Genomic DNA, 55,242 nt, shown 5'->3' with positions numbered 1-55,242 from the left:
GATCACAGCATCGAAGCGGATGCGGACGGAAGCACCGTCACGATTTTAGATATCGTCGGGTCGCAGGAGGAAGGATACGAACGCGTCAACCAGCAGATGATGATCAAAAGCGTGCTTCATGTGCTGTCCGACCGCGAAAAACAGATTATCGATCTAACATTTGTGCAAAATAAAAGCCAAAAAGAAACAGGGGACATTCTCGGAATATCTCAAATGCACGTCTCGCGCCTGCAGCGGAAAGCGGTGAAAAAACTGAGAGAGGCCTTGATTGGAGATCCCTCCATGGAGCTAATGTAATGATTCAGGTTGAAGAAAATGAACATGTTCAAACTCTTGTATACCAATTAAATAAAGAAGGCAAGTCCATATGCGGCGACAGCTTTTTTATGAAGGCGAATGAAGAAGAATTAGTTTGCGCGGTAGCGGACGGTCTCGGCAGCGGATCTCTTGCCAACGAATCCTCGTCAGCCATTAAAGATATCGTGGAAACGTATGCGGATGAGGATGTGGAAAGCATCATTGAGCGCTGCAATCAAGCGATGAAAAACAAAAGAGGGGCGACTGCCTCCATCTTAAAAATCAATTTCATCAAAAGGGAATTGACATACTGCTCGATCGGCAACGTCCGTTTCTTCCTGCACTCCCCATCAGGCGAAGTCTTTCATCCGCTGCCGATTTCGGGTTACCTCTCAGGCAAACCGCAAAGATACAAAACGTATACGTCATCATACGAAAAAGGGGCGAGGTTCATCATCTACACGGATGGGCTTGAGGTTCCGCATATCCGCACCTGCTTAAAGCAGGGACACTCAATAGAAGATATATCAAAATCACTTCATCCGTACACAACATCAAGACGTGATGATTTGACCTATATTCTAGGGCAGCTTTTATCGTAAGGCTGCTTTTTTTATGTTCCGCCGTTTTTTGATACACTAGAGAAAGAATGAAGAGATGGAGGCTTTTGTGATATGGAAACGTTAGCCCTTTTGAAAAAACAAATCGCTGAAGAAACAGCGTTATCCCAAAAACATGTCGAAAGTGTCATCCGCCTGCTGGAAGACGGCAATACCGTCCCGTTTATTGCGCGGTACCGAAAAGAGCAGACCGGCTCAATGGACGAGGTGCAGATTCAGGCAATCTCCGAGCGGTGGCAATACATACAAAACCTGACGCAGCGGAAAGAAGAAGTCATCAGATTGATCTCTGAGCAGGACAAGCTGACGGTAGGGCTGAAGCAAAAAATCGAACAAGCGGTCAAGCTTCAGGAAGTCGAGGATTTATACCGTCCCTTCAAACAAAAACGGAAAACAAAAGCCACCGTCGCCAAAAGCAAAGGCCTTGAACCGCTTGCGGACTATATTCTTTCTCTCCCGAAAGAAAACCGCCTTCACGACATCGCTGATCAATATATCAGTGCAGAAAAAGAAGTCGCTTCAAGAGAGGAAGCCATCGAAGGCGCGAAGCACATCATAGCCGAACAAATCTCGGATGATCCTCATTTCAGAAAGTGGATCCGCCAGGAAACGTATAAAAAAGGAATTCTCACTTCCGCGGCAGGCAAGTCAGCCGCAGATGACGAGAAAAACGTCTATGAAATGTACTACGAGTACGAAGAGCCGATCCAAAAGGTCGTTCCTCACAGAGTGCTTGCGATGAACCGCGGTGAAAAAGAAGGCATTTTAAAGATTGCGATCGAACCGCCCGCCGATCAGATAAAAGCTTATTTAGAAAAGCAAATTATCAAACACCGTGAAACGCCTGTGAAAGAAACGCTGAAAGAAGCCATTGAGGACAGTTACAAACGTCTGATCCAGCCGGCTATTGAGCGCGATATCCGCAAAGAACTGTCAGAAAAAGCAGACGCGCAGGCGATTCATATTTTCGCTGAAAATCTGCGTAAGCTCCTGCTGCAGCCGCCGATGAAGGGGAAAGTTGTGCTCGGCGTCGATCCGGCCTTCCGTACGGGGTGCAAACTGGCAGTTGTTGATGAGACGGGAAAAGTGCTGAAAATCGACGTCATTTACCCGCACGCTCCCGTAAAAAAGACAGCGGAAGCCCGGAAAAAAATCAAAGAATTGCTGGACCGGTACGAAGTCGAGGTTGTGGCGATCGGAAACGGCACGGCATCAAGAGAGACAGAGCAATTCGTCGTTGATGTGCTGAAAGAAACAGAACGTGACATTTATTATGTCATCGTCAACGAGGCCGGAGCAAGCGTGTATTCCGCGTCAGAAATCGCCCGTGAAGAATTTCCGGATTTTCAGGTCGAAGAGCGCAGCGCCGTCTCCATCGCGCGGAGGTTGCAGGACCCGCTGGCCGAGCTTGTAAAAATTGATCCTAAATCCGTCGGCGTCGGGCAATACCAGCATGATGTCAGCCAAAAGCATTTAAATGAATCACTCCGTTTTGTCGTAGAGACCGTCGTCAACCAAGTCGGGGTGAATGTCAATACAGCATCAGCCGCGCTGCTTCAATATGTAGCCGGGTTATCCAAAACCGTTGCCGGTAATATCGTTAAAAAAAGGGAAGAGCTCGGAAAATTTACAAACCGCAAAGAGCTGAAAGAAATCCCGCGTCTCGGCGCAAAAACATATGAACAGTGCATCGGCTTTTTGAGAGTGCCCGGAGGACGGGAGCCGCTCGACCGCACCGGGATACACCCGGAAAGCTATAAAGAGACAAAGGCGCTGCTCAAAAAACTGCAGCTCACTGCGGATCAGATCGGAAGCGCGGACGCAAAAGAGAAAATCAGCGCATTGCCGCTGTCTGAAACGGCTGAAGAGCTCGGTATAGGGGAAATTACGCTTGCGGATATTTGCGGGCAGCTGACAAGGCCGGAGCGAGATCCTCGTGACGAAGTGCCGAAGCCTTTGCTGAAAAAAGACGTTCTGCAGCTTGAGGATTTAAAGGAAGGAATGGAATTGCAGGGCACCGTCCGCAACGTTGTAGACTTCGGCGCTTTCGTCGATATCGGCGTCAAACAGGACGGGCTTGTGCACATTTCAAAACTGAGCAATCAATTCGTCAAACATCCTCTCGACGTCGTATCGGTCGGAGACATCGTCACCGTATGGGTTGAAGGGGTGGACGTGCAAAAAGGCAGAGTGTCGCTGTCTATGGTAAAATAAAAGCACTGCTTACGAGCAGTGTTTTTTTCTGTAGAAATACCAGCACTGATTCAGCAGTTTGATTTGGTAATTGTCCTTTTCTAAAAACGCTTTTTGCATTTGTTTCATCAGCCAATTCGGCATGGCTCATTCCTCCTCAGCTTTTAGTTAGAGGTCGGTTTTAACACATTGTATGCGAACGGTGAATTGTCCCGTTCAATGTTTTTAAAGCGGGGTGCACATATGGATAACGAACAACTTCAAAAGCTGACGGAAGACATCTCTGCACAAGATTTCGGAAAGCCGTTCCGTCACCGGGCCTTTTTCAATGACCGGCTGAAAACGACAGGCGGCCGCTACATGCTGTCTTCCCATAACATCGAATTAAACCGAAAATATCTGATCGAACACGGACGGAGCGAGCTGGAAGGCATCATCAAACACGAGCTGTGCCATTACCATCTTCACCTTGAAGGAAAAGGGTACAAGCACAGAGACAAAGACTTCAGAGATCTTCTTCAGAAAGTCGGAGCGCCGAGATTCTGCACGCCGCTGCAAACAAAAAAGACACAAAAGAAAACATATATGTATAGATGCGCGGCCTGCGGCCAACAGTATATAAAGAAGCGGGCAATGAACCCGGAAAGATATGCCTGCGGAAAGTGCAGAGGAAAAATCAAAAGAATTTTTTAAAAAGGCTTGACTCATTTTAATGTTCTATGTTAAATTATAAAAGTCGTTGAGAGACAACGACACTTTCTCAAAAAAATAAATGTTGCTTCTTGACACAATATGTCGCATCATTTATAATGAAGAAAGTCTGATTATTCCACAGTAGCTCAGTGGTAGAGCTATCGGCTGTTAACCGATCGGTCGCAGGTTCGAATCCTGCCTGTGGAGCCATATGGAGAAGTACTCAAGTGGCTGAAGAGGCGCCCCTGCTAAGGGTGTAGGTCGCGTAAGCGGCGCGAGGGTTCAAATCCCTCCTTCTCCGCCAGATAAGTTCTCAACCAGACGGCCCGTTGGTCAAGCGGTTAAGACACCGCCCTTTCACGGCGGTAACACGGGTTCGAATCCCGTACGGGTCACCATTTACCTTCGTTGGGCTATAGCCAAGCGGTAAGGCAACGGACTTTGACTCCGTCATGCGTTGGTTCGAATCCAGCTAGCCCAGCCATTTTATTTAAAATTTTGAATCACTTTTAGAGCGAGCCATTAGCTCAGTTGGTAGAGCATCTGACTTTTAATCAGAGGGTCGAAGGTTCGAGTCCTTCATGGCTCACCACTTGTCACGCGGGTGTGGCGGAATTGGCAGACGCGCTAGACTTAGGATCTAGTGTCTTACGACGTGGGGGTTCGAGTCCCTTCACCCGCACTTTCTTTTCAAAGTGCTGATCATCATCACTAGCTTATATGCTTAGTGGAAAGACAGCTTCATAGCACGCGGTCGTGGCGGAATGGCAGACGCGCTAGGTTGAGGGCCTAGTGGGTGAATAACCCGTGGAGGTTCAAGTCCTCTCGGCCGCATCTCAATGATACCAAGGGTTTAACCACCTTTGGTATTATTTTTTTATGCTGAAAATACGGCCTTGAAAAAGGACTTGCTCACCAAAACTCACCGGTTACTTAAAGTAAGTCGTCCAAACGGTCAGCAGTTTCCTTCTGTTTATTAGGGAAAAGGTGTCCGTAAGTATTCATAGAAAAGAAACAGAACTATGTCCTAATCGTTCTTTTATTACTAAATAATCTTCCCCTTGATGGATAAGCAAAGCTACATGTGAATGCCTCAAGTCATGGAAACGGATAGCCTCCACTTTTCCTCTTTGACAAATCTGTTTTATTTTTCTGCTGAAAATATCTTTGGTAGGCGGTCTATCTTTGTATTGAAACATATAACTTTCTTCTGATTGATGAATTCCTAATTCGTAAAAGATTTCCTTCTGATGTCGTCTCCATTCATCAAGTAACGTTATAAGTTTTGAATTAATACTTATACGGCGAATAGAATTTTTAGTTTTAGGAGCTGTAATTATATATTCTTGATTTATATATGTTAAAGCTTTGTATACGTTGATTTCTCTTCTAAACTTATCTAAATCTTTCCATTGAAGCGCTAAAATTTCTCCTAAGCGCATTCCAGTTAGATAATCGGTAGTGTAGAACACTTTAAAAATAAATTCATCTTTTTCTATGAGACTAATAAATTCTTTGAACTGATCAGGGGTCCAAAATTTCATCTGTTTTTTTACAACACTTAAACTTTTTACCTTTGCACATGGATTTTTGATTAAAACATCTTCTACGATACCTATATCAAAAATTTTGCTGAGAATGATCATTGTGTTGTTAATTGTTTTGTTTTCAAGTCCTTTATCAATTAGTGATTTTTGAAAGTCTTTAATTTCATTATGAGTAACTTTTTTGACGATACAATTTTCAAAATGCGGTATGATGTGTTTTTCTATTGTATATTTTTCAATATTATAATAATTAGGCTTATGGTGAAGTTTGCATTGATCCAAGTAAATGTTCACTAGTGCAGAAAAACTGACTTCCTTCTCGCTTGTTAGTAAACCATCACTGTGCGCTTTTTTTATTGCGTGATACATTTCTTCAGCCAGTTTTTTCGTTTTTAAGGTCATTGTTTTTCTTTTGCGTTTACCTGTTACTGGATCAAAACCAAGAGACTGACGAGGATGTTGAATTTTCACACAAGGATGTTGTGAATCTAAACAGAGAAATATACAATAAACAAGAGGTGCACTCAGTTAGAGCGCACCTTTTTGTATATCATGAATGTCCACAAATTTACATAAATATGTTTGCTTCTTTCTTTTTTCGCCAAAGGTTCTTTTTCCTGAGTATGCAGCTTTTTATTCCGCTTTTAAATTAAATTCTTCTCTGACGGATGTTTAATGTTTTGGCTCACCATTTTTTAACCATAATTCATTCAAACTTGGTACTTGAAGCTGATGAACATTTAGGGAAAACCGATCTGTCAGATATGATTGCAGAAGCTGAACTGGCAGACAAACATAAAAAAATGTTAGATGTGTATATGGCTGATGTTGCTGACATGGTCGTTTAAAAACAAGCTGCTAAACCTTTATAAACACAGGTGATGCGATTAAACGTATGTGTCAACGGTACCGGAACGAAGTGAGGATAAAGAGTTGACATATTCAGCGCTACCCAAACCCTCTTGGCATTGAACAAACAACCGTTTGTTCCTGCCTACCGGCGAAGGAGTCCCCCGATGATTCGGGGGAATAGGGGGCTAGATTAACAGCAATCCAACCAAACGCGCCAGTTTGAGGAATAGTACCTTATAATAAAAACTGCTGAGTGCTACCTAGACTGAATACTCCACCCATGTGTTTTAAGCTTTTTTATATAATCTTCAACACTAATTTTTTCAACTTCAATTGCTAACGGTGTCAGTGAAACAAGGCACTCATTTGAAGTATAATTTATTGTAACTTTTACCACCTCGTATCCATTATGGAAGCCTGAATCAAATCCAGGATCGTCAATTATATCTCCTACTTGAGGGCGAAAGTCAGATTCAAATGTTTTCACTAATGTTTGAGTATTTTCCTCTGTAGGTTCTTGATTAATTGATGAGACAAATAATATTAAATTTATATTCAAAACATTTACCCCCTTTCTATGCTGATTAAATAATCTTTAGTTTAATTCTATTGTTATTGATGATTGAGTGCAAGGCTTCCGTTGGTGGGTTTGGGTGAAACCCAAGAACTTAATTCAATATAAGGATGGTGAATATGTTACTTGCGATATTTTTTGTAATCGTGAGTTTACTTGGCGGCGGTCTCTTATTCCTTTTGATATATCCTAAGCTTCAAATTTTGGCTGACCGTTATAGTTGGACAGAAAATACGATTTTTATTATGGCTGTATCTGTGACAGTGGTAGCTTCAATGTTCGGTCTAATTTCTGAGAGTGTTAATTCAGATGTCATTGCAAAGGTAATGTATTTTACCTTTGTTTTTTTATGGGGTTTTTCAATATGCGTAGGTGTTTTTCTAAGAGAACGTTAATGGAGGAATAAATATGAATAGCTTTAATCTCCTAATCCGGATTTGCTGGAAAGAGAATTAGAATCAATTGGCCATTTAGATTTGTTTGATGAAATTGTTGAACAAATGAAAGAAGTCGCTCCTCATGAAGAATCATTTATTGTTCAGCTGACTGCTGAGGTGAATGGTTTTTACCAGAAGGTATATGCAGTGTTTTCGATCGTTGAGGAAGATGAATTAGAAGAGCAGCACGAAAAAGATGTTCATTTTGAAGCTATTGGTTATTCTAAACCAGTTGCGCAGTAAAGTGAAGGGATGTGTTCTTTCGTGATCGTTCATCATCTAAAGATACTTCCGGAAGAGTTTGAAGCTATTTCTAAAGGGGCTACAGAGGTTACAGTCAGCGAAAATATTTATAAGGCCAAAGATGTTTTGTGCCTTCATGAATGGAAGGGCGAGTGTACGAAGCGAGTTATAGAAGTGCTTGTTTTGAATAGGCGTCAATCATTGACTCCTGGTCTTATAGTGCTAAGCGTCGAAAAAATTAAGGAAGGAGAAAATAATAGCGTCTTATTCAAATAATTCATGCATGAGGGAGGAATAAAGGTGAATAATGTCAATCTTCTCAATCGGGCGGCTTTGGAAAATGCATTGGAGGCACTTGGATGTGTGCATGATGCTGAAAGTATAGTAGAGAAAATGCAGGACTACGTCATTTATTACACAAGAGAAGCTGAACGATTTTTAGTTGAAATCTTAACCGTTGTAGAGAATTACACAAGGAAGCTGTTTGTAATGTTCAACATCTTAGAAGATGAAGATGGTGAAACAGAAGAAAAAAACGTGGAATTTGAAAGTGCTCACTTGGATAAGGGGTGAGCAGTGTGTCTGCTGTTGACGATCAATTCAGGAGCTTGGGGTTTAACGTAGGAATACCGTTGCTGGTTTTTGTAAGGAGTCTAAGCAGAGATTGTATGTTGGTTGTGGAAGGTGAAAGGGTCAAGGGGTTTTCTGAGTACAGATACACCTTTTATAAAACGAGGTATCTGCCGGATGGACGAATGACAAGTGTAAAAGTGTATATGGAGAAACAAAGCATAAAAAGGGTGTTACATCGTGTAGCATCCTTTTTACTTTATCAAAAAAAGGAGAAATATATATGTTAAAATAACTTTAAATTCCTTTTTTAGTTGGAGGCTGCAATGTCAAATCTTGTTTTAAATACTTTCACTTCCTTTAGTTTTATTTGTTATCCAAAAGATCTGAAAGAGGCTGCGGCTGCTGACTTAAATGCTGCCAAGTTTCACATATATATGATCATCCGTATACCTAAGATATCAATAGATTCAAACTCCTTAAAAGTATTTAGAAGTCATATAGAATTAGTTTTAAAATTTAAAACAGATTTTGGTACTTTTAATGAAACAATAAAATGTCAATTTTGTGATCGTGATCATACTATGTTCAATTATGAGATTGATAAACTAGGGAAGACTTTAAAAATCAAAGATGGTACAGCAGAGTTTACCTTTAGGGCATTATTTCTACAAGGGGAATTTTCAAAACCTATTCCCGCTGAAGTGCTTTATATCGGAAGAGCATATGGGAAGAATGGAAATAGAACAGCGTTTGATAGATTAAAGTCACATGAATCTCTTCAAAGAATTCTTGCAGATCATACTTATGAAGAAGTTATTGGGGATATTGCTATAGCTTTATTTGAAATCAATGCAAAGTTGATTGGTGAATTCATAGATATGACAAATCCTTCGGAAGATCTCTTTAACTTAGAATCTGTACTCTTATTAAAGAATCCCATAGCCATGAATCAAGTGATTAATATTACTGAAGCTGCCTTGATAAATTTTTTTAAACCTAAATATAATGATATATTAAAGAATAACTTTCCAGACAAAACTCACACAAGTTATAATGAATCTTTTAAGTTAAGGTATACATCAGTTACTGTAGAAGTTGATCAGGAGACTTTAAATATTAAACTTTTCACTAAACATAATAAATATAACCCTTACGATTTAATAACGTATGTTCTTACTCCATAAGTTATTCTCTATATTATTTGCACATAAAAAGGATGTTACAGCTGTAGCATTCTTTTTTATTTTCCTTGAAAAGATAAGGCAAATAGAAAGCGAGGTTTTAAGATGAGGGAAGTCTTGAAAAGTATTAATGGTAAGCCTGTAAAGTTCCTTGTTGGGGATGTAAATGAGCCGAATTATGAAAAAATCGCTCGTTCTATATTAAGGCTATCCCGAAAAATAAAACAGCCTGAAAGTGAGAAAGGCACAGCTTAAAGGGGTGAAAAGATGCTTCAAAAGGAAAATGGAAACGAGAAAAAAGAAGAATCATTTTTTAAGGCTGCTTTCCAAAAAATAAAACAAGTCCGTCGGCCTGAGAAAACAAATACAAAAGTACCGCGAGATCGTACCCGATTGGTCGCAGGGACGTTGTGGACGTGTGTAGGAGCGTTACTTCTCTTTTGTCTCCTGTCTGTTTTGTTGTCTGTTAACACTCGATCTACTGTAAATGACTTAAGGAATCAATCCAGTAAGCCTGCTGATAGTGAAAAACAGAATATGTCTACAACGGCGGCTGAAAATTTCTTGTCAGGCTTCATCAATGAATATATCAACGTGAAAAACAATCATTCTCACTACTTGTTATCCCTTTTGATTACTCTATTGGAACCTATCTAAGAAAACCATACCAATATGTTCTGGTATGGTTTTTTTTGATGTAATTATTCAATTCCGAAGATACCTTTATTTTAAGAACTTGTAAAGGTTAATCCTCCCAATCCTCATCTTCATCTAAGTCTTCTTTACCTTTTTCAAGTCGCTGAAGAAAAAATTCAAGAAAATTACTTGCAGCAGTATAACCATATCCTTCACTGTTATCCCAAAGAATAACTGGACACTCTCCATCTACCATTCTGTTTGTATCAAGACAATAAGAGAATTCATCAATATACTCTATAACAACAAGACCTGGTATAAGATCGTAAAATGTTCTGTATTCTTTTGTTTGCTCAACAACTTCAGCGCCTTCAGAGTCATAACCAAGGATCATTGTTCCGTATGCACCACCAGAACCATACTCTTTCAAAAACCATTTATAACTTTCTGGGAGAGAAACTTCAAGTTCTTCTTCTATCTCATGAATCTGTTTCTCGCTGACTCCTCCAGTGATAATAGAGAATTCTTTGTTTTCTTCTAAAAACTTTTGTATTGTTGAGTAATCCATAAAATTCACCTCTTACTGTTGTTTTTCAAATTGTTGTGCTCTCCATTTCCAATATCTCTTTCTAAAACTGTCGTATTGAGCAGAAAGTTCGGGATTGTTTCTAAAACTTTGCCCGTTTTCCTTTAAGCCATGGAGAATATTGTGATATTTTTTGTGCAGGCTTTCAGGAACTTCAACCATTGTACCAGGTTCTTCTTGGATTAAATGATGTAGGTTTATTTGTGTTCCATCCTTTGCAAAAGGTGCATTGCCAAGTTTCATTAATTGAAGATTTGTTTGGCCTTTACGATTTTTTTGATTGAGGTCTATATCTTTTAACATATACACTTTTCGGCTTACGTCTTTTATATTTCCTTTAGCTTTCACTTTTCCTTCTATTTCAGCAGCAGTATATTTTTCTTTATTTAACCAAGGAACATCAATGTATTTCCCCGTAAAAGGTTTTCGAGTTACATCAGCTACCTTCTTGGAAAACTGATGAAATGATTTTTTATAACTCTCCCCATCAATTGTGTTGAAAGGAAAAGTCCCTGAACCACCAGCCATTGCATACTGTTGTTCAAAAACATTTGGTATTTTAACATATTCAATACCTTTTTTTATTCCTGCTTTTGAAACTTCGAGCGTCTTAATTGCAGCAACTTTTGAACCGGCTTTTGCAACTTTGGATACTTTATCAATACCCTTCGGACCAACTATTGCAAGAACAACAGTGCTGCCGACATAGGACACCCATTTTGCCCTGCTGTAGCTATCTCCATTAATCATATCACGTTGGAAAGTGTCTTCTATGTCTTTTGCTATGATCTTATAAGTATCGATTGGATGTAAGACTGCGTTCACCGTTCCAGAAAGCGTTTCAATAGGGTGCATTGCAAGTTGATAGAGACCCATCACGGTATCTTTACCGGCTTCATATATTCCAACTGCAATTCCTTTTCCAATTTCAGCTTTTTGTTGGAGTTCTTCGAGCTGACGGAAATAAACTTGCTGGTCAGGCTCCAAATTCTCGTATCCAATTTTTTTAGCAATTTTTAAATACTCGTCAGGATCTGTTACATTTACAAGCTGTTTTTTCAAATCTTTAATTTCGCGTTTTTTAGCTTCCTCTTTTTTGATCTTTAAATAAGCTTCAGACCGCTTTTCGATATCGTCTTTTTTCTTATGTATGTCACTCTCGCGATAAGCCTTGGCATTATAATGTATGGGTGAAGCGTTTTTGCCCTTACCTGTTGATTCCTGTAACTTTTGAAAGTCTGCTTTAATAAATTGTTCGTTAGGTTCAGTCATTGCATATTCAGTTTTTAAGTTCTCGTCTGTATCGCCTATTTTCTCAATAATTTTTTTTCGTTTGTTTTCGGCGGACGAGAGCTCATCCTTAAAAGCCTCTGTTGAAAATAAATCAAGTGGAAGAATGTCATCAATATCACTCAGTATATCTTTCATTGCTTTCTTCTGCTCGGACATAATTGCTTGTGATTTTCTATATGCGTTTGCCAGTTCGTGTTCTAAGAAAGATTCTTCGATATATGCATCAGATAAGCTGGCATCTTCCAGAATACCGGAGATACTAGTAAGGAAAGCGATTTTCATATCAATGAAATCAATCCATTGATCAGCTACACCGGTGTGATCGTGAAAAAATGCTTTAATATTGTTTGCTCCCTTCCCAGAGAACTCACTATCATCAAGATCAGCAACAGCCTTAAATGCTTTTTTCAAATTAATCATTTGATTTTTCAACTCTTTATAATCGTTTGCTCGGTTTTCAGCTTCAGATAACAAAGACCTTGCTTCAAATACTTTCATTGGACAATCCTTTCAGTAAGTTTATATCTAAATATTACCATGGATAGGATGTGAAGTTCGAAAAAATTGTTGAAGAAGAGGTAATGAATTGAACGTAATGAGATTTCGAGAAGTGGGGAATTAAGGGGGTTTTTTACTCACCAATTATTAACCATAATTCATACAAACTTATAGAAATGATGTGAAGTAGAGTTGGAAGGTGTAATGAAAGTAAGCTTTCATAATCAATGATACGGATTTGCAATGTTGAGGGACTCGATTTAGATGAAGATACCAAATGTATTGGTATCTTTATTTTTTTTCTTTAGAGTTATTAATCTCCTTTTAGAGTTCATGAAATGGTATCAATCTCAGGAAGATTTATTCCTATAAAGTGAAAAAAGATTCTGTTTTAATGTTGACAATTCTTTTTTTAAAACATACAATTCATCTATTCAATAAAACACTTGAATAGATCGAGGGGTTACTATGAACGAAAGAAATTTAAAGGATTTATTATACCAAGAGTTCGCCAGAATAGGGAAAAGCCTTTCAAGTCCAAAAAGATTGGAAATTCTTGATGTTTTGACGCAAGGTCCAAAAACTGTTGAAGCATTAGCAAAAAGTACAAATATGTCTATCGCAAATGTTTCTCAACATTTAAAAACTCTTTTTAATTCAAGAATGGTGAATTATAAGAAGGAAGGCAATTATGTCATTTATGAATTGGCTGACGAGATAATTGCTGACTTTTTAACATCATTCCATGCTCTATCAGAGAAACAACTTGTTGAGGTTCAGCAGATCAAACAAGAATTTCTAAATGACAAACTCGGTATGGAAGGGGTAACCCTTTCTGAATTAAAAGAACGCATGGAAAAAGGCGAGGTTTTATTGTTAGATGTAAGGCCGGCTGAAGAGTATGAAAAAGCTCATATACCGGGTGCTATTTCTATTCCAATTCAAGAATTGGAAAATAAACTTTCTTCTTTACCGCCTAATTGTGAAGTGGTTGCATATTGCAGAGGACCTTACTGTTTAATGTCGGCAGAAGCAGTAGAAATTCTGAGGGCTAATGGTATTCATGCATTTCGCTTAGAGGAAGGCGTTAGAGACTGGAAACAAATAACGGACTTGGGGGATTGAAAATGAAATTAGGAATCATTTTAGAAACAAAAGAACCCGAAAAGGCATGGAATGCATTTAGATTTGCCAATGCTGCAATAGTAAAAGGACATGATGTTAAAATTTTTTTAATGGGTGAAGCCGTTGAATGTGAAAACATCCAACATCCAAAATTCAAAGTTTTTGAAGAGATGAAAAAATTCGAGGAGCTTAAGGGAGAGCTACTCGCTTGTGGAACATGTTTGAAATCAAGAGCATTAGATAGTACGACATCATGTCCAATTTCTACAATGAATGATTGCGTTAATCTTGTAGAATGGGCTGACAAAGTAGTTACGTTTTAATTATTTAGATAGATCCTAAAAAGAAGGGTGTTAATAACATGATGAGTAGCTCAGAAGATTCAACGAGGAGTTACATAGACTCTCCAGAAAAACTAAAGAAATTATACAAAAAAGTTTTGATTGTTGTGAGTATATCACAAATTTTTGGCGGTGCTGGACTAGCCGCAGGGATTACCGTAGGTGCCCTTATTGCTCAGCAAATGCTCGGAACTGATGCTTATGCAGGGGTACCGACAGCTTTATTTACTTTAGGATCAGCGGGAGCAGCCTTATTTGTAGGCAGACTTTCTCAGCGTTTTGGACGCCGTACAGGACTGGCGACTGGTTTTATGTTAGGCGGACTCGGTGCAATTGGCGTTGTTATTGCAGCCATGGTGAATAGTGTGATTCTTTTATTTGCTTCTCTGCTGATTTATGGTGCGGGTACAGCAACAAACTTACAAGCCCGTTATGCGGGAACTGATTTAGCAAATGAGAAACAGCGAGCAACTGCTGTTAGTATGACGATGGTTATGACAACATTTGGGGCAGTTGCAGGTCCGAATCTAGTAAATGTAATGGGTGAATTTGCTGCTCTTATTGGTGTTCCTTCGCTTGCAGGCCCATTCATTTTAGCTGCAGCAGCATATATCTTAGCGGGCATTGTACTTTTTATTATGCTGCGCCCAGATCCATTAGATATTGCAAAACGGATCGCAGCTTATAAACAACAAAATGAGCATGAAAATGATTCAAATCCAGTAGATCAAAAAAATAATAAAAGAGGCCTTGCGGTCGGTGCCACAGTTATGGTACTAACACAAATCGTTATGGTAGCTATTATGACGATGACACCAGTTCATATGAAACATCATGGGCATGGTTTAGGTGAAGTAGGGATCGTAATTGGTTTCCATATAGGCTCCATGTATCTTCCTTCACTTGTAACAGGTGTCCTTGTTGATAAAATTGGTCGTATAGCTATGAGTATCGCCTCTGGTATAACATTATTATTAGCTGGTTTATTAGCAGCCCTAGCTCCAAGTGATTCAATGGTTCTTTTGGTGATTGCCCTATCTCTGCTTGGATTGGGGTGGAACTTTGGATTAATCAGTGGTACTGCTCAAATTGTAGATTCTACAGAGCCTTCAACTCGTGCGAAAGTTCAAGGAACACTTGATGTTTTTATTGCATTAGCAGGAGCTTCTGGCGGGGCTCTTTCGGGTATGGTAATGGCTAACACAAGTTATGCGATGTTATCTTTGAGTGGAGGGCTTTTATCTTTAGTTCTTATACCGGTTGTGATTTGGTCTACAAGAAATAAAGAGATAATTAAAGGATAGTCGAAAGACTATTCTTTTTTTATGGCTACTTTAACTGATGTGGCACCAATGACATGGATTAACTATCTGGCAATGAAAAGCAATACTTTATTTTACATGGAAGAGATTAAGATACTTAATTAATGAGATCAGCAAGTTAGGATGAACGATTTTTGTTTTTTGCTCACCATTTTTTAACCATAATTGATATAAATGTATAGAATAGATGGCAAATGAATATAAGAAGTGTAATGAAAACAAGCTTTCATAGCTAATGTTATGGATTTACTATGTTGAGGGCCCAGCGGGTGAATAACCCGTGGAGGTTCAAGTCCTCTCGGCCGCATCTCAATGATACCAAGGGTTTAACCACCTTTGGTATTTTTTGTGCTTATTTTTAAAAGATCTACTATCCACAAACTGCCCGCTTACCTGGAGTAAGTCATCTGCAGTAGACGTCGCACAAATATTTTCATTATTTATAGATAGTTACTAATGCTTCAAACTCCAATTTGCAAAAGCAGAGAAAGTATTGCTAAGCATGGAGGAAAACAAAGATGCCTTGTTATATGATCAGCTATTAGAAATTAGACACGAGATAATAGGGTAGGGGCATAAGGGTACTGAAAAGGCTTAATCTTTTTTAAAAGGTTAAGCCTTTTTTTGGGCTATAAATGTAATCGGTGTCCAATTAGTTGCCCTGAATTCATGAAAAAGGATAAAATAGGTGTAAATAAGTTGTTATTTTAAAATTAGAATCAATTCTTTATCACAAAAGCAATAATAACTAATCTGCGAAGAAAGGATAACGGTCAAATGAAAACATTAGTTATCGTTATACACCCTAATTTGGAAACGTCTGTTGTCAACAAAACCTGGATGAATCGTTTAAAGCAAGAGAATGACATTACGGTTCATGACCTGTACGGTGAATACCCTAATTTTATCATTGATGTAGAAAAAGAGCAGCAGCTCCTGTTAGATCATGAGCGTATCGTTTTTCAGTTCCCAATGTATTGGTACAGCAGTCCCGCGTTACTCAAACAATGGGAAGATGATGTGTTAACACATGGCTGGGCTTATGGAACTGGAGGTACTAAATTGCATGGAAAAGAACTGCTCTTAGCGATCTCCTTAGGCGCACAGGAATCTGATTATCAAGCAGGCGGAGAATATAATATCACGATCAGCGAGCTTATCAGACCGTTTCAAGTCACTGCTAACTATATAGGAATGCGTTTTCTTCCTGCCTTTACACAATATGGGACACTTCACCTTTCAAAAGAAGATGTTAAGAACAGTGCGGAGAAATTGGTTGACTATCTTAAAGCTGAGCATTGATCCGGTATTCGCGACGAAGCTGAAACAAATGATGTGTTGTGAAAATAAGGGTTTGTGATAGATAGATGTTAATTAAACTTTATTTCAAAGTTACATCGACTGAATGCAGGGGGGCATAGAGCGAGGACTTAATTATAAAAAAAGAGACCAAGCTATTCACCAGGTCTCTCACTATTTCAACTTTTTCCTGTTAATTAACGCCAAGCTGACGGAGAATATCATGCACATCCACATGAGATCTATGTTCAATAATTTTACCGTCAACAATACGTAACAACATCATAAGAGAGAATTTAACGCTTTTTCCTAAATTCAATTGTCGGTGATTTGCCTGTTTAAATGCATCCATTATTTCATACCCGGTGCTACTTATTTCTGTTGTAGTCTGTATACTGATTAATAGGTAAAGAAAGTCGAAAAGGTATACGAAATTCTTCATACAAATTAAAGTTTTGAATGAAAGAGCAGGATTACTCCTGCTCTTTTTCTTTCTAATTGGGCAAGATAAAACACAGACGGTTATTCCTTGGGAAAAACAAAAAAATTTCTTCTATCCATTGACTAGCTGGGCTTTAGCCGGGTTTCTATCACCCTGTTGGGCTTGTCAGATTTTAAAAAGGTATGCTACGTTTATAGTGTTTTGTTTCACCTGATTGTGGGGTAATAAAGATAGAATCAGTAAATAATTCTTAGGAACGACCTCAATCTTATAATAAACATATTGGAAGCCGTAATGGAAGAACTAAAATAAAGGTTTAGGATACTTTGAAGAAATAAAAGTTTGTTTTCGATTGTGATAATATTCACAATAGAGCTGTATTAAGGGGAATCATTTCTCCAAATAGTCTGCAGAAAATACCAACCACAGCCCAAGGATATATCACTAACCGCTTTGGCTGGTATTATCTGTTGGATGTTTCTCTTTTTGTTGCTTTTTGTATTATTTTTAGTCCAATCGGCAAAAATAAGTTAAGGAAACCAGCGAAAAAACTGAATTTCATCCTTCTTCCTGGTTTACAATGTTATTTGGCGCTGATATGGATATTAGTCTAGTCTTTTAAGGTACAGTTGAACCAATCATCCACTATGCCGTTAGCTCTCCATCAGGTGAAACAGAAACCCCCAGACTTTTAGAGAAGCATTACGCTATACATTCTGGGACTGCATGCTTGGACCGTTTTATGCGCTTGTATAATGTGGATTTGATAATTAAGGAGTCGATATTATTAAATGAAGTTTAACAAGAAAAAAATTAACGTTGTAGACATTCAAAAAGCGAAGAAAAGCGTGTTTGCTACAGGAATAGGAAACGCGATGGAATGGTTTGATTTTGCTTTATATTCTTATTTGGCAGTTATTATTAGTAAAAACTTTTTCAGTCCAGTTCAAAACGATGAATTAAAGTTAATATTTACTTTTGCTACATTTGCAATTGCCTTCTTACTTAGACCCGTAGGCGGAATTATTTTTGGTAAAATGGGTGATAAATTTGGTCGGAAAATAGTATTAACAATTACTATTTTAATGATGGCTTTATCTACTTTAATAATTGGTGTGCTTCCTACCTATGAACAGATTGGTGTATGGGCCCCTATATTATTACTCTTAGCTCGTATTCTGCAAGGTTTTTCTGTGGGTGGAGAGTACGCTGGTGCAATGGTATATATCGCAGAATCTTCTCCAGATAATAAGCGTATAAGGTTAGGCAGCGGTTTAGAAATCGGCACATTATCTGGTTATATAGTAGCTTCTGTTTTAGTTACAGTACTTTTCTGGACTTTATCTGATGTTCAAATGAATAGTTGGGGATGGAGAATTCCTTTCTTCTTAAGTATTCCAATAGGATTATTTGGTTTATATTTGAGAAGTCATTTAGATGAATCACCAATTTTTGAAAATGACATCTCTGAAAGCCAAGAACAACAACCAGGTTTATTAGAAGTCATTAAAACATATAAAAAAGATATCTTTTTATGTATCGTATTTGTGGCATTTTTCAATATAACCAATTACCTATTGTTAGGTTATATGCCTTCTTATTTAGATGAGAACCTTGGTATAAGTGATAATATAAGTACACCGGTTACAGCAATTGTATTGATTATTATGGTACCGTTCGCTTTAACTTTTGGTAAATTGGGAGATAAATTAGGAAATAAAAAAGTTATAACAATTGGATTAGTATTAGGAATTGTATTTTCGATTATCTCTTTTCAATTTCTTAATATGGGGAATATAACATTCTTATTTATAGGACTTTTAATGTTAGGTATTGTATTATCTGTATACGAAGGTACTATGCCAGGATCTTTACCTACGTTGTTCCATACTGACATTAGATATCGTACGTTATCCTGGACATTCAACTTATCAGTTTCTATTTTTGGTGGAACAACACCTTTAGTTGCTTCTTGGTTAACTCATGTGACAAGAAACAATTTGGCGCCGGGTTTCTATTTATTAGCAGTTAGTTTAATTGGCTTAATTGTTGTGTTAACCTTATTTAAAGATACTTCAGGTAAATCTTTAAAAGGTTCTTACCCAACAGTTGCTTCTAAAGCTGAGTTTCAAGAAGCTGTTGAAAATCCAAAAGATTCACTGTGGTGGAAAATGGAACAAGCAGAAAAGGAATGAAAAAAACATCCATTTAATTGACCGGCTACTCGAAATACAGACTCAGAATAAGCTGGGATTATCCGAGCAGCAATGACTGCAGCTCTTTTATATTCTGGAGGGCTTACTGCTTTGCAAAAGCAGCGTTGCTATTCTCGATCGTCATTATTTTATTGGTTGTGTCCTAATAATAAAACGTTGACGCAAGAACGAAGAGAAATTAAAAGGTCCGAGCAATACAGCAAAATAAGAAGCAAGAAGCTTTGTTATGCCAGTTCTTCTCCCGAAGGAGAGCTGGCTTTTTATTTTCTATATGGGGTCCAAAGTAGAAAACGAGAACTTGTACGCTAATCACAGTACTTGGTTCTTCTTGTTTTATGGGAGAAGGAAAAAATATCTGTTAAAGGTTTAGGCGAAGAATTATATCTAGACTCCGGAACATTAACTCCAGTTTTAAAACGACTTGAGGAGCGAGGACTTATTATAAGAGAGCGTTCAAAAGAGGACGAACGAAGTGTAATTATTACGTTAACAACTGAAGGGAATGAGTTTAAAGAAAAAGTCACAATGATACCTAATGCAGTATTTGATAAAACCGGTTGTAATGAAGAAGAAATTAAAAGTTATAACAAGGAAATTCGTAATTTACTTAACATGCTGACATCTGAGCAATAGTTTTATGAATATAGATGGCGGGCCCAGCGGGTGAATAATCCGTGGAGGTTCAAGTCCTCTCGGCCGCATCAATGATACCAAGGGTTTTGACACCCCTGGTATTTTTTGTTTATAAAAATTCATCTGTTACTGTCCACTTACTTATAGTAGGTCGTATGATTTGTCCGTCACCTTCATCCTTCTGCTGACTGCGTGCGGCGGTAGTAAATATGATAATGATTAATGAAGTGATGAAGCAGGAGAAGAAAGTCAGAAAAGAAATGCGAGCAGATTCAGATGAGCACAAAAGAGATAACGCCATAATTCGTGTATATGATGACGGGAAATATATTCAACTTGCGTTTTATCAGCCAGAAGAAAGTTCTCGTAGGCTGACTGCTTATTCTTATTATGAGAAGCTTGGAGATTCTTATGAGGAAATGGCACATATGCCGGGTGATGGTGATGGCGACCGCCTTGGTCTGTATAAGAAAACACCTGATTATAAAGAGGTTAAAGGCAAGGAAACAAAAAAAATGTGCTTGTTCATTCCTGATAGGGGAACAATTGTTTTACCGTTAAGTTGTTGTGTGAGAGCCAGTATGTTAAAATGCTACGTAGATTTAATAATAAAGTTTAGATTCAAGGAGATTTATTTATGAAATTGGATGAATTCACCATCGGGCAGGTTTTTCAAACTAAATCTTTTGAATTAACAAAAGAGAATATAATGAATTTTGCAGAAGTGTATGACCCACAATACATGCATTTAAATGAAGAAAAAGCAAAAATGGGCAGATTTAATGGAATTATTGCTTCTGGAATACAAACGTTATCTATTACTTTTAAGCTTTGGATTGAAGAAGGGCGTCATGAAGACGATATTATTGCTGGGACAGGAATGAATAATATAAAATTCCTAGCACCCGTTTACCCTAATGATAAACTGAACACTATTGTTAAGGTTATTGATAAAAAACCAAATAAAAGCCAGACGGGGATACTTACTGTATTGTTATCTACCTATAATCAGAAAGAGGAAAAAGTGTTTGAAGGTGAGTTATCAGTATTAATTAAACGCTAAATGACCTTTGCGGCATATCATCGTCACCTTTCATTTTTTATAGGTGTCTGGATGAAATGAGCAATCATCTTAATTAATTGAGTGGACTTTGAGTCTGCTCTTTTTTATTTGTTCAACCTATTTCAAGAAACAAAGGACTCACAATAACGAAAACATCTCATAAATACAAATTTAAAAATTGCTGCCTTGAGGTTTTTGCATATTCCTCTGTATCATTGCACCGGGTGAATATCTATAATGAGCGTTCTATCCTTCGATGTTATGTTTCCTTTTTGCTTTTTGGTTTTGTCAGTTCAAAGCTGTACTTTACCATGTCATGGATTTGATGCTCTGGGAGTCCCTCATCTAAGGTAAGAGTATTCCAATGCTCCTTGTTCATATGGTATCCGGGCTTGATTTCTTCAAAAAGACCACGTAGAAAATCAGCCCTTTCAGGTTCGCATTTAAGGTTGACACATAAGTGTTCGTCGCGAGTGAAGATAAGTGCAAATATTTTCTTATTCCCTTTGTGACGAATTGCAGTCCAACCATCTCCGAAAGGATGGTCTTCATAAGAGTTTGGAAAGGTTAGGCAGTAATCTTTAATTTCATCATAATTCATTATCAATTCACTCCATACCTCATTATTTTTATATACAGAACATATTCGTTCAAACTAAGATTTGCGGTTTCTTTTATACCAATCCGAGATTTCCTCAAATCTTTGTTTGAACTTAGCTTCTGAACCTTGAGTTGTTGGATAGTAATACTCACGCCCTATTAAAGAATCTGGCATCGTCTGCATTGTCGTTAATTTTTCCTCTGTATCATGAGCATATTTATATCCCTTACTGTAATCTAAATCTTTCATCAAAAGGAGCAGACTTTATGTCTGCTCTTTTTTTGTTCATGAAAAGCCATTTTTTTATCCCCAGTCTGATAAAAGATTTTCTGTGAAATCATTTAACAATTATTGGTCAATTTTTCTTTTTCAATAATATCCTTTACCACATCCTCAATTGTGATATGCCCAAGAGCTTTTTCCAAGGCAGATTGGGCGATTTCAAATATTGGACCAATTGTACTTTGAATGTTCCGGCCTACAGGACATTGAGGATTGGGATTTTCATGTATACTAAACAATTCTTTATCTTGAACAACATTAACTGCTCTATAAACATCAAGTAAGGTGATTTCAGTTAGATCCTTCGCTAATTCAGCCCCTGCAATACCTGGCCGAACATTTACTAAACCTGCTTTTTTCAGCATCCCCATAATTTTTCTTATGAAGGCGGGATTTGTATTTACACTTCCAGCTAAAAATTCAGAAGTGCTAATTCCGTCTTCATTTATTTCAATAAGAGCCAATATATGAATTCCTACAGCAAAACGGCTGCTAATAGACATGATTTCTTCACCATCCTCATTACTTTACACTCTTTATAGTACACTTGTAACTGAATGTATTACAAGTTCTTTTACTCTAATATGCTCAATTAACAAGATGATAAAAGTATTGACAAACAGAAAAGGTGTAACTAAAATTATTACATGTAATCAATATGGTTACATTTAAAATTTTGAATGATTAGGAGGACTTTAAATTGAAAATTGGAATCATTGGTGCAACCGGAAAAGCTGGAAGTCTTATCTTGAAAGAAGCGGTAAGCAGGGGACATGAAGTAACTGCAATTGTAAGAGATGCTGCAAAACTTAAAGAGGAAAAGATTGCAGTCATTGAAAAAAATATAATTGATCTTACATCGGATGATCTAAAAAAGTTAGATGTAGCAGTTAATGCCTTCGGTGCTCCATTAGGAGAAGAACAGGCACATGTAGATGCTGGCCGGGCATTAATTAGGGCATTAAAAGGAACGGGTACAAGAGCCGTAATTGTAGGTGGAGCAGGGAGTCTTTATGTAGACGAAAATAAAACTGTCAGTGTAATGGATACACCTGATTTCCCGGAGATTTTTATTCCGACAGCTAAAGGGCAAGGTCGTAACTTGCAAGAACTAAAGGGAACTTCTGATATTAACTGGACATTTATCAGTCCTTCAGCGGTATTTGACCCAGACGGGAAAAGAACTGGATTTTATCAGTCAGGAAAAGATCATCTTCTTGTGAATTCGAAAGGCGAAAGTTTTATCAGCTATGCAGACTATGCAATTGCAGTATTGGATGAAATTGAAAATCCAAAACATATAAATGAACGCTTTACAGTTGTTGGAGAAGCTGAATAAGTGATTGAGTAGAAACAAAGGGTACCATTAGTGTCATCGCTAATGGTATCTTCCTTCTAAGAATGTACGGAGACATTGAAAACTTTGCAATCAGAGCAGCTGATTATTTTTATGAAAAAGGGGATTTATCACGTTCCAATGAGTATTATCGACTGAGTATTAAAGCGGGACGGAAAATAAAAAAGGGGAGATAATTAATGAAGATTAGCCGGACTTTGTTTGCAGTGATATTATTGGGTAGTATCGTAGGAGTGATTTTAACAAATGATGTTCCTGTTATCAAAGCTCCTTTCCATGTTGCTGATGATAGAGTAGGTGCGTAACAGGTGATTATAATAGAGCGATATTTTCATTTTATGGGGACACGGAAATTTTAGTGTATATCGAGCTAATGATGAGGCTGTGCAGCACTCATATTAATTAGCACCGAACATGTGCTTATATGCTGACTTTAGGAGTAAATTAGAGGTACTTAAATAGCAAACCTTCATTGGTAGTGGTGGTATTGAGGAGGCCTTCACTCATTTACATGAGCATAAGCAAATCAATTGAGATAAATATCGCATAAGATAAAGTTGTTGTTAAGCGAACATAGAAAAAGAGCATATATTAAAAATTTGCTCTTTTTCATGTCTAACTTAATTTTTAAGATTCCAATCATTATAAGCGTGACTTAATGTACTAGAAAGTATGTTTTCAATTCTACCGAACCATATAATTAAATCATCAATTGAAAAAGATTTATCATATTCATCAAGGACTTCTTTGACAAAATGAAATAAGGGGTTTTTTTCGCCTAAGAACTTAAGACATTCAATGTAGGTGCTTTGCCTTATTGTTAACGCATTTGAATGTAGTTCATTTAAGTCGGTTTCATTTTTTAGTTGTTTATTATTTAAGTACTCTAAAATATCTCTAAGTTTACCATTCTTATAATAAAAATGGTAATCAGAAGGAACTTTAGGTAAAAGGATAGGTTCTTGTGGACCATAATAATAAACGGGATAATCACATTGTTGTTCTTTTTGAATAACTTTAGCTATATCAATAATTGTAGTTGCATCTCTTAGATCCCTAACTAAGTTTAAAGGCGCTTGACACCATAGCCAATCAGCTTTTGGGATTGAAAGTTTTCTAAACTGAACTTCCATATTTCTATCCCAGTCTCTATAGTATGAATCGTGATAATGTGTACCGTGCTGCCACTCTCCATTGTAATTGAAATAATGTACAGTTATTGCCCAAGAGTCATGTGTTTGATATGTTATGTCTTTCAATAATAAAAATCCCCTTGGGAGTAACCAAATTATTCTCTCGCTATTACTTTTATCAAAGACAATATCATAATCATCATTTCTCTCGTTACTACTTTTGAAGTCTGGCTTACTTCCTCTTTTTGGGGGAGTTAGCCTTGGCTCATCCCAAATAAGATGTATTAAATCTTCATACTGTTTTTCAAAATCTCCTTTTTCTAAAATCGGTAAAACCAATCTTGACTTTATAAAATCAGGTAAGAGCAACTGGTTATCGACTGATGATTCCATTGCAATAGGAATGAATTTATCTTGTTTAGTGTCTTCGTAAATCTCGGGTGTAAGTATAATGGTTTCTGACCCTACTCCTCCAACTCTATTATTTGCTTTTTCACAGTAAGTTTTATCGCAAATTACTATTACCTTGTCAGCTTGTCTTATACTCTCTTCCATAAATTTATATCTATCATGTCCAATTTTTAAGTGCCACCTGTCTAAAATGACTTCAACTCCAGATTTAGCCTCTAATCTATTAGCTAAATCAAGTACCCATTGTTTATGAGCCTCAGAAGACCAACTGTAAGATATAAAAACCTTTGGTACCTTGACATCTTTCTCCATATAAACCTCCTAATGGGAACTTTTTATCTAAATATACCATATTTATTCTTTTCACGGTGCTAAGGATCTGATTTCTTTAAGGGCATTATGTTTAGAAGGATGTTTTTGAACTTTAAATAAGCTTCAGGTTGCTTTTCAATAGCATCTTTTTTTATGTATGTCACTCTCATGGCATGCCTAGGCAGTATAACCCTTTTTAGAAGTAAAGAAGTTAAGGTATTTTTTGCTCACCAATTATTAACCGCAATCTTACAACCTGTTATCCCTTTTCAATATCGGTAATGTACCGAAACGATATATCATTTATGGAAAGCGAATTTGAGAAAATGCAGAATATTAAAGATTAGGCTGACGAAATTTTCGTCAGCCTTTTTAATAAGAAGAAAGAAATTAAAACTCTAATCAATACACATGAAAAAGTTATAGTGATTGTTATTTTGGCTCACCATTTTTTAACCATAATTCATATAAACGTATATAATGATGACAAATGAAAATAGGAAATGTAATGAAAATAAGCTTTCATAATCAGTGATACGGATTTACAATGTTGAGGGCCTAGTGGGTGAATAACCCGTGGGTTCAAGTCCTCTCGGCCGCATACCAATAATACCAAGGGTTTGACCACCTTTGGTATTATTTTTTTGTGCGGAAAATACAGCTATGGGAGAAGACTTGCTTACCAAAACTTTCTAGGTTGAGGGCTTAGTGAGGTTAAACCCGTGGAGGTTGGACTCCTCTCAACCGCATATATGAAGTAATCCAAAAGACCAAACTCACAAGAGTATTGGTCTTTTTTGTTAATTGAAATTACAGATTTTCCACTATACCTTTTTCGGTTATTCATACTATTCTTGGTACTGGTGAAAAGACGATCTATATTATAGCGGCTAAAGTACTGAATACATCAGCAAATTGAGTTGATCTCAATCCATCTAAAGCCCCGCCTAATAACGCCGCAAATGGAGCAACGCCTTTTACAAGAAATGAGCGTCCATTTTATCCTGAAATGATGGTTTATTTTTTATCAAGTAAATTTATGATACGTTTTCCTCGTCCACCTCCAGCTTCTAAGGAATGATGAGCTTTGGCAACATCAGATAAAAAATAAATGCTATCAATAACTGGTCTGACCTTGTTGGAATCTACATAAGATGCTAATTCTTTTAGAAGTTCATTTTTGGGATTTGCGCTGAATGTGCGAACTCTACGAGAACCGAAAGTAGTTGAAGCTAATATATATATGAAGGACGAAAAACTAGGAAATCCAATAGTAACCATTCTACCGTTCTTTGCAAGCAAGCGCCTATAATGTTTGAGGTCAGTTCCCACTGTGTCCATGACTACATCAAACTTTTTAAGATCAGTAGGAGATGTTTTTTTATAATCAAATACTTCGTCTGCACCTAGCTCTTGAAGAAAAGTAAGATGTTTTTCGTTTGCAAGAGCAGTTACATGAGCACCCAACATTTTGCCAATTTGAATCGCAATGCTTCCGACTCCTCCACTTGCACCACGTACAAGTAACTTTTCGCCTTTTCTAAGTTTCGTTTTATATTTTAAGGCAATAATTGCAGTAACACCTACACCAGGCAATGCCGCGGCTTGTAAGAGATCAACCTTTGTAGGAATTTTAGATATTTTCTCAGGTGATATAGCTACATATTCAGCGGCACTACCAATTTGGCTCCTTAAATTCATTGGAAGAACTCCCCACACTCTATCACCTAATTGATAATTTTTTACGTTCGATCCTACCTCAACAACCTCACCAGAAAAGTCTGCCCCTGTTCCTTTTGGGAATTGATTACCCGTTAATAGTTTCAGCTTGCCTGATCGAAATAGCGTATCCATAGAGTTTACACTCGACCCATGTACACGAATGAGTACTTCTCCAGTTTCTATAACAGGTTTTGATATAGAATCTTCAAAAAGAACATTCGGTGATCCATATTTAGTATATTGTGCAGCACGCATCTTTTCACTTTTCATTTACTCACTCCATCTCCTTGAAAAAGTATAAACTTGAAGGGTTTTATGATCAATTTAGCTCTCTAATACATGGGTGACAGGGTTTACATATTTGATTATAATAAATGGAAAAGATTTAACAAGTACTCAATATAAACTGACTAAGTAAGGAAAAACTGACTAAGGAGTGGATAAAATATGACTGAAAGTGAGCTAAATAAAGCGATAGCTCCAGCAAGTTATGCATTAAATATATTAGCGGGAAAATGGAATTTAAAAATCTTAGCTGTACTATGTAGTTACAATGATATTCGATATAATGAGTTAAAGCGTAAAGTGTATGGAATTACAGGAACAATGCTCAATCAATCATTAAAGGACCTGATTGAATACGGAATTGTTCAACGAGTTCAGTATAATGAAGTTCCATCAAGAGTAGAATATTCATTGACTAGGGCAGGACTAGAGCTGAACCCTATATTTGAACAACTTCTTTTATGGGGCGAAAACCAATTAGAAAAATCAAAGTCATAATAAAATGAATATACAAAGAAAACGATGATCACGAGTAGAATAACAAAATAAAAATTAATTGTAAATAAATGTTTTTTATTTGTAGAAGAGATTGGCGAATTCATTTCAATTATAAACTGATAGAAGTATGAACAAGGTGATTCAAAAACGAACGTTTTGACAATATTAATATGATTGTTCGATATTATAATAATGATTATTCTTTGGAGGGTTTCCGAGTGGTGAAGTATTAGGGAATTTTAAGTCTTCAAGATGGCTGATAAAGTAATAAAAACGAGTAAATGTGTGCAATGGATATAAGTAAATGAAGGATATAACATGGATGCACCCAATTGAGGGCCCAGCGGGTGAATAACCCGTGGGTTCAAGTCCTCTCGGCCGCACCCTAATGATACAAAGGGTTTTGACACCTTTGGTATTTTTTTGTTGTAAGTGCATGTGGCATTAAAAAAGTGCTGACCTCTGCACAAAATCTTTGCGCGAGTCTGCACTTTTATTATGCAAAATACACTGCCCATTATCATCGATTATGGGAGTTTATTTAATCCGTTCTTAGCCGAGCTGATACCTGACTTTTAGAAGTTTTTTTTAAGTGGGTAAAACCAACAAATTTTTTGCCTTCTTCATCCCATAGGCGGAACTTTAACGAGTTAATACTTGTTGCCAGTGTGATGGTCGGAACGTTTTGCAATGGTTCAGTGTTGTTATGCACGATTTCAAGCTTATAGTTTGGGACTCTTGGGCTTAAATGATGAACATGATGGAAACCGATATTGCCTGTTAACCATTGCATGACTTTTGGAAGCTTATAAAAAGAGCTTCCTTCAACGGCTGCTTTTACATATTCCCAATGCTCATCTTCTTCGAAATATGAATCCTCAAACGTATGCTGAATATAAAACATCCAAATTCCGAGGGATCCCGAGATCATAAAAATTGGCGTCTGGACCAGCAGAAAGGTTTGCCAGCCGATAGCCCAACATAAAAGTGCTGCCAAAGCGACGATCCCCAGGTTTGTTACATATGTATTCATCCGTTCTTTGCGTTTTGCTCCTTTACGATTAAAACGATTGGTAATCCCGAAGACGTAAATCGGTCCGATAATAAACATAACAAACGGATTTCTGTACAAACGGTACATTATTTTTGTCTTAGTTGAGGCTTCTTTATATTCCTCAACAGTCAGTACCCAAATATCGCCCGTACCGCGTTTGTCCAGGTTGCTGCTTGTCGCATGATGGACAGAATGATCGTGTGCCCAATGATCAAACGGATGCAGAGTCAGAATTCCTGTAATTGTTCCAAGGATTCGATTCGCCTTTCGGTTCTTAAAAAAGGAATAGTGGCAGCAATCATGAAAGATGATGAAGGTTCTTACTAAAAAACCTGCTGCAACGACAGAAATGGCTAATGTAAGGAAATAAGAAATGGACAAGCTCTTATATGCCAAATACCATAGCAGGAAAAATGGCACCAATGTGTTAATGATTTGACATATACTTTTTTGTAAATCGGACTTTTCATAGGGTGTAACCAGTTTTCTCAAAGTCCTTAGGTTTTGTTCATTCATTTTTTAAAAATTTCCCCTTCCCTGATGTTCTTCTATGTATCGAAAACGTTTGTCTTTGAAGTCACACCGTCATACACCATAGATGATAAGTATCTTTCCCATTCGTTTGTGAAATTATTGGAAATGAGATACTTTTTTCCAGGCCGATTAAATCTTTATTAGCAGAACCAGCCGGAATACAAAAGGTGTATGAAGATTATACCCAGCTCTTTATCGGGCCAAACTCTCTCCATGCTCCCCAATGTGAATCGGTTTATTTAGACCGTAAACTTTGATTGTTTGAGGAACAAACATGACAAGTTAATACCGTTAAAATAGGGGTATACCTGAGTGATCGTTTGGAAACATCTGCAGAAACAAAGCTGTACCAGTGAACAGCCAAGAATATCTTGTACTTGAACAAGAAACAGCTGAGCTTTTTAAAGAAATCTTTAACAATCAATATGAAGTACTGGGTTTGAAGGCACTCGTGATTCATTTTCACGGTGTTTTCAAACCATAGCTATTAATAGGCATCTTGATTTGCACTGGTATCGACAGGTTTAACAAATAAAACATGAATGAACACATTATTAATTTGCAGTTATTTCCGTTTCGTGATATGATAAAGGAGAATTATTTTTGTTCGTGTAAAGGATAGTATGAATATCGACTTTTCGTCTTGATGATACTTTGGGCAAGGATAGTAATACAATGTGTAACACACTAGGAGGCAACAAAAATGGAACAAGGTACAGTTAAATGGTTTAATGCAGAAAAAGGTTTTGGATTTATCGAACGTGAAAATGGAGACGATGTATTCGTACACTTTTCTGCAATCCAAAGTGACGGATTCAAATCTTTAGACGAAGGTCAAAAAGTAACGTTTGACGTTGAGCAAGGTGCTCGTGGAGCTCAAGCTGCTAACGTTCAAAAAACTGCTTAATCTTCAATCGTTTATACAAACAGGCTCTTTATATAGGGCCTGTTTTTTTATGTTTTCTGTATCATACTGAATAAAAAAACCCTACTCAACGTTCGAGTAGGGACAGTTGCTACAAGGTAAGAAAAAGGTTTAAAACCTCAAAGGATTGTTTACAGTATAACATACCGGATTGACGATATGTGGAATATATATAAATGATTTGTTTTTATGTTCTCAATATCACTGTATGTTATTCTTTGTTACAATTCGCATATCTCTTTTATGAAAAGAAGATAACCACCTGCTATTCACTGTGGAAGCAGATGTAAGAAATTCTTAAAGATAAAGAGGGGAGTGGTTGTTTTTTCTTCTGGAAATAATCACTTAGACCTAAAACAATGAAAGCCCTGCCTCTCTTCCATCCTTACGGCTCCTTGTCCGTGCCAGTGTGAATCAGGATTACAAAAATCAAGTGACTATTTCATCGAGTTTTTTGATAAAACATCAAATGTTCGTTGAAGAAATTTTTAATAATAAAAACAGATTAGATTGTAGGAATAATAAAAGAGGTTAATGTTCTAAAAGTAAGTTGAAGAAGTTAAGCGTCTTCGAAATATTTTAATCGTAATATTCCGAAAACTCGTGGGTGCTTTTTGGAATGCAAAACATTATTTAAAATTAACCTTAGCAGAAACTTTTCATTTGTTTTTCAGTGATTCCTTTAATGACTTCCAGTTCACTAATCAAAAATTCATATGCATGATCCAACATTTTTTTTTCGCTTGAATTAAGTGCTTTTTCTTTCTTCATTCGCATTAAATCACGTACAACTTCAGCGCCTTCTTGTATTTCACCCGTTTTTATTTTGTTCGTGTTTACTATATACCTTTGCTTCCACGGCAGTAACTTATCTGATTCTCCATGCTGAAAAATGTGTATAATGTGTTTTAATGCACGTATATCAGTAACTGGCCGTATATTTGAACTCAATATTTTACGCGTTGGAATCATAACTGTCATATTACTGATTGACATTCTTATGACATAATACTGTTGTTTTTCCTCTAAGAATTGTTTTTCTTCTATGGCTTCAATTGTACCTGCTCCGTGCATTGGATAAACAATGTTATCGCCAATTTGAAACATATAATCCACCTCCATATATGGGAACTTAACTTAAGGTTATCATATATGGAGTGAGATATCAAATTTTTAATGATAACATGGTCATTTATTTGTGTCAATATTTTTTTTAAAAAAACAACATCAAAACAAGAGGGAACCTGTGGGATTCCTAAAAAAGGAAAGATCAATTGGTCCGTGTATATCTTGGAATCTCGACTAATTAACAGAGATCAGTTTTTCGTTGAAAATGAGTTATTAAATTCTCCTTTAGGAGTTCATGACTTGACATCAATGACAGCAATTGAATCCTAGGTTTGTTTACTTTTTTACTTTTTCGATGTCTTCTTCTCCTCAAGGATACCAATCATACAATTAAGAGCATGTTAAGTAAATATGGAGACTTCTTGTGATTAATTTTTTGGGTTTAACGTAAAACAGGTGGGTACTAATATTAACTCTTTATAATCATTCTCATGCCGTCTTGAAAATTGACAGTATACCTGTAAGGGTATAATATTGATTCACAAACATTATCTAGTTAATAATGTAGTGTGATAAAGCATAGTATGAAGTGATAGTTGATAACATGCAAATATATAAATTTCAAAGAAGGAGTTCAACGCATGGAATATGATCAAAAGATTAAAAATCGCTTACGCCGGATAGAAGGACAGATAAAAGGTGTATTGACCATGATGGAACAAGGAAAAGATTGCAGAGAGGTTGTGACCCAACTAGCTGCTTCACGTAATGCGATCGATCGAGCAATGGGTTTGATTGTGAGCACAAACCTTGAACATTGTGTTCGTGAAAGTTTAGAAAAGGGAGAAGACACACAACACTTAGTAAAAGAAGCGGTCGACTTATTGGTAAAGAGCCGATAAAAAAATTCATCAACCTATCATCTTTAAGGTTGACGGATTTTTATATTTATTATAATATACCCCTACCGGTATTTTGGATTGAATAATAGGAGATCTTTCGAAAAAAATTTTAATTCTAATATACCCCTAGGGGTAATAGTGGATAGTCAGGAGAATAAACATGACAAAACAAACAAAACGCACAACAATTGTTTTATTTAGCGGCGAATATGACAAAGCAATGGCAGCCTATATTATTGCAAATGGTGCAGCTGCCTACGATCATGAAGTGACGATCTTCCATACGTTTTGGGGATTAAACGCTTTACGTAAAGAAGAGCTGATTCCAGTGAAAAAAGAATTTCTTGAAAAAATGTTTGGAAAGATGATGCCTCGCGGTGCTGATAAGATGGGTTTATCTAAAATGAACTTTGCAGGTATGGGCCCTAAAATGATTAAAAATGTGATGAAAAAGCATAATGCACTTACGTTGCCTCAGTTGATTGAGATGGCTCAAGAACAAGGTGTAAAGCTCGTAGCTTGTACGATGACAATGGATCTTCTTGGTTTACAGGAAAAAGAACTATTAGATGATATCGACTATGCTGGTGTAGCTGCTTATTTGGCAGATGCTGAAGAAGGCAATGTCAACTTATTTATCTAATGTTGTTCATTGCAAGGGAGGCTATGAATCACGATGGGCAGCGGTGTAATCATCAATACCTTACTCATTTTATTTTTACTGTGGATCGTATTTCGACGTTTTTTCCCATTGCATGGTGTTAAACAAATAACAACTGCTGATTTAAAGTCAGAGCTGAAAAATAAAGATAAACAGTTTATCGATGTACGAACACCCCATGAGTTCCGTACAAGGCATATTAAAGGGTTCAACAATATTCCCTTATCTGACTTGCCTCGTCAAACTCATCAGCTTTCGAAAGACAAAGACGTCTTTGTGATCTGCCAAAGCGGAATGAGAAGTGTAAAGGCAAGTAAAATATTGAAGAAACAAGGGTTTAAACATATCACAAATATAAAAGGGGGTATGAATACATGGCATTAACACCGATTTTTATTTATTTGTATACCCCCGCCCCTATATAAGAAAAGGAGGAAAAAATCGTGAAAGCAAATATTGTATTAGACGCTAAAGGCTTGTCATGCCCAATGCCTATCGTAAAAACAAAGAAGAAAATAAAAGAATTAAAAGCTGGTGACATATTAGAAATTCAAGCAACAGATAAAGGATCGGCGGCAGATCTGCAAGCATGGGCAAAAAGCTCAGGCCATGAATATCTAGGTACTGAAACAGAGGGAGAAGTCCTTTGTCACTTTCTTCGAAAAGGAGGAGAGCATTCATCAGAAAATGCATCTTCAATTCCTGAGATTTCATTAGAAGCTTTCACACAGAAAGTGGATCGTGATGAGTCTCTTCACATTTTAGATGTACGAGAGATAGAGGAGTATGAAGAAGCCCATATCCCCGGAGCGGTGCATATCCCTCTTGGCGAAGTGGAAAAGCGCTCTAACGAATTAAACAAAAATGATGAAATTTATATTATTTGCCATTCAGGAAGAAGAAGTGAAATGGCAGCTCACACCATGAAAAAACAAGGTTTTAAAAAGGTTATTAATGTTATTCCCGGTATGCGGGATTGGACAGGTAAAACAGAAAAAGGAGGTATGTAAACATGACCGTGCAAGCACTTACCGCAAAAGAAGTCACACAAAAAATCTTTCACAAAGAATCTTTATTTATTTTGGATGTACGTAATGAAAATGATTTTAGCGATTGGAAGATTGAAGGACATTATTTTGACCATTTAAATGTACCGTATTTCGATCTTTTAGATGGCGTAGAAGATATCTTGGAGAAAATTCCTTCTGATAAAGAAGTGCTGGTCGTTTGTGCAAAAGAAGGTTCATCTGTCATGGTATCCGAAATGCTTTCTGAAGCAGGTCATTCTGTATCCTATCTTAAGGGCGGAATGAAAGCATGGAGCGAACATTTAGAGCCGGTAAAAGTCGGGGATTTAAAAGATGGCGGTGAGATGTATCAGTTTGTTCGTATCGGTAAAGGCTGCCTGTCATACATGGTCATCTCCAATGGTGAAGCAGCGATTATTGATGCGACACGTATGGCAGATATTTTTATAGACTTTGCGAAAGAGAAGGGCGCGGAGATTACTCACGTATTTGATACACATCTTCACGCAGACCATATTTCAGGCGGCAGAGTCATAGCTGAAAAAACAAAAGCAACCTACTGGTTACCACCGAAGGATGCAGAAGAAGCGGTATTTGATTATCAGCCGCTGGAAGAAGGCAACGATATTGTCATTGGAAACACAAAGATTGGCATTCAACCGATTTATTCACCGGGGCACACGATTGGTTCCACTTCTTTCATTGTCGATGATCAGTATCTTCTTTCAGGTGATATCTTGTTTATTGATTCAATTGGCAGGCCAGACTTAGCCGGTATGGCAGAAGATTGGGCAGGAGATTTAAGAACAACGCTTTTTAGCCGTTACAACGCGTTATCACAGGATTTAATTGTATTACCGGCACACTTTATGATCATTGACGAGCTAAATGAGAATGGAAGTGTTGGTAAAAAACTACGCACATTATTTAGCGAGAACCATGGTTTGAACATTGCGGATGAAACACAATTTAGACACTTAGTAACAGATCATTTGCCTCCGCAGCCAAATGCATACCAAGAGATTCGGGAAACAAACATGGGGAAAATCAGCCCGGATGAAGAAAAACAGCGTGAAATGGAGATTGGTCCAAACCGCTGTGCAATACGGTAACACAAGTTTCTATTAAAAAGAGGAGAGACGAACATGAAATCAGATAAAGTATTAGACGCAAAAGGCCTGGCATGCCCAATGCCAATCGTCAGAACAAAGAAAGCGATGAATGAACTGGAATCAGGTCAAATATTAGAAGTGCATGCAACAGATAAGGGAGCTAAAAGTGATCTTGCAGCTTGGTCTAAATCAGGCGGGCATGACCTTTTAGAGCAAACTGATGAAGGCGATGTATTGAAATTCTGGATTAAAAAAGGCTAATGAATGTGAAAGGGTATCGAATACAAAGATGCCCTTTTTCTTTGAAAGGAGGAACCAAAATGGATATTGCCTTTATCACAACTCTTTTCATTATAGGGTTTATTGGTGCCTTTATTTCCGGAATGATAGGTATTGGCGGATCAGTTATTAATTATCCAATGTTATTATACATTCCTTCTTTAGTGGGAGTGATGTCATTAACTGCCCATGAAGTTTCAGGAATAGGGGCTATTCAAGTTTTCTTTGCGACACTTGGCGGTGTTTGGGCTTATCGTAAAAGTGGTTTTTTAAATAAAGCATTAATTATGTACATGGGAAGCAGCATCCTTTTAGGGAGTGTATTGGGGAGTTACTTTTCTCATTATATATCTGAAAAAGGAATTAACTTTATATACGGAATTCTGGCTATACTAGCAGTTATTTTAATGTTTAAACCTAAAAAAGGACAAGAACATAGCGAAGACGAAGAAGTGATATTTAATAAATGGTTGGCTTCGTCCCTAGCGTTTATCATTGGTGGCGTATCAGGTATTTTAGGAGCTGGCGGCGCCTTTATCCTAGTCCCCATTATGTTATCGATTTTAAATATCCCTGTTAGAATCACAGTCGCTTCATCTCTTGCGATTACATTTCTTTCATCTATTGGCGCAACAGTTGGAAAAGTAATCACGGGCCAGGTTCTTTTTGCACCGGCTCTGGTTCTTATGATTGCTAGTTTAATTGCTTCTCCTATTGGCGCATCTGTTGGGCAAAAAGTAAATACAAAATTCCTGCAATGGATTTTAGCGTTATTAATAAGTGCGACAGCTATTAAAATTTGGTTAGAGCTCCTTTGATATGAGTCAGCGGGTAAAATGAAAGATTAAAAGATTCATCACTCCTTGGTTTCTTATTCATGTTATAACACTTGCTCACGTTCAATAAATGTTTCAAGTGCTTGATGAAATTCTTTTTGATAATGGTGACTTGGGCAAGTCTTGACTATAGTGCGGTGAAAAACATTTGATTTAGTTGCGTCCAGTGTTTTATTTAGGACAGCGTTATGGGACACTATAAACCTGTACGTTTTAAAACGAAGATGGTGATTTTAACAAACATGGAACCCGAGACATGTCATGTAACTTTCTGATGAAAAAAACGACTCCATTTTTACTCCACAATATGAATAAATCTTTGTAAATAACATGATCAATATAAACAAACACTAATATATAAAGGTTTTGTAATAGAAAACACAGTTTCGCTTTATTGAGGGCCCAGCGGGTGAATAACCCGTGAAGGTTCAAGTCCTCTCGGCCGCATCACAATGATACCAAGGGTTCTGACACTTTTGGTATTTTTTGTTTTCAGCTGCCCCGTTACTTAAAGCAAGTCGTCTGGTTTGCCAGCTATCTTTTAAAGTCCCTTTTTCGATTAATGAAATGATAAAATAGGAGAAGACAGCCAAAAAGAAATGAGAGCAGATTCAGATGCGTAACACAAGAATAACTCATCGTGATCGTATTCGTACACATTTTTACAGAGGAGGACAATTATGATTGGAATACTGGCAGGAATGGGGCCAAAATCTACTGGGCCATTTGTAGAAAAGGTAGTAGACGAGTGCCAAAAAATATATGGAGCAATACATGACATGGATTTCCCTCATATGATGATTTATTCTTGTCCGACTCCTTTCTATATGAATAAACCTCTCAATCATACGGACATGGAAAAGGCAATTATTGAGGGGGCTGTAAAGCTTGAAAAAACGGGTGTTGATTTTATTGCAATCCCATGTAATACCGCACATATCTATTTTAATCAAATAAAAAAATCGCTTTCAGTCCCTTTACTAAACATGATTGATGAAACCATAAAAAAAATACCTAAAGGCTCCAAAAAAGCAGCTCTTTTAGCCACTGTTCCTACGGTTCAATCTGGAATATTTCAAGAAGCGTTAAACAGAGAAGGTTATGATTTTTTACATCAAGATAGTTGGCAAATCTATGTCGATCACATAATAGAAAAGATTAAACAAGGTAAAATCAATGAGGCTCGTACATTATATGATGAATTACACCGTGAATTAGCAGAAAAGGTTGATACGGTTATCATTGCATGTACGGATTTAAATATGGTCACGGATCAAAAAAGCAGCGAACTTACCTTTGTTGATTCATCAGCCTGTCTTGCTCAAGCCATTGTAAATAAGTATGTATTATTAACAAAATAAGCCGTCTTATTTATCAGCAAATTCAGGGCGCTTTTTTTCCGTTAAAGCGCCCGGCTTCGGCAAATACATGATCCTCGATTACTTCTTTGAATGTAACTTCCCCGCGTTATTGTTCTTTTAACATTGAATACTTTCGATACGCTTTATAGAAACTGCAGCCAAATAGAACAGCCATAAGGGCGGGAAGCGACCTCAAAAGGGCAAATGGAGTTTCAAATAAAAATGCTTTCCAAAACATTGCGCTTTCCATACTCCACAGACCTTCAGTTAAATACAAACCTGAATCCTTGTAAATCAAATAAGAATAAAACAAGCACAGTAAACCAAAACAAGATGAAAAACTCATTAGTCTTTTATAATAATTACTCTTTGATTGGCGATCCGAGAAGATTTCATTTTGATCATCATCTTCTTTTTGCCAATATCGAGTTCCGCTAAGCCATGGGCTGTTTATATAACTCCAGCCGAAGTCTTCATAGATCTCTTTGTAGTCTTTGAACTTTTTCTTTGATAAATAATCTTGATAATCCAGTCGCATCACATATTTTTTGTCGGTTTTTTCGAAAGTGTATATTCCTAATCCGCTGATATTTGTACAGCGATAGCCTTTTTGTAGGTGCTCGTTCAGCCATTGCTCCTCTTTTTCAATATCAAAAAACATCTTAAATGTCTTCATTCGATTCACTTCCTTCGTGCAGGGATAAAATATGAAGTAATCTGTTTTGTTCCATTTTCAAAATGGCGCTTCCTTCCGCAGTTATCATATAAACTTTTCTCCGGCCCGATTCTCCGACAGGTTCAATCCAGCCATGCTTATTCAAGTTTTCAATCGCGCCGTATAATGTGCCGGCTGCTAAAATAACAGTTCCGTTACTCATCTTTTCGATCTTCTGCATGGCAGCATAGCCATGAAGCGGCTCCCGCAGAGCTAATAAAATATAATGCATGGTTTCAGACAGCGGTAATAATTTATGTTTCATATCCTCATCCTCTATTCAGTCTGACTATATAGTTAAACTTAATACAGTTCAACTGAATAGTCAATGGTCTTTTCAAAATTTGTCAAAGGAACTTGAAAATCAAATCTAAAAAGTCGCTTTTCTTACGTAATGGGAAGCGACTACTGAGTAGTCCTATTCAATTAAATGGCCCGATTGTTGGATGTAATGCTTAACTTCAGTGCTTGAAATGCCGGGTGGTAATAAGCTAAGCTTTCACTTTATCGAATGCCCAGCGTATAAACACCCCGTAAAGGTCCAAACCCTCTCGGTCGCATTAAAAATACCAAGGGTGTTGAGTCCCTTGGTATTTTTTGTTCATTGAATTATTATAAACTTCTAACTTAGTTAATGGCTGTCGTTCCAGTTTTTCTCTATAAATGTATTCACAGGCTGTAAGTTGGTTTTGTTCGCAATTTCAATGACAGCGGGAACCACGGAAGGGTCTGTTTTGGAGAAGTTAGGAATCCGCGGATCTAACCGGAAAAAGCGATCTCCCAGCAGATTCGCGCTGACCATGGATTCATAGTAGCCATTTCCGCCGGAGATCATCTGAAGAAATGGCAGTAATGGTTCATTAGGCGACCTGTCCAAAAGGACTCCCCAATTTGGAGGAAGGTTCTTCAGATTTTCGGGACGTATGTTATCCGCACTCACCATTCCCCATCCCCTCGTATCTCTTCTTAACCGAGTCGGGGCTTCACCTGTACCGATGGATAGTGCCGCAATTTGATCCAGTGGCACGTTGGCTTTACCAACCGCAAACGCGATACTGGCCGTACTGGGGTTCGTTGCCACTACATATCCGTCCACGTAGTTTTGATAGGCTCGCTGCGTCGCGGGAGCACCGCTGCTCCGCAGTATGACATCACTCACTTTCTCATTTAAATAGGGAGAGCCGGGAAAGTTGTGAAATAATACGGGCGTCCAACGATCCAGTGCTGGGGAGTATAATTTGAATGAAGGGACAACAATTCGTTTTCTTACATCTTTAAGACGAAGGCCTGGCGGGAAAAAGTTTCGTACTGCTTTAATAAAACCGGAATATGGTAATTGTTGATTGAAAACAGGTCCTCCCGGCCGCGAAGTGCTGAATGCGGGCAGGATTTCATCCTCAAAATACTGAAGTGTTTCCTTCGGAGATCTTCCGCTTGCTAATGCAAGGGCAGTAAATGAACCGATTGAATTTCCCGCAAATACATGGGTTCGGCTTATTAATGCTGGATTTTCTTCAGCTAGTCTGTTCAATAGTTGTAAACTTAAAGCACCTAAGGTACCGCCCCCGTCAAAGGTCATGATCCGATACTTTGCCAAAGCTGATTTCTCCTTTCTGATGAAAACTATCATTCAGTATATGTTCAACCAGAGTCTATTGTATGGATGAATGAATATCTCATACCATAAAAATTGCTCAATTTATCAATCTAACGGGGTGGGAAAGAAAATATTTTTAAGTTTAAGAGGCGGATCATGAAGGTATTCCATGGGAAGAAGGAGAATAGGTTATAAAAATAAAAGGGGGAAAAATATTTGAATACGATTGACCTTATCGTTTTACATTTTGAAGAGGTGAGACGGCGAAGCATCAAGTTATGGACAGCTATACCTGAGGAAAAAATGGACTGGCGCCCGGATTCCGAAGCCATGTCGTGTAAAGAAATGATAAGACACATATTAGAAGCAGAATTTCTTTATCATCAAATTTTAATGAAAAATATGAGTGAGTTTTCAGAGGAAACTATTAATCCTTATGAATCAAAAATGTTTACCACTGTAAGCGAAGAATTAGAATTTGCAAAACCGTATCGGGCCGAGTTTTTGACATTCATCAAATCGTTAAACGAAACAGATTTAACAAATATAAAGATTGACAGGTCTGATGTTGGATATATTCGCGAACTAGGAGACATGTTATTAAGAATCGCTTATCATGAGTCCGTACATACCGGTCAGCTTTTAGATTATCTCAGAACTGCTAAGGTTGACAGGCCTTTAATTTGGGACTAGTTAAATGATAGAGTTTTACAAGGAAAGCGGAAAGAATGGAATATAAACCGATTAATTTTCAAGAGAAATTAGCTGCGTTCCAAGATCAATGGTCTCCAAAAGTAATCGCTGAAATGAATGACTATCAATTTAAACTTGTTAAGGTACAAGGGGATTTTGTTTGGCATAAGCATGACGAAACAGATGAAGTCTTCATTGTCATTGAGGGTAATTTAATCATTGAATTTCGTGATGGAGAAGTAACATTAAATGAAGGTGAAATGTTTGTCATTCCGAAAAATGTTGAACATAAACCTTATGCAGAATCAGAGTGTAACATTTTGCTTGTAGAACCTAAAGGTGTTGTGAATACCGGGCAGAAAATAACTGATCAAACAGCTGAAAATGATGTCTGGGTCTAGCCTGTAACAAAAAAACGATCAAAAAATCCGAAAGATCGAATGACGATTAGAGAAAATGATCAGGAAAACCAATTAAGAATGATTTTTGGTTAATTGTTGAAAAATTTTGTTAATATTATAATACATTGTTTGGAAATGTAATCATTTTATAAGGAGTTTTCTAATTGCGTTGGAGTAAATGGTTCAATATTATTTGCATAGCAGCATTGGGATCAGTATATGGCTATAAATTGTTTACTAACCAAGAAGTCAGTACGACTCGTGTAATCATAGCTGCTGCAATTATCTTGTGGAACATTGTCGGACTTTTTAGCAAAGAACCAGTAAAACAAACACAGCAAGCAAACTAAAAGTCAAAAACACAAAAAGTTGGTACAGAAGGATGCTGCAGCGCGCAGCATCCTTTTTATCATTTTCACAAAAAAACCAAGGGTTTAACCCCTTGGTTTTTTCGCAGTCTCCCTTTTTACGCTGCTTATCATAAACATTTAAGTTTCATCAAGCATCCAGAATCTGTTGTATCGATAAATGAAAATTATCCTAAAATGTGCCGGTTCATCAAAATACCAGTCCAAGCTGCAGTTATTTCTTTACATAGTATGTAAAGATTAAAAAATGAGAGAAGGAGTGGCGTAATGTATTATAACGAAGGTGAAGATCAACAGTACGTTCAGAAGAAAAAGCCATACAACGAAGCCTGTGACCTAGGCCATGATTTTGATATGGCGGACGACGCAGCAAGAGCGGAAGCAGCAAGAGAAGCAGAAGCGAGAGCCAGAGCGGAAGAGGCAATAGCAAGAGCGGAAGAAGCAAGAGCCAGAGCAGCAGAAGCGGCAAAATTAGCAGCAGAAGCAAAGGTAAAAGCGGCAAAATTAGCAGCAAAAGCGAAATGTAAAAAACGTCATAAGAAAGAGAAAAAACAGGATTGCAAACGTAAGCACAAGAAGAAAAAATAAGAGCTTTTCATCATGTAAAAGATAAGATTCAATGTGTATTGATTTTAACCGTACAGGGGTGCAAAAACGATAAAGAATAAGATTCTTTGTCGGGGGATCAAGCAGAAAGATTGCTCAGCCGGTGTCTCAGCAGAACCACGCATGGCAGGGCAAACATAATTTTCTATGGACTTCCATAGTTTGGTCGGGATATAACGCCAATAAATGTAAGTGCCTATTATGATAAAAAAGGCAGGAGAGACAAGAGTTTCGGCAGCTTGCCGCTCTTGTCTTTTTTTTTTGTTTTTATATCATCTTCGCGTATATGTGTCTATTTTTAAGTTTGCAGAACATCTGTCTAAGAATTTGTCCAATTCCTACATATACTGGTATCGGAATCAAATGCTTATTGGGAGTGAAATAGATGGGATCAGCACAGTTAACGGGACGCGTCATCTTCAAAGGGGACCCCGGCTATACAGAGGCGGTTAAGAATTGGAACCCTTATGTTGATGTCTGTCCGCTTGTCTTTGTTTTTGCACAAAATTCATACGATGTAAGTAATGCTATTAAATGGGCTCGTGAGAAGAATGTGCCTATGCGTGTCAGAAGCGGCCGCCATGCTCTGGATAAAAATCTTTCCACGGTAAGTGATGGGATTGTTATTGATGTGAGTGACATGAATAAAGTTTTCTTAGATGAAAAAAACGCGGTAGCAACCGTTCAAACCGGTATTCACGTCGGCCCGCTTGTAAAAGGTTTAGCTCGGGAAGGTTTTATGGCCCCGTTCGGAGACAGTCCAACCGTCGGAATCGGAGGAATCACAATGGGAGGCGGATTTGGAGTGCTTTCCCGATCGATCGGCCTGATAAGCGATAACCTTCTCGCACTGAAAATGGTAGATGCCAAAGGCAGGATTATTCAAGCAAATCAATCCCGCAATGAAGATTTACTGTGGGCTTCCAGAGGCGGCGGGGGAGGCAATTTCGGATATAATACCCAATATACATTCAAAGTTCACCGTGCCCCTAAAACCGCAACCGTCTTTAATATCATTTGGCCGTGGGAACAGTTAGAAACGGTATTTAAAGCGTGGCAAAAATGGGCGCCGTTTACAGACGAACGATTAGGATGCTACCTTGAGATTTACAGCAAAGTAAATGGCTTGTGCCATGTGGAAGGATTGTTCCTCGGTTCAAAACCAGAGCTGGTTCAATTATTAAAACCTTTATTAAATGCCGGAACACCGGCACAAACAGTAATCAAAACACTATACTACCCGGATTGTATAGATTTCTTAGATCCTGACGAACCGATTCCCGGCAGATCTGATCAGAGTGTTAAATTCTCCTCGGCGTGGGCGCTCAATCTTTGGCCGGAAGAACCTATTGCAGTAATGAGACAATTTTTGGAAAAAGCGACTGGGACAGAAACCAATTTCTTTTTTATCAATTGGGGCGGCGCGATAAGCAGAGTTCCAAGCAGTGAAACAGCCTTCTATTGGCGCCGTCCGTTGTTTTATACGGAATGGACGGCCAGTTGGAAAAATAAATCACAAGAAGCTTCGAATCTTGCATCAGTTGAAAGAGTGCGTCAGCTGATGAAACCATATGTAACAGGTTCATATGTGAATGTTCCGGATCAAAATATCGAGAACTTCGGAAAAGCATATTATGGCTCAAACTTTGCAAGGCTTCAAAGAATAAAGGCGAAATACGATCCCGAAAATGTATTCCGTTTTCCGCAAAGCATCCCGCCATCGTATAAATAGTTTGATCGTTTTTGGAAACAAATAAAAAACACACCAGAACATTCAGGTGTGTTTTTATTGTTGCTAAATGTGGTTATTCACTTATATCCCAGTGCGGATTCCAAACGATTTCCCATAAGTGTCCATCGGGGTCTTGGAAGTGACCGGAGTATCCGCCCCAAAAAGTATCATGAGCGGGATCAGTTATCGTTGCTCCTGCCTGTTTTGCCTGTTCCATGACTTTATCGGCTTCAGCTTTACTGGCCAACATTATGTCCTAATGTAAATTCTGCAGGGCTTGGCGCAGTTAACGTAACGTTTGTTTCATGTGCGATGTCATTGCGGTTCCAAATGGCAAGTTTCAGTCCTGTTTGTAAGTCAAAAAAGGCAACTGCACCATGTTCAAATGCTGTACCGGCTATTCCCTCTGTAGGCAGACCCAAGCCATCTCGATAGAAGTGAAGCGATTTTTCTAAATTGTCTGCGCCTAAAGTAATTACTGTAATCCGCGGCTTCATAGCAATCATTGATCAAGAGCAATATAAAGTATTGGACATTTTCATTGAAAAGATTTTGACATTTCAGTAAAGAACCTATATATTCATATATGAGCACATAATCATATAATGTTATTTTTTTGTCCATGTTAGAATGCTTCATAACAGAAAAGAAATAATAAATGCAGTGTATGAGATAAGGAGGAGATTTTTATGGGTCACAATCACAATCACGCTGGCGGATCCAATAAGAAGGTTTTATTGATCTCTTTTATCATGATTACAGGTTATATGATAATAGAAGCGATAGGCGGATTTTTAACCAATAGTTTAGCGCTTTTGTCTGATGCAGGCCATATGCTGAGTGACTCGATCTCATTAATGGTTGCTCTGATTGCTTTTAAATTGGCCGAAAAAAAGGCAAGTCATCATAAGACATTCGGCTACAAACGATTTGAGATTCTCGCAGCTGTGATAAACGGTGTTGCATTAATATTGATTTCCCTTTACATCATTTATGAAGCAATCAAACGTTTCTCTCATCCGCCGGAGGTAGCAACAACCGGCATGCTGACGATTAGTATTATCGGGTTAGCGGTGAATATATTGGTCGCTTGGATTATGCTGAACGGCGGAGATACAAAGAATAACCTGAACATAAGAGGGGCTTACTTACATGTGATAAGTGACATGCTCGGATCTGTAGGTGCCATACTGGCTGCGATCCTTATCATCTTCTTCGGGTGGAGCTGGGCAGATCCAGCGGCCAGTGTCATTGTGGCTATTCTTGTTCTGAGAAGCGGTTACCATGTGACGAAAGACTCCATTCACGTATTAATGGAAGGAACTCCGGAAAATATCGATGTCACTGACATCATTCATACAATTGAAGAGACAGAAGGAATTCAAAGCATTCATGATTTGCACATATGGTCTATCACAAGCGGATTGAATGCTCTTTCCTGCCACGCTGTTGTTAACGATCAACTGACCATTTCAGAAAGCGAAAGTATTTTACGCAAAATTGAACATGAACTTGGAGATAAAGGCATTACACATGTAACCATTCAAATGGAAACAGCAGCGCATAATCACGACAATACGATTCTTTGTCAGGCCCAAACTGAGAATCCGCGTGACCATCATCATCATTAAAGGAGGAAATAGGGACTCACTTTGTCTGCTGACAATTAAGATAAAACCGGAGGGGGGATTCATATGTACGACACGATAGTAATCGGAGCCGGTCAGGCAGGAATCTCAGCAGGATATTATCTAAAGAAGTCGAAACAAAAGTTTATCATTTTGGATAAAAGTCATGAAGTGGGAGAAAGCTGGAAAAACCGGTATGACTCATTGGTTTTATTTACTTCTCGAATGTACAGCTCTTTGCCTGGAATGCAGCTTGAAGGAGACAAGCATGGACTCCCTTCAAAAAATGAAATTGCTGCTTATCTGAAAAAATATGTTGAAAGATTTGAAATCCCGATCCAATTACGGACAGAAGTAATAAGTGTCCAAAAATTAAAGAACTATTTCTTAATAAAAACAAACCGGGAAGAATACCAAACGAAGAATCTTGTGATGGCCGCAGGTCCTTTTCATACCCCTAACATTCCATCAATATCAAGGGATGTAGCCGATCATATTCATCAATTACATTCTTCACAATATAAACATTCAAAACAACTGGCGCCTGGGAATGTACTGGTAGTCGGCGGCGGGAATAGCGGGGCTCAGATAGCTGTTGAATTATCCAAAGAAAGAGTTACATATTTGGCTTGCAGTAATAAACCGGTTTATTTCCCTTTATGGATTGGAAAAAGAAGCATCTTTTGGTGGTTTGATAAATTAGGAGTTTTACATGCAAGTCATACATCAATATTAGGCAAGTTCATTCAGAAGAAAGGCGACCCCATATTTGGGTATGAATTAAAACATGCAATAAGACAGAAGAAGATCATCTTAAAACAAAGAGTCATAGCCGGAAAGCAAAATGAAATGATTTTTAAAGATTCATCTTCATTAGAAGTAAACAATATCATTTGGGCAACTGGTTTTAAGAATCCGCTTTGTTGGATGAAAATAGAAGGTGTTTTGGATAAGGAAGGCCGAATTATACATCACCGGGGTGTTTCAGCTGTGGAAGGATTGTATTTTATTGGTTTGCCTTGGCAGCATAGGCGAGGTTCAGCGCTGCTTCAAGGTGTAGGAAATGATGCTGAATACATTGTAAAACAAATGAACGGTGGATAGACAGAGGAGAGCAGTAACTTACGTGTTTACTGCTCTTTTTTGTGTTGAATAAGTACGGTTATGTGACTGTGTAAAGCCGAAAAAATCTTTTGGCTTAATTAATAAGAAGATCCCTGACTCATTGATTGTGCAACATTCTGACGTACTTCCCGAGCTAACTGCGCGGCACGTAAGGAAGCCTGCCAAATAGCCGGACTCACTGCAGATTGACTGATGGATAATGCCTGTTGTGTGGCTGGAACCATTGGTCTTAGGAGATTTTCCGCCTCGTCTACAGATGACGCGTATTGGTGACCGGCTGCTCTTCTCAGGTCTGCTATCGCTGCGGGGAAGTTTGACCATAGACGAAGTATTGAATTCATGCAGCCAACCATAAGAGGAAAATGAGGAGCCCGGCCTTGTCCGGAGGCGAGAAGCTCTGCTGCGCCTAAAGCGGAATAAACGTGATAGCTCAACGGAGTAAGATATTTCGCGTGTACAATATGAAGTTCTCGTAATCCCCAAGTGTCTGGAAGAAATCTGAATTCTGAACTCATACCGCATCCCAGAGCGAGTGCTCTGCTGACAGCCTGCAAGTGTTTCACTACCGCAGCCATTGATTGTTGAAAGGAGGATGAGTGTATTGGAATTTGTTGAATCGCAGATAAATGGCTTCGCATTTTAATATTTGCCTGACTTAAATCAGGCTGCTGTCTGTAATCATATACATAATACGGATAATAATAATACATATCTAAACTCCCTTTATGAATGACTTTTAGGAGCAGGATATGCACCCAGATTGTTTTTGATAAGGGCATGTGCCTAAATTATCCATCAGTGCAACGATTTTAGTCCGCGCATATTCAGTTGGTATTTTTTATGCAAACGGATTTAGTGGCCAAAACGTTTCTGCTAACTTAAGTCTTTTAGGCTGAACAAGGGAATTTCTTAGTACGGCACACTCTCATTACCAAAAGCATAGGATAATATCACAAAAATTTAAAATTGCGGGGATGAAAAATGTATTATATACCTTTTTCGCATCAATATTATTATTGTGTGAATGTACCGATGTATAGCGATGGAAGATCTGTTTATTGGACTTTTCCAAATAACTATGATCCTTCATACGAAGATAGAAACCTTCTCTTGAAAGATTATGGACCAAAACCATTCGTTGTGAATATCAATAAAGCCGCAAAACAAAACAATACATTCCGTACGGCCCTATGGACGGGAAAACATTTTCAAATTACTTTAATGAGTATCGGCATTGGAGAAGATATCGGTTTGGAAATCCACCCCCACGTAGATCAATTCTTACGGATTGAGCAAGGCCGGGGGATCGTTAAAATGGGTAAGAGCAAGGAACATTTAACTTTCCAAAGAAATGTCTATGATGACTTTGCCATTGTTGTCCCTGCCGGCACTTGGCACAATGTTGTGAATACAGGTAATACGCCGTTAAAACTGTATTCAATTTATGCTCCTCCTAACCATCCGTTTGGTACAGTTCATGTGACAAAGGCCGATGCAGCGGCTGCGGAAGATTAGTATAGGATTCCAGAGGACTTTACTGCTGCAAAGACTATAGGAAAAAATCGTATTTGGACAGCATCATTAAATAAAGCGATTGAATGGCTGAAAAAATATTAACGTTTCAGCTTGTCATAGTGCAGTTGATGCGATGCTTTATTCCACAACTTTTCAACAGCAAATGTGGTTTTTTGTCTGTACATTTTAATTGATTGGCAGTCAGTGAAAATAGGCAATCCGCAGGGAATTTGTAATAAATTTATCCTTGCTCCTCCTAATAAGCGGCTTTAACTGCCAAGTTTCTGTTTCTCTTCAAACCATTTGCGAAGCTGATGAATATGAGCTTGATGATATCTATTATGGTCTGCCATATGCCATATTCCCCATTGAATGGTTGCTTGTTTTTCTGCTTCATAATCTACTGTATGATTCAGCTGATCGTCAGTTAACTCATAACAAACAGACTTAAACATGCTGAATACTTCTTCATAATCAGTGAGAATTTGTTCTAATGAAACACCGGAAATGAAAGGGAGCTTATTGTTCTGATCTAACATTGGTCCATACTTCTCTTCAAGCTGCTTTGGTATCGGTTCACCCTTTATTCTGAATATCCAGTTGAGATCAACATATGCTAAGTGTCTTATTAGCTGAGCTGTACTATTGTATGTTTGATTTGGTCCTTTATAATCAATCTCCTGCTGTGACATGTCTGACACAATGGATATTAAGCGGCTGTAATTTTCATTAACGGCAGAATACAGCATCACCTCATTAGCACAATTTTTATATTCAGTTTGTCTTATTACTCATATTTGTCAAGCCATCCAGGGAATGAATCGCTAGAGGATGAAGCAATGAAGCAGGCTCTCTTTGCCTGCTTTTTTTGTGTGTCGGCCTATACATCTGACATGTTTGTTTATCTGAAACTGTACCTTTTTAAATGTCAGACAGTGTTATATGATACTCTGCAGATATTCAAGAATATGTACTTGGAGGACATTCTCATGCGAAATTTTAATGTTGCTATCCCTACGCCTTTTCATGAAGATGAAAGTTTATATTTAGAAGGATTTGATGCTATTGTCGAACATTTGAAAAACAGCGGTATCCATTCGTTACTCATATGCGGCACGACTGGTGAACAGCATTCACTCAGCATAGATGAGCGTCTTCAGATCATTGAGTATGTTCATCAGCGAAAATTTGAAGATGTTGAACTGATGTTCGGTGTTTCAGCCGTAAGAACCAGTGATGCCGTCAAACTGATGAAACACATCGAGAAAACCAATATTGATTCTGTACTGATTGGTTTTCCTCCTTATATAAGACCGACACAGCAGCAAGCCGTTTATTACGTTGACGAACTTCTCAGTCATACCTCTAAAGAGGCTGTGCTTTATAATAACCCCGGCCGGACCGGTTTTAATCTGAGTGAGAAAGCGCTTAAAGACTTAATAAGCCGGCATCCCGGGATAAGGGGGCTGAAAGAAGGAGGAGACGTTCTGCGTCATAAACAAACAGAGTTCCCTGATCACTTTATTTTGTTTGCGGCAGGAGACGTTGAATTTCCGAAGATGCTGAGTAACGGGTGTAACGGCCTGTCAAGTATGGCTGGAAATGTCTATCCTGAAGAAATCAGAGAAAGCTTCAGCAGCTTATCAGAAAATAAACCGATTAATCTGGACCGAATAAACGATCTGATTGCTGAAGTGACAAATCATCATACTGTCATGAATATAAAAAATCACTATAAGAAGATTGGGATTCAAGCAGGCAGCTGCCGGTCACCCATTATATAAGAAATGTTCCGTCGCGGATAAGTGAAAAATGTGATCAGCGCGCTTTCTGTACTTGGATTAGGCTTAATAAGCAAGTTATATAATACTGTCATTAGCGGGGGCGTAAGCATTTGTTTAGCTTTACATAAGGGAAACCTTATGATATGGTTATTATTGCTAATATTGACAAGAAAGAGGTGAAAGCAATGATAACGATTTATGGAATTTTGTATGGTAAAAATGCAAAAATTGGAAACATCTTGGCGGACAAAGGGAGCAGTCTGTCCTTTTTTAAGCCAAATCACCATACAAAAACAGTTATCGGTGCTTTTTCTCTATGTCAAATAAACGATAATCCAATGACATAATGTCCTTGTTTATTTGTGCATGATGTTATTTAAGCGTAACACCGATAATTGTGTCGGTGTTTTTTTGTGCCTGATTTTAAAAAAAGGTTAGATTGATAACTCCCTTCTATTTACTCAAACAAACAAGAGTATTATGGAAGGATGAGAAAACATGCAACAAAAAAACAAGTATATAAGAATCCAAGAGTTCCTGAAGCAAAATAAATTTCCTGATTTTAGAATGAATCAAATCAAAAATGCTGTATTCCAAGGGAGAATAAATCATTTCAATGAAATAACGGTTCTTCCTAAATCCCTGAGAAAATTGTTAATAGAGGAGTTCGGAGAGTCAATTTTAAATATTGCTCCTTTAAAAGTGCAGCATTCTGAGCAAGTTACAAAAGTCTTATTTGAAATTTCTGGAGACGAAAAAATAGAGACGGTTAATATGAAATATAAAGCCGGTTGGGAGTCATTTTGTATATCCTCGCAGTGCGGCTGTCATTTCGGCTGTACATTTTGTGCAACAGGAGATATTGGTTTAAAACGCAATTTAACGTCAGATGAAATGACTGACCAAATTTTGTACTTTCACTTAAAAGGACATTCAATTGACAGTATTTCTTTTATGGGAATGGGAGAAGCATTAGCGAATGTACAAGTTTTTGATGCTTTACATGTGCTTACAAATCCGGAGTTGTTTGCTTTAAGCCCTCGCAGGTTATCTATTTCGACCATAGGTATTATTCCGGGCATTAAAAAAATCACTCAGGATTATCCGCAGGTCAACCTGACGTTTTCATTACATTCTCCTTTTAATGAACAGCGAAGCAAGTTAATGCCGATTAATGAACGCTACCCGTTATTGGAGGTAATGGACACATTAGATGAGCATATACGTGTGACCTCAAGAAAAGTTTATATTGCTTATATTATGCTGCCGGGAGTTAATGATTCTATTGATCATGCGAATGAAGTAGTAAATCTTTTAAGAAGCAGATATAAGAGAGGGAACTTGTTCCATGTAAACATCATTAGATATAACCCGACTGTTAGTTCACCTATGAGATTTGAAGAAGTAAATGAGAAACAAGTTGTAAACTTCTATAAAAAATTAAAGTCAGCAGGAATTAACGTGACCGTCAGAAGTCAATTTGGCATTGATATAGATGCTGCTTGCGGACAATTATATGGAAATTATCAAAAAAATAAGAACCAATAAATCAGGTGCAGAACTCGGTTTGACTTCATATTATTTCATTTGATAACATAAAATGGTTATTGTGATTGAAAAAAAGATACCCGTTTTTATAAAAAAAGGAGTCATAACGTTGCTGAAAAGGTTTTTTCTTGTTTTTCTTACGCTGATAATGTCTATATTTGCTGTATTCGCGGCTGCTGAAGAGTCTCCCGGCGATCGTGTCATTTCTTTTGACGAGCCTATGATTTTATTGATCTCACTCGGAATCATCTTATGTTTGTTCATTCCTCCATTCGTCATGTCCTTTTTTGGCAGTTTGGTTGTGAGAATCATATCCGGAGTCTATCAATGTTTTATCGTTCTCACGTTTGCGGGGCTCATTCCGATTGGATTTCTGATCCCCAATGGCTTTTTGACAATTCTTGCTGCCGTACTGGGGACTTTGGTCAGTTCAGCGAGTGTTGCCGTGACCTTATTCGTTGGCAGGACAGAGAACACAAATAAGCTTTCGTAAGCGGTTTTGACAACAATAACACGCGTCCTGAAAACACCAAGTGTACAGACCCTTGGTGTTTTTTAATTCCGGCAGAAAAGAAGGTATAATGGGCGGAGAAGAGGTGTCAGCCAATGAAAATAACCAGAGAGACATTAGAAAAACAGCAAATTTGGATATATGGTGTGACTCTTGTAATCGGCGGAATAGCGGGGATCGCCGGGAAAGATTCAGGACTTCGCTGGGGATGGACGATATCACCGCTTATCGCTGTTCTCATGTATGCCATGTTTGCCCAAATCCCATTCTTGAAGCTGAGGGAAGCCATGTCAAACCTCAAATTTATGGCGGCTTTATTGATCGGTAATTTCTTAGCTGTACCTGTCGTTGTATGGGTGTTAACCGCCATTTTTCCTCAATCTCCTCCTATATTATCAGGGGTTTGTTTGGTATTGCTTACACCTTGTATTGATTACGTCATCGTCTTTACTCAGCTCGGCAAAGGAAATGAGAGATTAATACTGGCTTCCACGCCGGTTTTGTTCGCCGTTCAGATGGTATTGCTTCCGTTATACTTGTGGCTGTTTATCGGGAAAGAAGTGATAGGGGCTGTTCATGCGGGGCCGTTTCTGGAAGCATTCTTATGTTTAATAGCGGGACCGCTGCTGGCGGCAGTGATGACACAATTGTGGGCTGATAAGAAGCCGGCGGGAGAAAAGGTGTTGGAATGGACGGCGTGGCTGCCTGTTCCTTTTATGGCTCTGGTCTTACTGGCGGTCGTCGCCACACAAATCGGAAAGGTCATCAGTGATGCTGGCATCATTATACGTGTGATTCCGATCTATCTGTTATTCCTGCTCATTATGCCGTTTGTCTCCCGGTTTATCGCATACGCGTTCCGTCTGGATACAGGTGAAGGAAGAGCATTGATCTTCAGCACGGGCACAAGAAATTCTCTCGCAGTCCTTCCGTTAGCGCTGGCTTTGCCGGATGCTTGGGCTTCATTAGCCGCCGCTGTTATCGTCACACAGACGATCGTTGAATTGATAGGCGAATTGGTTTATATAAAAGCGGTGCCCGGATGGCTGCTGAAATAAAAAATAATTTGAACTGAAAAAAACATACCAACAAATATTGGTATGTTTTTTTATGTCGATTATAAAGTTGAAATATCAATGACGAAACGGTAGCGGACATCGCTTCGGAGAACCCGTTCGTACGCTTCGTCGACTTGATTGGCCGGTATTACTTCAATTTTAGGAGCAATGCCGTGCTCGGCGGCGAAATCAAGCATCTCCTGAGTCTGCGGAATACCGCCGACGAGTGAACCCGCAATGCTGCGGCGGCCCGTGATTAAGGAGAACACACTGTATGAGTCCGGCTTAGCGGGCGCTCCCACATTTACCAATGTACCGTCAATGCGAAGCAGGGATAAGTAGGCATCTACGTCAAGGTTCGCGGATACTGTATTTAAAATAAGATCAAATCGTCCGGCCAGCTCAGTAAATGTATCCGGATCGCTTGTGGCAAAGTAATGATCGGCTCCAAATTCAAGCGCTTCGTCTTTTTTGTTCATTGAGCGGCTGAGGACGGTGACCTCTGCGCCTAAAGCGTGCGCGAATTGAACGGCTAAATGTCCGAGCCCGCCCATTCCGACAATCGCCACTTTTTTGCCGGGGCCGGCATTCCAGTGTTTCAGCGGAGAATAGGTGGTAATGCCCGCGCACAATAGCGGGCTGGCAGCATCCAAATCCAGCTGATCGGGAATCCGGACAACGAATCTGTCAGTGACAACTATTTTCTGGCTGTAGCCGCCGTACGTAGGGTTTCCGTCGTAGTCCAGGTTATTATAAGTCTGAACAACGCCTTTTGTGCAATATTGTTCGTCTCCGTTAAGGCAGTATTCACATTCTCCGCAGGAGTCTACAAAACAGCCGACACCCACACGGTCTCCGACGGCAAATGTGGTGACTTCTTCACCCACGGCTTCCACAACTCCGGCAATTTCGTGTCCGGGAACCATCGGAAAGATTCCGCCGCCCCATTCATCGAATGCACTGTGGATGTCTGAGTGACAAATCCCGCTGTACTTAATATCAATCAGGATATCGTGCGGCCGTAATGCTCTTCTCTCAATCGTTGTCCGCTCAAATTTAGCTTTTGCATGCGGAGCGCTTAATACACGAGTCGGATGATTATTGCACATGGTTATCTTCCTTTCCAAGATAAAGTGATGAATCCTCTGTTCAATTTTACTTTAAATGTTAAAGCGGACTTTAAGTCAAGGAGTTTGGTTTATTTTTTTATGAAATGATATTCTATAATGGCACGCTTATGAAAGGTTTGAAGGACGGGTGATAAGAATATGAAGATTGCGCAGGCTGCAAAGCAGGTTGAGTTATCAGCCGCAACGCTTAGGTATTATGAAAGTATAGGACTGATTCCTCCGGTAAAACGCGATGAAAGCGGCATCCGCGATTATGATGAAGATGATGTGAATTGGATTCAATTTATAAAATGCATGAGAAGTGCCGGGCTGTCGATTGAGGCGCTGATTGAATATACCGCTTTATTTATTGAAGGAGCCGATCATACGATCGAACCCCGAAAAAACATCCTGATAAATGAAAGGAAAAGGCTGACGGAGAAACAGAGGGAAATTGATGAAACCATAAAACGATTAAACAGGAAGATTGAGGATTACGAAGATATCCTTGAAAATGAAGCGAAACTTAAAAACAGATTGAAAGCTGAATGTATTTCTGAATGAAGAGAAGGTGTCCCGGACGCCGGGCCGCATGAAATGTACCAAGGGAAACGAGCCTTGGTTTTTTTATTTTCTAAAGAGTGGAAACAAAACAGCCTTTTCTATCTTATCAATCATTACTTATCCTTTTTTCAGCTTGACTTTTTTACTGCAGACTTTTAAAGTGTGAAATGTTGCTTAGACTGTGATTAGCGACTTTAATGCTGAAAAGAGGTGGTTTACCCAGATGAACAATAAAAAGAACCCTTGGGCGTTATTGCCTTTAGTCTTATTCGTAGGGCTTTTTGTCGGCTCTGGTCTGGTGACCGGAGATTTTTATAAATTGCCGATCTTGATTGCCGCGATCATTGCGTCAGCTTTTGCGCTGTTATTTAACCGGAAGAAATCGCTCAATCAAAAAATAGAATGGTTCGCTTCCGGTGCGGGACATCCTGATATTATCATTATGGTTATGATTTTTATATTGGCAGGTGCCTTTGCTTCAGCGGCTGAAGCGATGGGAGCGGTGCATTCAACTGTCAATCTTGCTTTGAGCGTTATTCCGCAGCAGTTTTTGCTGCCGGGGCTGTTTATCATTGCTTGTTTTATTTCTATATCGATGGGAACATCAATGGGCACGATTGCGGCGGTTGCGCCGATCAGCGCGGGTCTGAGCGGAGAGCTTGGCATCTCCGGGGCGATTACGATGGCGGCTGTGGTCGGCGGAGCTATGTTCGGAGATAATCTTTCTTTTATTTCTGATACGACCATCGCGTCAGTCCGGACGCAAAAAACACAAATGATGGATAAATTCAAAACGAACTTTCTGATTGTTTTGCCTGCTGCCATTGTGACTGTTATTATCTTATTTTTTATTCCGGCAGGCCACGCCGGCCATACGGGTGCTGAATCTTACAACTGGATTAAGGTGCTTCCTTATGTCGCCGTGTTGGTTTTTGCGTTAATCGGTATTAATGTGATGGCTGTCATATTCGGCGGATTGGTTTTGACGGGGATCATCGGATTAGCGGGCGGCAGCCTGACGCTTGACTCTTATTTTAAGGCGATTACGGATGGAATTGCCGGAATGAGCGATCTGATCATCCTGTCCATGCTGATCGGCGGGATGGTCGGCGTGATGAAACAAAACGGCGGGATCGACTTTTTACTGGAGTTCATCACGAAACGAATCCGTTCGAAAAAAGGCGCCGAAGCCGGCATTGCCGGACTGGTCAGCGTGACGAATCTGGCTGCGGCCAATAATACGATCTCGATTATCGCAGCCGG

Annotated in this window: 63 protein-coding genes, 7 tRNA genes and 8 pseudogenes (2 of these 78 cut by a window edge); 58 read left to right on the top strand and 20 right to left on the bottom strand. The window is 38.4% G+C overall.

Annotated features, from left to right (window positions below):
* From sigB to NQS30_RS15930, 3 genes are all read left to right on the top strand, one after another.
* Positions 1-297 carry the end of an RNA polymerase sigma factor SigB gene (gene sigB / locus NQS30_RS15940; protein WP_003156171.1) on the top strand. The gene continues 492 nt to the left of window position 1, outside the view, so the window shows 297 of its 789 coding nt (coding positions 493-789); its start codon lies beyond the left edge, outside the window; the stop codon is at positions 295-297.
* Positions 297-899, top strand: coding sequence for a phosphoserine phosphatase RsbX (gene rsbX, locus NQS30_RS15935; RefSeq protein ID WP_007410234.1), 603 nt, complete (start codon positions 297-299; stop codon positions 897-899). Before sigB ends, rsbX begins: the two co-directional genes overlap by 1 nt.
* Before the next feature lie 72 nt (positions 900-971).
* On the top strand, positions 972-3,131 hold the full coding sequence (locus tag NQS30_RS15930) for a Tex family protein (protein ID WP_218791500.1): 2,160 nt from the start codon (positions 972-974) through the stop codon (positions 3,129-3,131).
* 9 nt (positions 3,132-3,140) lie between these two features.
* Here NQS30_RS15930 and cmpA read toward each other — a convergent pair whose 3' ends face one another.
* Positions 3,141-3,254, bottom strand: a complete 114-nt coding sequence (cmpA, locus tag NQS30_RS15925) for a cortex morphogenetic protein CmpA (RefSeq protein WP_003156164.1) — start codon at positions 3,252-3,254, stop codon at positions 3,141-3,143.
* 99 nt (positions 3,255-3,353) lie between these two features.
* Here cmpA and NQS30_RS15920 point away from each other — a divergent pair, with 99 nt between their 5' ends.
* The 8 genes from NQS30_RS15920 (at position 3,354) to NQS30_RS15885 (ending at position 4,637) form a co-directional block, all read left to right on the top strand.
* A complete protein-coding gene (locus NQS30_RS15920; RefSeq protein ID WP_015239199.1) occupies positions 3,354-3,803 on the top strand; it encodes a SprT family protein in 450 nt (149 codons plus the stop codon).
* A 135-nt stretch (positions 3,804-3,938) separates the two neighbouring features.
* A tRNA-Asn gene (locus NQS30_RS15915) sits at positions 3,939-4,013 on the top strand.
* Between the two features lie 3 nt (positions 4,014-4,016).
* Positions 4,017-4,107 (top strand) — tRNA-Ser (locus tag NQS30_RS15910).
* A gap of 19 nt (positions 4,108-4,126) precedes the next feature.
* Positions 4,127-4,201 (top strand) — tRNA-Glu (locus NQS30_RS15905).
* Between the two features lie 11 nt (positions 4,202-4,212).
* A tRNA-Gln gene (locus tag NQS30_RS15900) sits at positions 4,213-4,287 on the top strand.
* A 32-nt stretch (positions 4,288-4,319) separates the two neighbouring features.
* Positions 4,320-4,395, top strand: a tRNA-Lys gene (locus NQS30_RS15895).
* An 8-nt stretch (positions 4,396-4,403) separates the two neighbouring features.
* A tRNA-Leu gene (locus NQS30_RS15890) sits at positions 4,404-4,485 on the top strand.
* 68 nt (positions 4,486-4,553) lie between these two features.
* Positions 4,554-4,637 (top strand) — tRNA-Leu (locus tag NQS30_RS15885).
* Positions 4,638-4,736: 99 nt separating this feature from the next.
* Here the strand turns inward: NQS30_RS15885 and NQS30_RS15880 are convergent.
* Positions 4,737-5,821, bottom strand: a pseudogene (locus tag NQS30_RS15880) (tyrosine-type recombinase/integrase).
* 245 nt (positions 5,822-6,066) lie between these two features.
* Here NQS30_RS15880 and NQS30_RS15875 point away from each other — a divergent pair.
* Positions 6,067-6,198 (top strand): annotated as a pseudogene (locus NQS30_RS15875) (Replication initiation factor); the annotation flags it as partial.
* Positions 6,199-6,458: 260 nt separating this feature from the next.
* On the opposite strand, the gene NQS30_RS15870 reads toward NQS30_RS15875, so the two are convergent.
* Positions 6,459-6,761 carry a hypothetical protein gene (locus tag NQS30_RS15870; RefSeq protein WP_007409833.1) on the bottom strand — a complete coding sequence of 101 codons (303 nt, stop codon included), beginning with the start codon at positions 6,759-6,761 and terminating at the stop codon, positions 6,459-6,461.
* Positions 6,762-6,895: 134 nt separating this feature from the next.
* Here NQS30_RS15870 and NQS30_RS15865 point away from each other — a divergent pair, with 134 nt between their 5' ends.
* The 8 genes and pseudogenes from NQS30_RS15865 to NQS30_RS15830 form a co-directional block, all read left to right on the top strand.
* Positions 6,896-7,171, top strand: a complete 276-nt coding sequence (locus tag NQS30_RS15865) for a hypothetical protein (RefSeq protein WP_015239202.1) — start codon at positions 6,896-6,898, stop codon at positions 7,169-7,171.
* Between the two features lie 81 nt (positions 7,172-7,252).
* Complete coding sequence (locus NQS30_RS15860; protein WP_015239203.1) at positions 7,253-7,456, top strand: hypothetical protein; 204 nt, start codon at positions 7,253-7,255, stop codon at positions 7,454-7,456.
* Between the two features lie 21 nt (positions 7,457-7,477).
* Entirely contained in the window at positions 7,478-7,732 is a 255-nt protein-coding gene (locus NQS30_RS15855; protein ID WP_015239204.1) for a DUF3850 domain-containing protein, read from the top strand.
* A 24-nt stretch (positions 7,733-7,756) separates the two neighbouring features.
* Positions 7,757-8,029: a hypothetical protein gene (locus NQS30_RS15850; RefSeq protein ID WP_015239205.1), complete on the top strand. Its 273-nt coding sequence runs from the start codon at positions 7,757-7,759 to the stop codon at positions 8,027-8,029.
* A gap of 5 nt (positions 8,030-8,034) precedes the next feature.
* On the top strand, positions 8,035-8,316 hold the full coding sequence (locus tag NQS30_RS15845; protein WP_015239206.1) for a hypothetical protein: 282 nt from the start codon (positions 8,035-8,037) through the stop codon (positions 8,314-8,316).
* 36 nt (positions 8,317-8,352) lie between these two features.
* Positions 8,353-9,213 carry a hypothetical protein gene (locus tag NQS30_RS15840; protein ID WP_015239207.1) on the top strand — a complete coding sequence of 287 codons (861 nt, stop codon included), beginning with the start codon at positions 8,353-8,355 and terminating at the stop codon, positions 9,211-9,213.
* A 114-nt stretch (positions 9,214-9,327) separates the two neighbouring features.
* The gene (locus tag NQS30_RS15835) at positions 9,328-9,465 is read left to right on the top strand and encodes a hypothetical protein (protein ID WP_175384521.1); all 138 of its coding nucleotides are present in this window, start codon (positions 9,328-9,330) and stop codon (positions 9,463-9,465) included.
* Positions 9,466-9,477: 12 nt separating this feature from the next.
* Positions 9,478-9,816 (top strand): annotated as a pseudogene (locus NQS30_RS15830) (conjugal transfer protein); the annotation flags it as partial.
* A gap of 139 nt (positions 9,817-9,955) precedes the next feature.
* On the opposite strand, the gene NQS30_RS15825 reads toward NQS30_RS15830, so the two are convergent.
* Complete coding sequence (locus NQS30_RS15825; RefSeq protein WP_015239210.1) at positions 9,956-10,414, bottom strand: SMI1/KNR4 family protein; 459 nt, start codon at positions 10,412-10,414, stop codon at positions 9,956-9,958.
* 12 nt (positions 10,415-10,426) lie between these two features.
* Positions 10,427-12,223 carry a T7SS effector LXG polymorphic toxin gene (locus NQS30_RS15820; protein ID WP_015239211.1) on the bottom strand — a complete coding sequence of 599 codons (1,797 nt, stop codon included), beginning with the start codon at positions 12,221-12,223 and terminating at the stop codon, positions 10,427-10,429.
* A gap of 468 nt (positions 12,224-12,691) precedes the next feature.
* On the opposite strand from NQS30_RS15820, the gene NQS30_RS15815 reads away from it, so the two are divergent.
* The 4 genes from NQS30_RS15815 to NQS30_RS15800 all read left to right on the top strand — a co-directional run bounded on the left by NQS30_RS15815 (position 12,692) and on the right by NQS30_RS15800 (position 16,313).
* On the top strand, positions 12,692-13,348 hold the full coding sequence (locus NQS30_RS15815; protein ID WP_015239212.1) for an ArsR/SmtB family transcription factor: 657 nt from the start codon (positions 12,692-12,694) through the stop codon (positions 13,346-13,348).
* Positions 13,349-13,350: 2 nt separating this feature from the next.
* Positions 13,351-13,671, top strand: a complete 321-nt coding sequence (locus NQS30_RS15810; RefSeq protein ID WP_015239213.1) for a DsrE/DsrF/TusD sulfur relay family protein — start codon at positions 13,351-13,353, stop codon at positions 13,669-13,671.
* Positions 13,672-13,709: 38 nt separating this feature from the next.
* Positions 13,710-14,993, top strand: a complete 1,284-nt coding sequence (locus tag NQS30_RS15805; protein WP_015239214.1) for an MFS transporter — start codon at positions 13,710-13,712, stop codon at positions 14,991-14,993.
* Between the two features lie 795 nt (positions 14,994-15,788).
* Positions 15,789-16,313: an NAD(P)H-dependent oxidoreductase gene (locus NQS30_RS15800; RefSeq protein WP_045206853.1), complete on the top strand. Its 525-nt coding sequence runs from the start codon at positions 15,789-15,791 to the stop codon at positions 16,311-16,313.
* 190 nt (positions 16,314-16,503) lie between these two features.
* Here NQS30_RS15800 and NQS30_RS15795 read toward each other — a convergent pair whose 3' ends face one another.
* Positions 16,504-16,662: an ester cyclase gene (locus tag NQS30_RS15795; protein WP_076982829.1), complete on the bottom strand. Its 159-nt coding sequence runs from the start codon at positions 16,660-16,662 to the stop codon at positions 16,504-16,506.
* A 432-nt stretch (positions 16,663-17,094) separates the two neighbouring features.
* On the opposite strand from NQS30_RS15795, the pseudogene NQS30_RS15790 reads away from it, so the two are divergent.
* The 5 genes and pseudogenes from NQS30_RS15790 to NQS30_RS15770 all read left to right on the top strand — a co-directional run.
* A pseudogene (locus NQS30_RS15790) lies at positions 17,095-17,505 on the top strand (BCCT family transporter); the annotation flags it as partial.
* A 38-nt stretch (positions 17,506-17,543) separates the two neighbouring features.
* Positions 17,544-18,947: an MFS transporter gene (locus NQS30_RS15785; protein ID WP_106080085.1), complete on the top strand. Its 1,404-nt coding sequence runs from the start codon at positions 17,544-17,546 to the stop codon at positions 18,945-18,947.
* 339 nt (positions 18,948-19,286) lie between these two features.
* Entirely contained in the window at positions 19,287-19,601 is a 315-nt protein-coding gene (locus NQS30_RS15780; protein WP_007409579.1) for a MarR family winged helix-turn-helix transcriptional regulator, read from the top strand.
* 160 nt (positions 19,602-19,761) lie between these two features.
* Positions 19,762-20,113, top strand: a pseudogene (locus NQS30_RS15775) (cystatin-like fold lipoprotein); the annotation flags it as partial.
* A gap of 125 nt (positions 20,114-20,238) precedes the next feature.
* Entirely contained in the window at positions 20,239-20,664 is a 426-nt protein-coding gene (locus tag NQS30_RS15770) for a MaoC family dehydratase (RefSeq protein ID WP_015239218.1), read from the top strand.
* 259 nt (positions 20,665-20,923) lie between these two features.
* On the opposite strand, the gene NQS30_RS15765 is transcribed toward NQS30_RS15770, so the two are convergent.
* From NQS30_RS15765 to NQS30_RS15755, 3 genes are all read right to left on the bottom strand, one after another.
* Complete coding sequence (locus tag NQS30_RS15765; RefSeq protein ID WP_015239219.1) at positions 20,924-21,265, bottom strand: MmcQ/YjbR family DNA-binding protein; 342 nt, start codon at positions 21,263-21,265, stop codon at positions 20,924-20,926.
* A gap of 54 nt (positions 21,266-21,319) precedes the next feature.
* Positions 21,320-21,514: an AAA family ATPase gene (locus NQS30_RS15760; RefSeq protein ID WP_227590177.1), complete on the bottom strand. Its 195-nt coding sequence runs from the start codon at positions 21,512-21,514 to the stop codon at positions 21,320-21,322.
* A 92-nt stretch (positions 21,515-21,606) separates the two neighbouring features.
* Positions 21,607-22,050: an Rrf2 family transcriptional regulator gene (locus NQS30_RS15755; RefSeq protein WP_015239220.1), complete on the bottom strand. Its 444-nt coding sequence runs from the start codon at positions 22,048-22,050 to the stop codon at positions 21,607-21,609.
* A 197-nt stretch (positions 22,051-22,247) separates the two neighbouring features.
* Here NQS30_RS15755 and NQS30_RS15750 point away from each other — a divergent pair, with 197 nt between their 5' ends.
* Together NQS30_RS15750 and NQS30_RS15745 are read left to right on the top strand one after the other, a co-directional pair.
* Positions 22,248-22,886 (top strand): NAD(P)-dependent oxidoreductase, encoded by a 639-nt coding sequence (locus NQS30_RS15750; RefSeq protein WP_015239221.1) that lies wholly within the window; start codon positions 22,248-22,250, stop codon positions 22,884-22,886.
* Between the two features lie 197 nt (positions 22,887-23,083).
* On the top strand, positions 23,084-23,209 hold the full coding sequence (locus tag NQS30_RS15745) for a hypothetical protein (protein WP_256994856.1): 126 nt from the start codon (positions 23,084-23,086) through the stop codon (positions 23,207-23,209).
* 315 nt (positions 23,210-23,524) lie between these two features.
* Here NQS30_RS15745 and NQS30_RS15740 read toward each other — a convergent pair whose 3' ends face one another.
* Positions 23,525-24,760 (bottom strand): toll/interleukin-1 receptor domain-containing protein, encoded by a 1,236-nt coding sequence (locus NQS30_RS15740; RefSeq protein WP_085341756.1) that lies wholly within the window; start codon positions 24,758-24,760, stop codon positions 23,525-23,527.
* Positions 24,761-25,008: 248 nt separating this feature from the next.
* Here NQS30_RS15740 and NQS30_RS21440 point away from each other — a divergent pair.
* A pseudogene (locus NQS30_RS21440) lies at positions 25,009-25,082 on the top strand (class D sortase); the annotation flags it as partial.
* A gap of 695 nt (positions 25,083-25,777) precedes the next feature.
* On the opposite strand, the gene NQS30_RS15735 reads toward NQS30_RS21440, so the two are convergent.
* The gene (locus tag NQS30_RS15735; RefSeq protein WP_012116887.1) at positions 25,778-26,752 is read right to left on the bottom strand and encodes an NAD(P)-dependent alcohol dehydrogenase; all 975 of its coding nucleotides are present in this window, start codon (positions 26,750-26,752) and stop codon (positions 25,778-25,780) included.
* 177 nt (positions 26,753-26,929) lie between these two features.
* Here NQS30_RS15735 and NQS30_RS15730 point away from each other — a divergent pair, with 177 nt between their 5' ends.
* On the top strand, positions 26,930-27,265 hold the full coding sequence (locus NQS30_RS15730; protein WP_012116888.1) for a winged helix-turn-helix transcriptional regulator: 336 nt from the start codon (positions 26,930-26,932) through the stop codon (positions 27,263-27,265).
* 541 nt (positions 27,266-27,806) lie between these two features.
* Here the strand turns inward: NQS30_RS15730 and desA are convergent.
* Entirely contained in the window at positions 27,807-28,835 is a 1,029-nt protein-coding gene (desA, locus tag NQS30_RS15725) for a Delta(5) desaturase DesA (RefSeq protein WP_167340514.1), read from the bottom strand.
* Between the two features lie 113 nt (positions 28,836-28,948).
* Between desA and NQS30_RS15720 the strand changes: the two genes are divergently transcribed.
* The gene (locus NQS30_RS15720) at positions 28,949-29,110 is read left to right on the top strand and encodes a molecular chaperone TorD family protein (RefSeq protein ID WP_123912789.1); all 162 of its coding nucleotides are present in this window, start codon (positions 28,949-28,951) and stop codon (positions 29,108-29,110) included.
* 446 nt (positions 29,111-29,556) lie between these two features.
* Positions 29,557-29,760, top strand: a complete 204-nt coding sequence (gene cspC / locus NQS30_RS15715) for a cold shock protein CspC (protein ID WP_003156143.1) — start codon at positions 29,557-29,559, stop codon at positions 29,758-29,760.
* Positions 29,761-30,423: 663 nt separating this feature from the next.
* Here cspC and NQS30_RS15710 read toward each other — a convergent pair.
* Entirely contained in the window at positions 30,424-30,885 is a 462-nt protein-coding gene (locus NQS30_RS15710) for a CarD family transcriptional regulator (RefSeq protein WP_059368304.1), read from the bottom strand.
* Positions 30,886-31,487: 602 nt separating this feature from the next.
* Here NQS30_RS15710 and NQS30_RS15705 point away from each other — a divergent pair.
* The 8 genes and pseudogenes from NQS30_RS15705 to NQS30_RS15670 all read left to right on the top strand — a co-directional run bounded on the left by NQS30_RS15705 (position 31,488) and on the right by NQS30_RS15670 (position 37,025).
* A complete protein-coding gene (locus NQS30_RS15705) occupies positions 31,488-31,748 on the top strand; it encodes a metal-sensitive transcriptional regulator (protein ID WP_003156141.1) in 261 nt (86 codons plus the stop codon).
* Between the two features lie 160 nt (positions 31,749-31,908).
* The gene (locus tag NQS30_RS15700) at positions 31,909-32,391 is read left to right on the top strand and encodes a DsrE/DsrF/DrsH-like family protein (protein ID WP_012116892.1); all 483 of its coding nucleotides are present in this window, start codon (positions 31,909-31,911) and stop codon (positions 32,389-32,391) included.
* Between the two features lie 33 nt (positions 32,392-32,424).
* Complete coding sequence (locus NQS30_RS15695) at positions 32,425-32,793, top strand: rhodanese-like domain-containing protein (protein WP_012116893.1); 369 nt, start codon at positions 32,425-32,427, stop codon at positions 32,791-32,793.
* 56 nt (positions 32,794-32,849) lie between these two features.
* Positions 32,850-33,419 (top strand): sulfurtransferase TusA family protein, encoded by a 570-nt coding sequence (locus NQS30_RS15690; RefSeq protein WP_025284292.1) that lies wholly within the window; start codon positions 32,850-32,852, stop codon positions 33,417-33,419.
* Positions 33,385-34,549 (top strand): annotated as a pseudogene (locus NQS30_RS15685) (MBL fold metallo-hydrolase). The gene NQS30_RS15690 and the pseudogene NQS30_RS15685 overlap by 35 nt, the downstream one beginning before the upstream one ends.
* Before the next feature lie 33 nt (positions 34,550-34,582).
* The gene (locus tag NQS30_RS15680) at positions 34,583-34,810 is read left to right on the top strand and encodes a sulfurtransferase TusA family protein (RefSeq protein WP_012116896.1); all 228 of its coding nucleotides are present in this window, start codon (positions 34,583-34,585) and stop codon (positions 34,808-34,810) included.
* A 59-nt stretch (positions 34,811-34,869) separates the two neighbouring features.
* Entirely contained in the window at positions 34,870-35,646 is a 777-nt protein-coding gene (locus tag NQS30_RS15675; RefSeq protein WP_167340515.1) for a sulfite exporter TauE/SafE family protein, read from the top strand.
* A 698-nt stretch (positions 35,647-36,344) separates the two neighbouring features.
* Positions 36,345-37,025 (top strand): aspartate/glutamate racemase family protein, encoded by a 681-nt coding sequence (locus NQS30_RS15670; protein WP_099566431.1) that lies wholly within the window; start codon positions 36,345-36,347, stop codon positions 37,023-37,025.
* Positions 37,026-37,131: 106 nt separating this feature from the next.
* On the opposite strand, the gene NQS30_RS15665 is transcribed toward NQS30_RS15670, so the two are convergent.
* The 3 genes from NQS30_RS15665 to cotR all read right to left on the bottom strand — a co-directional run bounded on the left by NQS30_RS15665 (position 37,132) and on the right by cotR (position 39,337).
* On the bottom strand, positions 37,132-37,701 hold the full coding sequence (locus NQS30_RS15665) for a DUF2812 domain-containing protein (protein WP_025284296.1): 570 nt from the start codon (positions 37,699-37,701) through the stop codon (positions 37,132-37,134).
* On the bottom strand, positions 37,688-38,005 hold the full coding sequence (locus NQS30_RS15660) for a PadR family transcriptional regulator (protein WP_015239232.1): 318 nt from the start codon (positions 38,003-38,005) through the stop codon (positions 37,688-37,690). The genes NQS30_RS15665 and NQS30_RS15660 overlap by 14 nt, the downstream gene beginning before the upstream one ends.
* A 366-nt stretch (positions 38,006-38,371) precedes the next feature.
* Positions 38,372-39,337, bottom strand: coding sequence for a sporulation hydrolase CotR (cotR, locus tag NQS30_RS15655; protein WP_032866849.1), 966 nt, complete (start codon positions 39,335-39,337; stop codon positions 38,372-38,374).
* 216 nt (positions 39,338-39,553) lie between these two features.
* Here cotR and NQS30_RS15650 point away from each other — a divergent pair, with 216 nt between their 5' ends.
* From NQS30_RS15650 to NQS30_RS15630, 5 genes are all read left to right on the top strand, one after another.
* A complete protein-coding gene (locus tag NQS30_RS15650) occupies positions 39,554-40,030 on the top strand; it encodes a DinB family protein (RefSeq protein WP_025284300.1) in 477 nt (158 codons plus the stop codon).
* Positions 40,031-40,065: 35 nt separating this feature from the next.
* On the top strand, positions 40,066-40,431 hold the full coding sequence (locus NQS30_RS15645; RefSeq protein ID WP_025284301.1) for a cupin domain-containing protein: 366 nt from the start codon (positions 40,066-40,068) through the stop codon (positions 40,429-40,431).
* A 164-nt stretch (positions 40,432-40,595) separates the two neighbouring features.
* Positions 40,596-40,781, top strand: a complete 186-nt coding sequence (locus NQS30_RS15640; protein ID WP_015239236.1) for a hypothetical protein — start codon at positions 40,596-40,598, stop codon at positions 40,779-40,781.
* Positions 40,782-41,066: 285 nt separating this feature from the next.
* Positions 41,067-41,387, top strand: a complete 321-nt coding sequence (locus NQS30_RS15635; protein ID WP_015239237.1) for a hypothetical protein — start codon at positions 41,067-41,069, stop codon at positions 41,385-41,387.
* Positions 41,388-41,790: 403 nt separating this feature from the next.
* Positions 41,791-43,137, top strand: a complete 1,347-nt coding sequence (locus NQS30_RS15630; protein WP_007609656.1) for an FAD-binding oxidoreductase — start codon at positions 41,791-41,793, stop codon at positions 43,135-43,137.
* A gap of 73 nt (positions 43,138-43,210) precedes the next feature.
* On the opposite strand, the pseudogene NQS30_RS15625 reads toward NQS30_RS15630, so the two are convergent.
* Positions 43,211-43,634, bottom strand: a pseudogene (locus NQS30_RS15625) (VOC family protein).
* A gap of 192 nt (positions 43,635-43,826) precedes the next feature.
* Here NQS30_RS15625 and NQS30_RS15620 point away from each other — a divergent pair.
* Positions 43,827-44,768: a cation diffusion facilitator family transporter gene (locus tag NQS30_RS15620; protein WP_015239240.1), complete on the top strand. Its 942-nt coding sequence runs from the start codon at positions 43,827-43,829 to the stop codon at positions 44,766-44,768.
* A 63-nt stretch (positions 44,769-44,831) separates the two neighbouring features.
* Positions 44,832-45,869, top strand: a complete 1,038-nt coding sequence (locus NQS30_RS15615; protein WP_015239241.1) for a flavin-containing monooxygenase — start codon at positions 44,832-44,834, stop codon at positions 45,867-45,869.
* 98 nt (positions 45,870-45,967) lie between these two features.
* Here NQS30_RS15615 and NQS30_RS15610 read toward each other — a convergent pair whose 3' ends face one another.
* On the bottom strand, positions 45,968-46,600 hold the full coding sequence (locus NQS30_RS15610) for a hypothetical protein (protein WP_015239242.1): 633 nt from the start codon (positions 46,598-46,600) through the stop codon (positions 45,968-45,970).
* Positions 46,601-46,871: 271 nt separating this feature from the next.
* Between NQS30_RS15610 and NQS30_RS15605 the strand changes: the two genes are divergently transcribed.
* Entirely contained in the window at positions 46,872-47,405 is a 534-nt protein-coding gene (locus tag NQS30_RS15605) for a cupin domain-containing protein (protein WP_015239243.1), read from the top strand.
* Between the two features lie 269 nt (positions 47,406-47,674).
* Here the strand turns inward: NQS30_RS15605 and NQS30_RS15600 are convergent, their stop codons facing one another.
* The gene (locus tag NQS30_RS15600; RefSeq protein WP_015239244.1) at positions 47,675-48,154 is read right to left on the bottom strand and encodes a DinB family protein; all 480 of its coding nucleotides are present in this window, start codon (positions 48,152-48,154) and stop codon (positions 47,675-47,677) included.
* A gap of 240 nt (positions 48,155-48,394) precedes the next feature.
* Between NQS30_RS15600 and NQS30_RS15595 the strand changes: the two genes are divergently transcribed.
* The 5 genes from NQS30_RS15595 to NQS30_RS15575 all read left to right on the top strand — a co-directional run bounded on the left by NQS30_RS15595 (position 48,395) and on the right by NQS30_RS15575 (position 52,306).
* The gene (locus NQS30_RS15595) at positions 48,395-49,189 is read left to right on the top strand and encodes a dihydrodipicolinate synthase family protein (RefSeq protein WP_041482043.1); all 795 of its coding nucleotides are present in this window, start codon (positions 48,395-48,397) and stop codon (positions 49,187-49,189) included.
* A 143-nt stretch (positions 49,190-49,332) separates the two neighbouring features.
* Positions 49,333-49,536: a hypothetical protein gene (locus tag NQS30_RS15590; RefSeq protein WP_007409550.1), complete on the top strand. Its 204-nt coding sequence runs from the start codon at positions 49,333-49,335 to the stop codon at positions 49,534-49,536.
* Positions 49,537-49,687: 151 nt separating this feature from the next.
* Positions 49,688-50,737 carry a Cfr family 23S rRNA (adenine(2503)-C(8))-methyltransferase gene (locus NQS30_RS15585; protein ID WP_015239246.1) on the top strand — a complete coding sequence of 350 codons (1,050 nt, stop codon included), beginning with the start codon at positions 49,688-49,690 and terminating at the stop codon, positions 50,735-50,737.
* Between the two features lie 109 nt (positions 50,738-50,846).
* On the top strand, positions 50,847-51,230 hold the full coding sequence (locus tag NQS30_RS15580) for a hypothetical protein (protein ID WP_015239247.1): 384 nt from the start codon (positions 50,847-50,849) through the stop codon (positions 51,228-51,230).
* A gap of 113 nt (positions 51,231-51,343) precedes the next feature.
* Positions 51,344-52,306, top strand: a complete 963-nt coding sequence (locus tag NQS30_RS15575; protein ID WP_015239248.1) for an arsenic resistance protein — start codon at positions 51,344-51,346, stop codon at positions 52,304-52,306.
* A 59-nt stretch (positions 52,307-52,365) separates the two neighbouring features.
* Here NQS30_RS15575 and NQS30_RS15570 read toward each other — a convergent pair whose 3' ends face one another.
* A complete protein-coding gene (locus tag NQS30_RS15570) occupies positions 52,366-53,415 on the bottom strand; it encodes an NAD(P)-dependent alcohol dehydrogenase (RefSeq protein ID WP_012116921.1) in 1,050 nt (349 codons plus the stop codon).
* A gap of 159 nt (positions 53,416-53,574) precedes the next feature.
* Here NQS30_RS15570 and NQS30_RS15565 point away from each other — a divergent pair, with 159 nt between their 5' ends.
* Both NQS30_RS15565 and NQS30_RS15560 read left to right on the top strand, forming a co-directional pair.
* Positions 53,575-53,979, top strand: coding sequence for a MerR family transcriptional regulator (locus NQS30_RS15565; RefSeq protein WP_007409338.1), 405 nt, complete (start codon positions 53,575-53,577; stop codon positions 53,977-53,979).
* Between the two features lie 223 nt (positions 53,980-54,202).
* Positions 54,203-55,242: the 5' portion of a Na+/H+ antiporter NhaC family protein gene (locus tag NQS30_RS15560; protein WP_015239249.1), read on the top strand. The gene runs 250 nt beyond the window's last position; 1,040 of the gene's 1,290 nt are visible here — the first part of the coding sequence; its start codon is at positions 54,203-54,205; its stop codon lies off the right edge, out of view.

Source organism: Bacillus sp. B1(2022) (assembly GCF_040259625.1).
GTDB lineage: Bacteria > Bacillota > Bacilli > Bacillales > Bacillaceae > Bacillus > Bacillus velezensis.
Note: the sequence above shows the minus strand (reverse complement) of the source record. Positions and strands in the feature narration are given on the sequence as shown.

Bases quoted from the DNA above. Each gene is read 5' to 3' on its own strand.
- rsbX (WP_007410234.1), top strand. From the start codon at position 297: ATGATTCAGGTTGAAGAAAATGAACATGTTCAAACTCTTGTATACCAA.
- NQS30_RS15930 (WP_218791500.1), top strand. From the start codon at position 972: ATGGAAACGTTAGCCCTTTTGAAAAAACAAATCGCTGAAGAAACAGCG.
- cmpA (WP_003156164.1), bottom strand. From the start codon at position 3,254: ATGCCGAATTGGCTGATGAAACAAATGCAAAAAGCGTTTTTAGAAAAG.
- NQS30_RS15920 (WP_015239199.1), top strand. From the start codon at position 3,354: ATGGATAACGAACAACTTCAAAAGCTGACGGAAGACATCTCTGCACAA.
- NQS30_RS15865 (WP_015239202.1), top strand. From the start codon at position 6,896: ATGTTACTTGCGATATTTTTTGTAATCGTGAGTTTACTTGGCGGCGGT.
- NQS30_RS15840 (WP_015239207.1), top strand. From the start codon at position 8,353: ATGTCAAATCTTGTTTTAAATACTTTCACTTCCTTTAGTTTTATTTGT.
- NQS30_RS15825 (WP_015239210.1), bottom strand. From the start codon at position 10,414: ATGGATTACTCAACAATACAAAAGTTTTTAGAAGAAAACAAAGAATTC.
- NQS30_RS15820 (WP_015239211.1), bottom strand. From the start codon at position 12,223: ATGAAAGTATTTGAAGCAAGGTCTTTGTTATCTGAAGCTGAAAACCGA.
- NQS30_RS15815 (WP_015239212.1), top strand. From the start codon at position 12,692: ATGAACGAAAGAAATTTAAAGGATTTATTATACCAAGAGTTCGCCAGA.
- NQS30_RS15810 (WP_015239213.1), top strand. From the start codon at position 13,351: ATGAAATTAGGAATCATTTTAGAAACAAAAGAACCCGAAAAGGCATGG.
- NQS30_RS15805 (WP_015239214.1), top strand. From the start codon at position 13,710: ATGATGAGTAGCTCAGAAGATTCAACGAGGAGTTACATAGACTCTCCA.
- NQS30_RS15800 (WP_045206853.1), top strand. From the start codon at position 15,789: ATGAAAACATTAGTTATCGTTATACACCCTAATTTGGAAACGTCTGTT.
- NQS30_RS15795 (WP_076982829.1), bottom strand. From the start codon at position 16,662: ATGGATGCATTTAAACAGGCAAATCACCGACAATTGAATTTAGGAAAA.
- NQS30_RS15785 (WP_106080085.1), top strand. From the start codon at position 17,544: ATGAAGTTTAACAAGAAAAAAATTAACGTTGTAGACATTCAAAAAGCG.
- NQS30_RS15770 (WP_015239218.1), top strand. From the start codon at position 20,239: ATGAAATTGGATGAATTCACCATCGGGCAGGTTTTTCAAACTAAATCT.
- NQS30_RS15765 (WP_015239219.1), bottom strand. From the start codon at position 21,265: ATGAATTATGATGAAATTAAAGATTACTGCCTAACCTTTCCAAACTCT.
- NQS30_RS15760 (WP_227590177.1), bottom strand. From the start codon at position 21,514: ATGAAAGATTTAGATTACAGTAAGGGATATAAATATGCTCATGATACA.
- NQS30_RS15755 (WP_015239220.1), bottom strand. From the start codon at position 22,050: ATGTCTATTAGCAGCCGTTTTGCTGTAGGAATTCATATATTGGCTCTT.
- NQS30_RS15745 (WP_256994856.1), top strand. From the start codon at position 23,084: ATGAAGATTAGCCGGACTTTGTTTGCAGTGATATTATTGGGTAGTATC.
- NQS30_RS15740 (WP_085341756.1), bottom strand. From the start codon at position 24,760: ATGGAGAAAGATGTCAAGGTACCAAAGGTTTTTATATCTTACAGTTGG.
- NQS30_RS15735 (WP_012116887.1), bottom strand. From the start codon at position 26,752: ATGAAAAGTGAAAAGATGCGTGCTGCACAATATACTAAATATGGATCA.
- NQS30_RS15730 (WP_012116888.1), top strand. From the start codon at position 26,930: ATGACTGAAAGTGAGCTAAATAAAGCGATAGCTCCAGCAAGTTATGCA.
- desA (WP_167340514.1), bottom strand. From the start codon at position 28,835: ATGAATGAACAAAACCTAAGGACTTTGAGAAAACTGGTTACACCCTAT.
- cspC (WP_003156143.1), top strand. From the start codon at position 29,557: ATGGAACAAGGTACAGTTAAATGGTTTAATGCAGAAAAAGGTTTTGGA.
- NQS30_RS15710 (WP_059368304.1), bottom strand. From the start codon at position 30,885: ATGTTTCAAATTGGCGATAACATTGTTTATCCAATGCACGGAGCAGGT.
- NQS30_RS15705 (WP_003156141.1), top strand. From the start codon at position 31,488: ATGGAATATGATCAAAAGATTAAAAATCGCTTACGCCGGATAGAAGGA.
- NQS30_RS15700 (WP_012116892.1), top strand. From the start codon at position 31,909: ATGACAAAACAAACAAAACGCACAACAATTGTTTTATTTAGCGGCGAA.
- NQS30_RS15695 (WP_012116893.1), top strand. From the start codon at position 32,425: ATGGGCAGCGGTGTAATCATCAATACCTTACTCATTTTATTTTTACTG.
- NQS30_RS15680 (WP_012116896.1), top strand. From the start codon at position 34,583: ATGAAATCAGATAAAGTATTAGACGCAAAAGGCCTGGCATGCCCAATG.
- NQS30_RS15675 (WP_167340515.1), top strand. From the start codon at position 34,870: ATGGATATTGCCTTTATCACAACTCTTTTCATTATAGGGTTTATTGGT.
- NQS30_RS15670 (WP_099566431.1), top strand. From the start codon at position 36,345: ATGATTGGAATACTGGCAGGAATGGGGCCAAAATCTACTGGGCCATTT.
- NQS30_RS15665 (WP_025284296.1), bottom strand. From the start codon at position 37,701: ATGAAGACATTTAAGATGTTTTTTGATATTGAAAAAGAGGAGCAATGG.
- NQS30_RS15660 (WP_015239232.1), bottom strand. From the start codon at position 38,005: ATGAAACATAAATTATTACCGCTGTCTGAAACCATGCATTATATTTTA.
- NQS30_RS15645 (WP_025284301.1), top strand. From the start codon at position 40,066: ATGGAATATAAACCGATTAATTTTCAAGAGAAATTAGCTGCGTTCCAA.
- NQS30_RS15635 (WP_015239237.1), top strand. From the start codon at position 41,067: ATGTATTATAACGAAGGTGAAGATCAACAGTACGTTCAGAAGAAAAAG.
- NQS30_RS15630 (WP_007609656.1), top strand. From the start codon at position 41,791: ATGGGATCAGCACAGTTAACGGGACGCGTCATCTTCAAAGGGGACCCC.
- NQS30_RS15620 (WP_015239240.1), top strand. From the start codon at position 43,827: ATGGGTCACAATCACAATCACGCTGGCGGATCCAATAAGAAGGTTTTA.
- NQS30_RS15615 (WP_015239241.1), top strand. From the start codon at position 44,832: ATGTACGACACGATAGTAATCGGAGCCGGTCAGGCAGGAATCTCAGCA.
- NQS30_RS15610 (WP_015239242.1), bottom strand. From the start codon at position 46,600: ATGTATTATTATTATCCGTATTATGTATATGATTACAGACAGCAGCCT.
- NQS30_RS15605 (WP_015239243.1), top strand. From the start codon at position 46,872: ATGTATTATATACCTTTTTCGCATCAATATTATTATTGTGTGAATGTA.
- NQS30_RS15600 (WP_015239244.1), bottom strand. From the start codon at position 48,154: ATGCTGTATTCTGCCGTTAATGAAAATTACAGCCGCTTAATATCCATT.
- NQS30_RS15595 (WP_041482043.1), top strand. From the start codon at position 48,395: ATGCGAAATTTTAATGTTGCTATCCCTACGCCTTTTCATGAAGATGAA.
- NQS30_RS15590 (WP_007409550.1), top strand. From the start codon at position 49,333: ATGGTTATTATTGCTAATATTGACAAGAAAGAGGTGAAAGCAATGATA.
- NQS30_RS15585 (WP_015239246.1), top strand. From the start codon at position 49,688: ATGCAACAAAAAAACAAGTATATAAGAATCCAAGAGTTCCTGAAGCAA.
- NQS30_RS15575 (WP_015239248.1), top strand. From the start codon at position 51,344: ATGAAAATAACCAGAGAGACATTAGAAAAACAGCAAATTTGGATATAT.
- NQS30_RS15570 (WP_012116921.1), bottom strand. From the start codon at position 53,415: ATGTGCAATAATCATCCGACTCGTGTATTAAGCGCTCCGCATGCAAAA.
- NQS30_RS15565 (WP_007409338.1), top strand. From the start codon at position 53,575: ATGAAGATTGCGCAGGCTGCAAAGCAGGTTGAGTTATCAGCCGCAACG.